At 58.7% G+C, this 57,671-nt stretch carries 49 protein-coding genes; 27 read left to right on the forward strand and 22 right to left on the reverse strand.

The genetic code is table 11. From position 1 onward, the window contains the following. Positions 1 to 180 precede the first annotated feature (180 nt). Positions 181 to 2,895 carry a magnesium-translocating P-type ATPase gene (mgtA, locus tag G6041_RS20220; RefSeq protein ID WP_011999014.1) on the reverse strand — a complete coding sequence of 905 codons (2,715 nt, stop codon included), beginning with the start codon at positions 2,893 to 2,895 and terminating at the stop codon, positions 181 to 183. Positions 2,896 to 3,462: 567 nt separating this feature from the next. Continuing rightward, a complete protein-coding gene (locus G6041_RS20225; protein ID WP_054628794.1) occupies positions 3,463 to 4,584 on the reverse strand; it encodes a ribosomal protein uL16 3-hydroxylase in 1,122 nt (373 codons plus the stop codon). A 149-nt stretch (positions 4,585 to 4,733) separates the two neighbouring features. Between G6041_RS20225 and G6041_RS20230 the strand changes: the two genes are divergently transcribed. Both G6041_RS20230 and G6041_RS20235 read left to right on the forward strand, forming a co-directional pair. Further along, entirely contained in the window at positions 4,734 to 4,901 is a 168-nt protein-coding gene (locus G6041_RS20230; protein WP_007781021.1) for a hypothetical protein, read from the forward strand. A gap of 124 nt (positions 4,902 to 5,025) precedes the next feature. Continuing rightward, complete coding sequence (locus G6041_RS20235; RefSeq protein WP_011999016.1) at positions 5,026 to 7,965, forward strand: autotransporter domain-containing protein; 2,940 nt, start codon at positions 5,026 to 5,028, stop codon at positions 7,963 to 7,965. A gap of 61 nt (positions 7,966 to 8,026) precedes the next feature. Here G6041_RS20235 and glgX read toward each other — a convergent pair whose 3' ends face one another. From glgX to G6041_RS20270, 7 genes are all read right to left on the reverse strand, one after another. After that, positions 8,027 to 10,102 (reverse strand): glycogen debranching protein GlgX, encoded by a 2,076-nt coding sequence (gene glgX / locus G6041_RS20240; RefSeq protein WP_041460782.1) that lies wholly within the window; start codon positions 10,100 to 10,102, stop codon positions 8,027 to 8,029. A 68-nt stretch (positions 10,103 to 10,170) separates the two neighbouring features. Continuing rightward, complete coding sequence (gene treY / locus G6041_RS20245) at positions 10,171 to 12,702, reverse strand: malto-oligosyltrehalose synthase (RefSeq protein WP_011999018.1); 2,532 nt, start codon at positions 12,700 to 12,702, stop codon at positions 10,171 to 10,173. Further along, complete coding sequence (treZ, locus tag G6041_RS20250; protein WP_011999019.1) at positions 12,699 to 14,483, reverse strand: malto-oligosyltrehalose trehalohydrolase; 1,785 nt, start codon at positions 14,481 to 14,483, stop codon at positions 12,699 to 12,701. The genes treY and treZ overlap by 4 nt, the downstream gene beginning before the upstream one ends. A gap of 305 nt (positions 14,484 to 14,788) precedes the next feature. Further along, complete coding sequence (locus G6041_RS20255; RefSeq protein WP_041460783.1) at positions 14,789 to 16,108, reverse strand: type II toxin-antitoxin system HipA family toxin; 1,320 nt, start codon at positions 16,106 to 16,108, stop codon at positions 14,789 to 14,791. 2 nt (positions 16,109 to 16,110) lie between these two features. Further along, complete coding sequence (locus tag G6041_RS20260) at positions 16,111 to 16,392, reverse strand: helix-turn-helix domain-containing protein (RefSeq protein ID WP_011999021.1); 282 nt, start codon at positions 16,390 to 16,392, stop codon at positions 16,111 to 16,113. A 130-nt stretch (positions 16,393 to 16,522) separates the two neighbouring features. Further along, complete coding sequence (locus G6041_RS20265) at positions 16,523 to 17,407, reverse strand: siderophore-interacting protein (protein WP_011999022.1); 885 nt, start codon at positions 17,405 to 17,407, stop codon at positions 16,523 to 16,525. Then, on the reverse strand, positions 17,404 to 18,615 hold the full coding sequence (locus G6041_RS20270; RefSeq protein WP_011999023.1) for an MFS transporter: 1,212 nt from the start codon (positions 18,613 to 18,615) through the stop codon (positions 17,404 to 17,406). Before G6041_RS20270 ends, G6041_RS20265 begins: the two co-directional genes overlap by 4 nt. A gap of 135 nt (positions 18,616 to 18,750) precedes the next feature. Between G6041_RS20270 and G6041_RS20275 the strand changes: the two genes are divergently transcribed. The 5 genes from G6041_RS20275 to G6041_RS20295 are packed head-to-tail and all read left to right on the forward strand — an operon-like array spanning position 18,751 to position 26,718. Then, positions 18,751 to 20,499 carry an IucA/IucC family protein gene (locus tag G6041_RS20275; RefSeq protein WP_011999024.1) on the forward strand — a complete coding sequence of 583 codons (1,749 nt, stop codon included), beginning with the start codon at positions 18,751 to 18,753 and terminating at the stop codon, positions 20,497 to 20,499. Then, positions 20,492 to 21,439, forward strand: a complete 948-nt coding sequence (locus G6041_RS20280) for a GNAT family N-acetyltransferase (RefSeq protein ID WP_041460792.1) — start codon at positions 20,492 to 20,494, stop codon at positions 21,437 to 21,439. The genes G6041_RS20275 and G6041_RS20280 overlap by 8 nt, the downstream gene beginning before the upstream one ends. After that, positions 21,436 to 23,181 carry an IucA/IucC family protein gene (gene iucC / locus G6041_RS20285; protein WP_011999026.1) on the forward strand — a complete coding sequence of 582 codons (1,746 nt, stop codon included), beginning with the start codon at positions 21,436 to 21,438 and terminating at the stop codon, positions 23,179 to 23,181. The genes G6041_RS20280 and iucC overlap by 4 nt, the downstream gene beginning before the upstream one ends. Then, entirely contained in the window at positions 23,178 to 24,500 is a 1,323-nt protein-coding gene (locus G6041_RS20290; protein WP_011999027.1) for a lysine N(6)-hydroxylase/L-ornithine N(5)-oxygenase family protein, read from the forward strand. The genes iucC and G6041_RS20290 overlap by 4 nt, the downstream gene beginning before the upstream one ends. A gap of 22 nt (positions 24,501 to 24,522) precedes the next feature. After that, positions 24,523 to 26,718, forward strand: a complete 2,196-nt coding sequence (locus G6041_RS20295) for a TonB-dependent siderophore receptor (protein ID WP_041460784.1) — start codon at positions 24,523 to 24,525, stop codon at positions 26,716 to 26,718. Between the two features lie 526 nt (positions 26,719 to 27,244). Here G6041_RS20295 and G6041_RS20300 read toward each other — a convergent pair. Continuing rightward, positions 27,245 to 28,213, reverse strand: coding sequence for a ParB family protein (locus G6041_RS20300; RefSeq protein WP_011999030.1), 969 nt, complete (start codon positions 28,211 to 28,213; stop codon positions 27,245 to 27,247). Positions 28,214 to 28,220: 7 nt separating this feature from the next. Continuing rightward, on the reverse strand, positions 28,221 to 29,417 hold the full coding sequence (locus G6041_RS20305; RefSeq protein WP_369833123.1) for an AAA family ATPase: 1,197 nt from the start codon (positions 29,415 to 29,417) through the stop codon (positions 28,221 to 28,223). 809 nt (positions 29,418 to 30,226) lie between these two features. Here G6041_RS20305 and G6041_RS20310 point away from each other — a divergent pair. The 4 genes from G6041_RS20310 (at position 30,227) to G6041_RS20325 (ending at position 34,316) form a co-directional block, all read left to right on the forward strand. Continuing rightward, entirely contained in the window at positions 30,227 to 31,282 is a 1,056-nt protein-coding gene (locus tag G6041_RS20310) for a RepB family plasmid replication initiator protein (protein ID WP_042391483.1), read from the forward strand. Between the two features lie 368 nt (positions 31,283 to 31,650). After that, on the forward strand, positions 31,651 to 32,268 hold the full coding sequence (locus tag G6041_RS20315; RefSeq protein ID WP_041460762.1) for a histidine phosphatase family protein: 618 nt from the start codon (positions 31,651 to 31,653) through the stop codon (positions 32,266 to 32,268). Between the two features lie 98 nt (positions 32,269 to 32,366). After that, positions 32,367 to 33,134 (forward strand): COG4705 family protein, encoded by a 768-nt coding sequence (locus tag G6041_RS20320; protein WP_011998922.1) that lies wholly within the window; start codon positions 32,367 to 32,369, stop codon positions 33,132 to 33,134. Positions 33,135 to 33,257: 123 nt separating this feature from the next. Further along, positions 33,258 to 34,316 carry a ParB/Srx family N-terminal domain-containing protein gene (locus G6041_RS20325; protein WP_041460763.1) on the forward strand — a complete coding sequence of 353 codons (1,059 nt, stop codon included), beginning with the start codon at positions 33,258 to 33,260 and terminating at the stop codon, positions 34,314 to 34,316. A gap of 4 nt (positions 34,317 to 34,320) precedes the next feature. Here G6041_RS20325 and G6041_RS20330 read toward each other — a convergent pair whose 3' ends face one another. Further along, on the reverse strand, positions 34,321 to 34,851 hold the full coding sequence (locus G6041_RS20330; RefSeq protein ID WP_011998924.1) for a GNAT family N-acetyltransferase: 531 nt from the start codon (positions 34,849 to 34,851) through the stop codon (positions 34,321 to 34,323). A gap of 296 nt (positions 34,852 to 35,147) precedes the next feature. On the opposite strand from G6041_RS20330, the gene G6041_RS20335 reads away from it, so the two are divergent. From G6041_RS20335 to G6041_RS20360, 6 genes are all read left to right on the forward strand, one after another. Next, positions 35,148 to 36,356 (forward strand): MFS transporter, encoded by a 1,209-nt coding sequence (locus tag G6041_RS20335; protein WP_011998925.1) that lies wholly within the window; start codon positions 35,148 to 35,150, stop codon positions 36,354 to 36,356. Positions 36,357 to 36,671: 315 nt separating this feature from the next. After that, complete coding sequence (gene cpa, locus G6041_RS20340; RefSeq protein ID WP_032989735.1) at positions 36,672 to 37,610, forward strand: omptin family outer membrane protease Cpa; 939 nt, start codon at positions 36,672 to 36,674, stop codon at positions 37,608 to 37,610. A 248-nt stretch (positions 37,611 to 37,858) separates the two neighbouring features. After that, positions 37,859 to 38,401, forward strand: a complete 543-nt coding sequence (locus tag G6041_RS20345; RefSeq protein WP_011998928.1) for a carbapenem self-resistance protein CarG family protein — start codon at positions 37,859 to 37,861, stop codon at positions 38,399 to 38,401. Beyond that, positions 38,398 to 38,937: a hypothetical protein gene (locus G6041_RS20350; protein ID WP_011998929.1), complete on the forward strand. Its 540-nt coding sequence runs from the start codon at positions 38,398 to 38,400 to the stop codon at positions 38,935 to 38,937. Before G6041_RS20345 ends, G6041_RS20350 begins: the two co-directional genes overlap by 4 nt. 32 nt (positions 38,938 to 38,969) lie before the next feature. After that, on the forward strand, positions 38,970 to 39,665 hold the full coding sequence (locus G6041_RS20355) for a helix-turn-helix transcriptional regulator (protein WP_011998930.1): 696 nt from the start codon (positions 38,970 to 38,972) through the stop codon (positions 39,663 to 39,665). A 56-nt stretch (positions 39,666 to 39,721) separates the two neighbouring features. Then, the gene (locus G6041_RS20360) at positions 39,722 to 40,105 is read left to right on the forward strand and encodes a VOC family protein (protein ID WP_011998931.1); all 384 of its coding nucleotides are present in this window, start codon (positions 39,722 to 39,724) and stop codon (positions 40,103 to 40,105) included. Positions 40,106 to 40,158: 53 nt separating this feature from the next. On the opposite strand, the gene G6041_RS20365 is transcribed toward G6041_RS20360, so the two are convergent. Both G6041_RS20365 and G6041_RS20370 read right to left on the reverse strand, forming a co-directional pair. After that, positions 40,159 to 41,049 (reverse strand): hypothetical protein, encoded by an 891-nt coding sequence (locus tag G6041_RS20365; RefSeq protein WP_011998932.1) that lies wholly within the window; start codon positions 41,047 to 41,049, stop codon positions 40,159 to 40,161. 161 nt (positions 41,050 to 41,210) lie between these two features. Continuing rightward, a complete protein-coding gene (locus tag G6041_RS20370) occupies positions 41,211 to 41,981 on the reverse strand; it encodes a MipA/OmpV family protein (RefSeq protein ID WP_011998933.1) in 771 nt (256 codons plus the stop codon). A gap of 124 nt (positions 41,982 to 42,105) precedes the next feature. Between G6041_RS20370 and G6041_RS20375 the strand changes: the two genes are divergently transcribed. The 4 genes from G6041_RS20375 to G6041_RS20390 all read left to right on the forward strand — a co-directional run bounded on the left by G6041_RS20375 (position 42,106) and on the right by G6041_RS20390 (position 48,266). After that, positions 42,106 to 42,798, forward strand: a complete 693-nt coding sequence (locus tag G6041_RS20375; RefSeq protein WP_007854387.1) for a response regulator — start codon at positions 42,106 to 42,108, stop codon at positions 42,796 to 42,798. Further along, a complete protein-coding gene (locus G6041_RS20380) occupies positions 42,795 to 43,973 on the forward strand; it encodes a sensor histidine kinase (protein WP_011998934.1) in 1,179 nt (392 codons plus the stop codon). The genes G6041_RS20375 and G6041_RS20380 overlap by 4 nt, the downstream gene beginning before the upstream one ends. 93 nt (positions 43,974 to 44,066) lie before the next feature. Continuing rightward, positions 44,067 to 45,215 carry an efflux RND transporter periplasmic adaptor subunit gene (locus G6041_RS20385; RefSeq protein ID WP_011998935.1) on the forward strand — a complete coding sequence of 383 codons (1,149 nt, stop codon included), beginning with the start codon at positions 44,067 to 44,069 and terminating at the stop codon, positions 45,213 to 45,215. Continuing rightward, entirely contained in the window at positions 45,216 to 48,266 is a 3,051-nt protein-coding gene (locus G6041_RS20390) for an efflux RND transporter permease subunit (protein ID WP_011998936.1), read from the forward strand. On the opposite strand, the gene G6041_RS20395 is transcribed toward G6041_RS20390, so the two are convergent. Together G6041_RS20395 and G6041_RS20400 are read right to left on the reverse strand one after the other, a co-directional pair. Continuing rightward, positions 48,258 to 48,614, reverse strand: coding sequence for a nuclear transport factor 2 family protein (locus G6041_RS20395; RefSeq protein ID WP_007854402.1), 357 nt, complete (start codon positions 48,612 to 48,614; stop codon positions 48,258 to 48,260). The genes G6041_RS20390 and G6041_RS20395 overlap by 9 nt on opposite strands. A gap of 80 nt (positions 48,615 to 48,694) precedes the next feature. Then, a complete protein-coding gene (locus G6041_RS20400) occupies positions 48,695 to 49,138 on the reverse strand; it encodes an NUDIX hydrolase (protein WP_071818052.1) in 444 nt (147 codons plus the stop codon). A 149-nt stretch (positions 49,139 to 49,287) separates the two neighbouring features. On the opposite strand from G6041_RS20400, the gene G6041_RS20405 reads away from it, so the two are divergent. Continuing rightward, on the forward strand, positions 49,288 to 49,773 hold the full coding sequence (locus G6041_RS20405) for a DinB family protein (protein ID WP_011998938.1): 486 nt from the start codon (positions 49,288 to 49,290) through the stop codon (positions 49,771 to 49,773). Positions 49,774 to 49,813: 40 nt separating this feature from the next. On the opposite strand, the gene G6041_RS20410 is transcribed toward G6041_RS20405, so the two are convergent. Further along, positions 49,814 to 50,725 carry an ABC transporter six-transmembrane domain-containing protein gene (locus G6041_RS20410; RefSeq protein ID WP_011998940.1) on the reverse strand — a complete coding sequence of 304 codons (912 nt, stop codon included), beginning with the start codon at positions 50,723 to 50,725 and terminating at the stop codon, positions 49,814 to 49,816. Between the two features lie 100 nt (positions 50,726 to 50,825). Here G6041_RS20410 and G6041_RS20415 point away from each other — a divergent pair, with 100 nt between their 5' ends. From G6041_RS20415 to G6041_RS20425, 3 genes are all read left to right on the forward strand, one after another. Then, positions 50,826 to 51,383 (forward strand): TetR/AcrR family transcriptional regulator, encoded by a 558-nt coding sequence (locus G6041_RS20415; protein ID WP_007854412.1) that lies wholly within the window; start codon positions 50,826 to 50,828, stop codon positions 51,381 to 51,383. Between the two features lie 298 nt (positions 51,384 to 51,681). Next, the gene (locus tag G6041_RS20420; protein ID WP_011998941.1) at positions 51,682 to 52,989 is read left to right on the forward strand and encodes an MFS transporter; all 1,308 of its coding nucleotides are present in this window, start codon (positions 51,682 to 51,684) and stop codon (positions 52,987 to 52,989) included. Next, the gene (locus G6041_RS20425; RefSeq protein WP_011998942.1) at positions 52,982 to 53,788 is read left to right on the forward strand and encodes a substrate-binding domain-containing protein; all 807 of its coding nucleotides are present in this window, start codon (positions 52,982 to 52,984) and stop codon (positions 53,786 to 53,788) included. Before G6041_RS20420 ends, G6041_RS20425 begins: the two co-directional genes overlap by 8 nt. Here the strand turns inward: G6041_RS20425 and G6041_RS20430 are convergent. Beyond that, a complete protein-coding gene (locus tag G6041_RS20430) occupies positions 53,763 to 54,662 on the reverse strand; it encodes a LysR family transcriptional regulator (protein WP_011998943.1) in 900 nt (299 codons plus the stop codon). The genes G6041_RS20425 and G6041_RS20430 overlap by 26 nt on opposite strands. 135 nt (positions 54,663 to 54,797) lie before the next feature. Further along, positions 54,798 to 55,118, reverse strand: coding sequence for a darcynin family protein (locus G6041_RS20435; RefSeq protein WP_011998944.1), 321 nt, complete (start codon positions 55,116 to 55,118; stop codon positions 54,798 to 54,800). A gap of 23 nt (positions 55,119 to 55,141) precedes the next feature. Between G6041_RS20435 and G6041_RS20440 the strand changes: the two genes are divergently transcribed. Continuing rightward, entirely contained in the window at positions 55,142 to 55,804 is a 663-nt protein-coding gene (locus G6041_RS20440; RefSeq protein ID WP_011998945.1) for a TetR/AcrR family transcriptional regulator, read from the forward strand. A gap of 21 nt (positions 55,805 to 55,825) precedes the next feature. After that, positions 55,826 to 56,137: a hypothetical protein gene (locus G6041_RS20445; protein ID WP_007854431.1), complete on the forward strand. Its 312-nt coding sequence runs from the start codon at positions 55,826 to 55,828 to the stop codon at positions 56,135 to 56,137. A 34-nt stretch (positions 56,138 to 56,171) separates the two neighbouring features. On the opposite strand, the gene G6041_RS20450 is transcribed toward G6041_RS20445, so the two are convergent. From G6041_RS20450 to G6041_RS20460, 3 genes are all read right to left on the reverse strand, one after another. After that, on the reverse strand, positions 56,172 to 56,912 hold the full coding sequence (locus tag G6041_RS20450) for a metallophosphoesterase (RefSeq protein ID WP_011998946.1): 741 nt from the start codon (positions 56,910 to 56,912) through the stop codon (positions 56,172 to 56,174). 133 nt (positions 56,913 to 57,045) lie between these two features. Further along, positions 57,046 to 57,324 (reverse strand): biofilm development regulator YmgB/AriR family protein, encoded by a 279-nt coding sequence (locus G6041_RS20455; RefSeq protein ID WP_007854451.1) that lies wholly within the window; start codon positions 57,322 to 57,324, stop codon positions 57,046 to 57,048. Positions 57,325 to 57,361: 37 nt separating this feature from the next. Beyond that, positions 57,362 to 57,661, reverse strand: a complete 300-nt coding sequence (locus tag G6041_RS20460) for a hypothetical protein (protein ID WP_007873152.1) — start codon at positions 57,659 to 57,661, stop codon at positions 57,362 to 57,364. Between the last annotated feature and the right edge of the window lie 10 nt (positions 57,662 to 57,671).

Below are 57,671 nucleotides of genomic sequence, written 5' to 3' on the forward strand. Positions count from 1 at the left end.
GATACGTACCTATATGTGCATTTTATAGTCTCCAACCCTATAACCACACATTCAGTAAGTATACAACATTAGCGTCGTTTTTTGAGAATGGTTACAACTTTAGTGCTTTGTGTACAACTTTATTGTCTTCGGACACGTGGTAATAACAAAGGGGCGTCGGCCCCTTTGTCACTGGTTTACTCAGAACCACTGTCCAAATTTGCGGATGTACAGCCGTTTCATGCCCTGCACGACCACACAATAGGTGAAAAGAATCCCCACCAGCCACGGGAAATAGCTCAACGGCAAGGGCACCAGTCCAATCATATGGCCGAGCGGCGAGAACGGAATGGCGATGCCGACTGCCATCACGATCCCTGTGGTTATCAGCACCGGCAGCGCGGCGCGGCTCTGAATAAACGGGATTTTCCGGGTACGCAGCATATGCACCACCAGCGTCTGCGACAGCAGCCCTTCCACAAACCACCCGGACTGAAAGAGCGACTGCGCCGCAGGCGAGTTGGCGGCAAACACAAACCACATCACCGCAAAGGTCGCCATATCGAACAGCGAGGACGTCGGCCCCATCCAGATCATAAAGCGCTTAATATTCTGCGCATCCCATTTACGCGGCTGACGCAGAAACGCCTTATCCATGCGATCCCAGGGCAGCGAGAGCTGCGAAATGTCGTACATCAGGTTCTGCACCAGCAGATGAATGGCCAGCATCGGCAGGAACGGCAGAAACGCGCTCGCCACCAGCACCGAAAAGACATTGCCGAAGTTAGAGCTGGCGGTCATGTTCAGGTATTTGATGATATTGCCGAAGGTCTCGCGCCCGGTCAGCACGCCCTGCTCCAGCACCATCAGATCTTTTTCCAGCAAAATGATATCCGATGACTCTTTGGCGATATCCGCCGCGCTGTCAACCGAAATCCCGACATCCGCATCGCGCAGCGCCGGCGCGTCGTTAATGCCGTCGCCAAGGAACCCAACCGTGTGGCCGTTATTTTGCAGCGCCCGCAGAATGCGGGATTTCTGCAATGCCGTCAGCTTCGCGAAAATCGCACAGCGTTCAACCGCCACAGCAAGCTGCGCTTCGTCCATATCGTCAATGACATCGCCCGTCAGGATCTCGCGGCGGTCGATCCCTACCTGCTCGCAGATGCAGGCCGCCACCAGCGGGTTATCCCCGGTCAGCACCTTCACGGTAACGCCGTGCTCATGGAGCGCTGAGATCGCCTGCGCCGCGCTCGCTTTTGGCGGATCGAGAAACGTCAGCATCCCTTCAATAATCAGCCCGTTTTCGTCCGCCACGCAGAGGGGATGATCAAGCCCGGTCTGTGGCAGTTCGCGTGTCGCCACCACCAGCACCCGGAAGCCCTGCGCGTTGTACTGGAGCGTTAAGCGCAGGTACGCGTCGCGGCGCGCCTCATCAAGCGCATACACCGTGTCGCCCTCGCGGATATGCGTCGAGACAGAGAGCATCTCTTCAACGGCACCCTTGCAGATAAGCGTCTGCTGATGCTCGCCATACCCTTCCACCACCACAGAAACGCGGCGGCGTACAAAATCAAACGGCAGCTCGTCAATTTTGAAATAGCCGGATTGTATCGATGGTGAAAGCGCGGCCTGCCCGGACGCCAGTACCGCCTTGTCCATCAGGTTTTGCGAGCCGCTCAGGTTGACGCTGTTCAGCCAGGCAAGTGTGAGCACATGCAGGCTGTCGCGGCCGTGGCAGTCGAGATGCTTTTCAAGAACAATCGAGTCCTGGGTGAGCGTGCCGGTTTTATCGGTACAGAGCACATCCATCGCGCCAAAATTCTGTATGGCGTTCAGGCGCTTCACAATCACCTTGCGACGGGCCATGACAATCGCCCCCTTCGCCAGATTAGAGCTGACAATCATCGGCAGCATTTCTGGCGTCAGCCCCACCGCGACGGCCAGCGCGAAAAACGTGGCGTCCAGCCAGTCGCCTTTGGTGAAGCCGTTGATGAGCAGCACCACCGGCACCATCACCAGCATAAAGCGGATCAGCAGCCAGCTGACACTGTTCACGCCTTTATCAAACGCCGTCTGGGTGCGGTTGCCGACGAGCGATTTCGCAAGCGATCCGAAATACGTTTTCGCGCCGGTCGCCACCACCACGCCGCAGGCGGTGCCGCTCGCGACATTGGTGCCCATCAGACAGATATTGCCCCGCTCCAGCAGGCTGGCGCTGTCGTCATGGATATCGTCTGCGCTTACGCCTTTCCCCTGCACATGGCCGGTGACGTCATATTTTTCCACCGGCAGCGACTCGCCGCTCAGTATCGCCTGGCTGATAAACAGATCCCGTGAGGCAATGAGCCGTAAATCCGCCGGGATCAGATCGCCCGCCGAGAGAGTCACGATATCGCCCGGCACCAGCTCCTCGACCGGGATTTCCCGTTTCTCGCCGTCACGGTTGCTGACGGTACGGCGCAGCACGGTCGCCGTCGTGCTTACCATCGATTTCAGCGCCTGCGCGGCTTTATTGGTGCGAAACTCCTGCCAGAAGCGCAATAAGCCGCTCAGCAACACCATCGTCACAATGGTAATAACGCCGGTCAGATCGGTCTCCTGCCCTGCGCGCAGCGGATACCAGTAATCGGTAAAGAAACTGATCAGCGCCAGCGCCATCAGCACATAGATAAACGGGTTGTTGAACGCCTGGAGCAGTTGCACCAGCGCGGGCGGCGCGTTGTCATGCGCCACGGCATTCGGGCCATAAGCGGCAAGGCGCGCCTGCGCCTCTTTTTCCAGCAGTCCTTTTTCGCTGCTTTCCAGCCGCGCTACTGTCTCTTGCGGGCGCTCTGCGGAGGCCATTTCGATGCAAAACGTCGCCGCCTGTTTTTTTGCGGCATTATTCATTTTTCTGGAATTGTACTTTGCCATACCGGCACCTGTTATTCAGGGTGCAGCAAAACGCGCGGGCGTCTTACCGCAGGTTTTAAAACGCGCACGCCATTTCACCTTTAAAAAAGTAAAGGCGTGCTAAAGCATATTGTTAAAAACAGAAAGGAATTAACGCAGAGGCGGAGGGAACAGGGCTGTGTGAATAAAAAACATAGGTAAGCACTCCTTAATAAAACAAGGATTAATGTCCGGGGTGCAATAAGATGAAAACGTACATTGCTGCCCGCCATGAGAGGCAAACAGCGCAGGGATTGTCGCGAGTTTGCCCGTTAATAAATTCCGGTATCGCTGTTCAGAAGGGGAATCTCCATCAATAATTTTCCCGCAGTATAATGCGCGACCCTGTAAAGTAAATGCCTAACGGCCTGAGGTTTACAGAGCGTTTAGATTTTTATTTCAACACGCGGCGTACTCAGTTTGAATTCACAGCGGCCTATTATTTCCGGGTTGCGTAAAATCCCATAACGCTTTTTTATTAACGACTGCCAGGTTATTTCATAAAAAGAAAACGGCCTTCATGAGAAATGAAGGCCGTGCGCCAGCCGTTTATTCGTCAAAGAACCAGTAGCCCTGATTTATCAGCGCGGTCAGTTCCTCCATAAATGCGGGGTGATGCAGCGCGTCGCCAAGTTCATGCTGGCTGAGAGCGGTATAACGGCACAGCGCGTCAACCGCGCGCGGGTCGGCGGTCTCATACGGCTCGCTGTTAATGAAAAAGCCGCCGTTGACGTTCAGCACCCGCAGGCCAGAGAGGCGCGTCAGCGTTTCGCCGCCCAGCAGCGCCTCGCGCACCTCTTCAGCCGTATACGGCGGTTCGGCAGGTGCAATATCCAGTTCGTGGCGCGGCGTGGTGACGAACGATCCAAACCAGCGGGTGAAATCTTCCGGCTGGTTCATCATCTCAATCATCATCTGGCGAATACGCTCAAGCTCATACGCCTCGATGCGGCCCGGATGGTCGCGGCAGGTCAGATCCGGGTCGCTGTAGTGCTCGCCGCCCAGATCGTTTTCCAGCGCGTAGTCCGCAAAGCTGCTGATTAAATCGCGCCCGTTCGGCCCACGGAAACCGACGGAGTAGTTCAGCGCCGTTTCATGGGTGAAGCCGTCATGTGGGAATCCGGGCGGAATATAGAGGATATCGCCCGGTTCAAGATCTTCATCGATAATTGGCTCGAACGGATCGACATGCAGCAGCGCCGGATGCGGGCAGAACTGACGCATCGGCAGCTTGTCGCCCACGCGCCAGCGGCGGCGGCCCATGCCCTGAATAATAAACACGTCGTACTGATCGATATGCGGGCCGACGCCGCCGCCCGGTACGGAATACGAAATCATTAAATCGTCCAGACGCCAGTCCGGCAGCACGCGAAACGGACGCACCAGCTCGGCGGAGGGCGCGTGCCAGTGGTTCACCGCCTGCGCCAGCAGCGACCAGCCGGTTTCACCCAGCCCGTCGAAATGTTCAAACGGGCCGTGACTGGCGTGCCACTTACCGTTTTTATGGCTCACCAGGCGGCTGTCGACCTCCGGCTCCATCGCAAGCCCGGCCAGTTCGTCCGGCGTGATCGGGTCAATAAAATTCGCAAACGCCTGTTTCAGTACGACAGGTTTTTTCTGCCAGTAAGTTTCTAAAAATTCCGGCGAGTTCAGATTGAGTTGGTAAGCCATAGCATCACACCAGTGAAGGATTGAGGGCGCGATTATAAGAAGGCCGGGTGGTTCAGCGCCTTGTCATGGGTCAAGCGCCGACCCCGCGCATTATCAATGCGCCCTGTTTTTCGCTATGATGCGTACTGCTGTTTACCGCCGGAGGGCTTATGCATTATCTGCTGGAACTGATTTCCGATCTTATTTTGTACTGGCCAACCCGTAATCCGCCGCCGGAAGGAAGAAATGCCATTCCTTCGCTCAAACACAAGCCGCTGTTTCGTATGCCCGAGGGCGATCCGCTGAAAAAAGACGAGCAGCCTAAAGAGCCCGAATAATCGCCTGCGCCTACGCCGCTAATTATCCCCGAAAACCCCGTTATATCGGCCCATCGCTGCCGCCTGCGCAATGTTACGCTGCGTGATAATCCAGTCATTTTAATAATTTCACGGCAGGTGATTGATGGCGCGTCACGTTTCCGGGCTGCTGAAAGCGGTCTGTTTCCTCTTTGTTTTTGCCGTGCTGTTTGCAGTGACGCTCTCCTCTGCCCGCGCGCTTTCCACCGCGTGCACGGCGCTGAACGCGGCAAGCCCGGTGAGTTCCGGCCTCAGCACGTACAACGCCAGCAGTTTCAGCGCAGATGAAACTCTCACCGTCTCGTTTACCGACAGTGGCGCGGGTACAGGCGGCCTGCCGATGAATGCGGATACCGTCATCATGCAATCCCGTGACTTCTCGCAGCATTATCTGATGCATTACAGCTCCGATGGCAATGCGGGGAGTTTCAGCACCACGCTGACCGGCGCACAGCTCACGGCGGGCGGACTCTGGTTAAAAGTCTCAACGGCCAACGGCTTTATCAGCCCGGTGACGGTTTCCTGTACTGCGGCGGCCACGCTCTCCTCCGATGCCACGCTGAGCGGGCTCTCGTTTTCCGGCGGCGCGCTCTCGCCTGGCTTCTCAGCCAGCAACACCAGCTACCACGCGACGGTCGATTACGCGGTCTCCTCGGTGACGCTGACGCCAGTTACCACCCACAACGCCTCCACTGTCACCGTGAATGGCAACGTCGTGTCTTCCGGCTCCGCATCGCCCTCTGTCAACCTGAGCGTGGGTACCAATACCCTCACGATCGTCGTAACCGCCGAAGATGGCACCACCAAAAACTACAGCGTTGTTATCCAGCGCAACGAGCAGACGCCCGTGGCGGGTAACGTCAGCGCGCAGGTGGCGTCCAACAGTCAGAATAACCCCATTGCACTCGCGCTCTCCGGCGGCACCGCAACGGCGGTGAATCTGGTTAGCCCGCCGCAGCACGGCACGCTGATGATTTCCGGTACGACGGTTACGTACACGCCGCTGGCCGGGTATAGCGGCAGCGACAGTTTTACCTACAACGCCAGTAACAGCGCGGGCACCTCGGCGAACGCCACAGCATCGCTGACCATTACCGCGCCCGCGGCCGTGACGATATCGCCCGCCAGCGGCGCGCTTACGCCTGCCACCGTGGGCAGCGCCTGGTCGCAGAACGTTTCCGTCACCGGCGGCACAGCGCCTTATATCTGGACTGCGCATGGCCTGCCGGCAGGTATCACGCAGAACAGCGCGACCGGCGCGCTCTCCGGTACGCCCACCACGTCCGGCAGTTTCAGCATTTCGCTGACCGCGCAGGATGCCGCGGGCGTTTCTTCCACCGTAACCTATACGCTGGTGGTATCAAACGGCGCGCCACCTGACGCCACGCTCGTGATGACGCCAGCGGCGGGCGCGCTCCCGTCCGGCACCGTTGGCACGGCCTTATCGCAGACGTTCGCGGTGAACGGCGGCGCTGCGCCATATCGCTGGCAGCTGAGCGGCTCGCTGCCCGCTGGGCTCACTTTCTCCGGTGGCCTCCTGAAAGGCACGCCGGGCGTGGCAGGCGACAGCGCCTTTACGCTGTCAGTCACCGATGCGAACGGCACCACGGTTCACGCTGCCTACACGCTGCGCATTAACGCCGCGGCGGCACAGGCGGTGGATCAAAGCGCGTCGCTCTCTGCCGGGCGCGTGACCCGCGTGTCGCTCACGCGTGGTGCCACCGGCGGCCCGTTCACCGGCGCGCGTCTGCTGGCCCCCCCGGATAAACGCCAGGGCACGGCCAGCATCCAGCCGCAGGGTGGCGATTACGAACTGACATTTACCGCCGCGCCGCAGGCCAGCGGTACCGTTGTGCTGCGCTATGTGTTGTTAAGTGCTTCGGGCATTACGTCACCTGCGACCATTACGTTCTCCATCGCCTCACGCCCCGATCCGTCGAAAGACGCCAGCGTGACGGGCACCGTCAGCGCGCAGTACCAGGCGGCGCAGAACTTCGCCCGCGCGCAGATCCGCAACTTCAACGATCGCCTTGAACAGCTGCACGGCAGCGAAGACGTACCGTCCAGTCTGAATGGCGTCCACTTCGCCCTGCCCTCCTCGCCGGCGGAACGCGGGCTGGATACCGATCTCTGGAACGCCGCGCTTCAGCAGCAGGCGCAGCTGGATGCGCAGAACAGTCTGCCGCCTGCGCTGCCATTTGGCATGCAGACGCCTGGCCAGCGGCTCTCTTACTGGACGGGCGGCTATGTCGATTTCGGGCGCGATAAAGACGCGACGATGCGCCTGAGCCATACGCTGGTGGGCGTCAGCACCGGCGTGGATTACCGCTTCACGCCCACCGTGACGGCAGGTGTGGGAATGGGGTTCGGGCGCGACGTCAGCGATATCGGCGACACCGGCACCCGCAGCAATGGCCGCTCACTGAGCACCGCGCTGTATGCGAGCTATCACCCGGACGCGGTTTTCGTCGACGGGCTGTTAGGTTACAGCCGCCTCGATTTCGACAGCAAACGCCACGTGAGTGAAACAGATGTGTATGCGCGCGGCAGCCGCGCCGGCAGCCAGGTCTTTGTCGCGCTGACCTCCGGCTACGAATTCCGCCTGCCGCAGAGTCTCGTCTCGCCGTATGGCCGCGTGCAGATTTCAAAGACGCATCTGGAGAGCTACAGCGAATCGGATGCGGGCATGTATAACCTGGCGTTCGCGCCGCAGCGTTTTTCACAGGTGACGGGCAGCGCGGGCCTGCGCGCCGAACACCGTGTACCGGTAAGCTGGGGCGATCTTCGTCTGCAAAGCCGCGTGGAGTATTCACGCCTGATGAATGACACCGGCAGCGCGCGCGTCGGGTATGCCGATACCGGCAACGACACCTGGCGCCTGTCGCTGTATGAGCAAAATCGCCAGACGCTGGCGCTTGGCGTCGGGCTTGATATGGCGCTACCGAATGGCGTCACGCCTGGGCTTGCGTATCAGGGTACGCTGGGGCTGGATGACAGAGGTTCACGCGCCCAGACCATCATGGCGCGCATGAACGTGGCGTTTTAATCTGCCATAAAAAAACGGCGCAGAAGATAACCCCTGCGCCGTTGGTTTTATGGCATCGCCATTACGGACGTCTGAACAGCGCGATGCTGCGCCCTTCGAGCTCGAAATCCTTCTCTTTGGTGATAACCAGGCCGTGATTCGCGGTGTCGGAGGTGGTCAGTTCCAGCACCCAGCCGCCTTCGCCAAACTGCGGAATGCGGAACGGCACGTTGCCTTCAAACGGGTTGAACAGCATCAGCACGTCGTGCCAGATGCCCTCTTCGGTCTCCAGATCGGGCCTGCCGATGTACACCCCGAGCGTCGAGCCTTCGTCCCACTGCTCCGGCTGCTGATAGCCGCCGCCCGCGTTGAACCACTCGATAACCATCCCGTCGCGCCAGTTTTCACGGCGCAGCAGCGGCTGCTCGGCGCGCAGCTTAATCACCTTACGGGTGAATTCGCGCAGCGCCTCGGCGCTTTCCGGCAGGTTCTCCCAGTGCACCCAGGAAATTTCGCTGTCCTGGCAGTAGCCGTTGTTATTCCCCATCTGGCTGCGGCCAAACTCGTCACCCGCCAGCAGCATCGGCGTACCGTGGGAGAACAACAGCGTGGCGAGGAAGTTACGTTTCTGGCGCTCACGCACCGCGTTGATGCCTTCATCGTCCGTCGGGCCTTCCGCGCCGTAGTTGTACGAGCGGTTGTCGTTATGGCCGTCGTTGTTATCCTCGCCGTTATCCTCGTTGTGCTTCTCGTTGTACGACACCAGGTCGTTGAGCGTGAAGCCGTCATGAGCGGTAATAAAGTTGACGCTCGCCCACGGACGGCGGCCGCGCTGATCGTAGAGATCGCCGGAGCCGAGCAGGCGCGCCGCGAAATCGGTCGAGACGTTATCGCCCTTCCAGTATTCACGCACCGTATCGCGGTATTTGTCGTTCCACTCCGCCCAGCCCGGCGGGAAGCCGCCCACCTGATAGCCGCCGGGGCCGATGTCCCACGGCTCGCCAATCAGTTTCACTTTCGAGAGCACCGGATCCTGCATGATGGCGTCAAAGAAGCCGCCGCGCTGGTCAAATCCTTCCGGTTCGCGGCCAAGAATGGTGCCAAGATCGAAACGGAAACCGTCGATATGCATCGATTCCGCCCAGTAACGCAGCGAATCCATCACCATCTGCAGCACGCGCGGGTGCGACGTATTCACCGTATTGCCGGTGCCGGTATCGTTGATGTAATAGCGGTGCTGATCGGGCATGGTGCGGTAATAAGAGAAGTTATCGATACCTTTAAACGACAGCGTCGGGCCAAGCTCGTTGCCTTCGGCGGTGTGGTTATAGACCACATCCAGGATCACCTCGATACCGGCGTCATGGTAGGCACGTACCATATCGCGAAAACCCTGAATGCCGCGCGGGCCGAAATAGCGCGAGGCAGGTGCGAAGAAGCCGAGCGAATTGTAGCCCCAGAAGTTTTTCAGCCCCTTGTCCAGCAGATGCTGATCGTCCGGGAACCAGTGCACCGGCAGCAGTTCAACAGAGGTAATGCCCAGGCTCTTGATGTAATCCACCGTCGCCTTATGCCCCATACCGTCGTAGGTGCCGCGCAGCTCCGGCGGCACCGCCGGGTTGAGCTGCGTGAAGCCTTTGACATGAGTTTCATACACCACCGCGTGTGGCCAGGCGATGGTTGGCCGGTTCTGATCCTGCCAGTCAAATTCGTTCGGATCGATGACGCGACACTTCGGCATATAGGGCGCGCTATCGCGCTCATCGAAGGTAAGATCTTTATCTTCGTGCAGCAGGTCGTAGGCAAAATGCGCCTCGTTCCATTCGATATTGCCGACGAGATCGCGTGCGTACGGGTCGACCAGCAGCTTGTTCGGGTTAAAGCGATGACCGTTTTCCGGATCGTACGGCCCGTGTACGCGGTAACCATACAGCGCGCCAGGTTGCAGACCCGGCACATAGCCGTGCCAGACTTCATGCGTATATTCCGGCAGCGTCAGACGAGCGATTTCATTTTTGCCGCTCGGATCGTAGAGACACAGCTCCACGCGCTCGGCGTGTGCGGAGAAAATCGCGAAGTTCACCCCCTCGCCGTCGTAATTTGCGCCGAGGGGATAACTGCATCCCGCCGTGATTTCAAAAGCCTTACCGTTTGACATATCTCCCTCTCCCTCCGGACCGTAAATGTTCAGGACTACCACGATTCATGATGTTTATTTACATGGAATCAGTCGGTTATGAGTATCACGGACGAGCAGCCGTCGGCTGTCTCCAGGTTTATCCGATCGGCGAGCGTTACCGTCTCGCCGGTCAGCACGTTGCGCCAGCGTCGCTGCGCGAGCGTCGCTGGCAGCACGATGTGGGTGTCGTGCCAGCCTGCACGGGCCGGTAGCGACGCGCTTTCATAAAGCGCGGTGAACATCAGCCGCGGCGCTATCACGATGATGGCGTCATCGCCGAGCGTGCGGGCGTAAGCAATCACGTTACTGTCGAACTCGCCTTCGGCGTGAAGCGGCAAATAGTCACCGTGGCGGAACAGTGCTGGATTCTGCTGGCGCAGGTGCAGCACGCGGGCGATCAGATGCTGCTTAAGCCGCCCGCTGATCCAGTCCTGCGAGGTGGCAGCAAAATTCGCCTGCGGCGCCAGCATACTGTCGAGCGCGATGAAATCCGGCTCGCGGCGGTTATCCGGGTCCACCAGGCTGAAGTTGAGCGCTTCGCTGCCCTGGTAGATATCCGGCACGCCAGGCGCGGTCAGCTTCAGCGCCGTCTGGGTCAGGCTGTTCACCAGCCCCGCGCGGATAAACGGCTGCAACGCCTCGTGGAAATCCTTCAGGAAATCCTGATTATCCGGCGAGAGCATATGGCGTGCGTAATCCAGCACCGCTTTTTCATAGGCGTCGTTAGTGTCCGCCCAGTCGGTGCGCAGCTTCGCTTCACGCAGCGCTTTTTCCACGAAGCCCAGGAAGCGTTCTTCCAGCGCCTTCAGGCCTGCGGCGTCATCCGGCTTCAGCGTGGCAGGCCAGACGCCCGCCAGCGCCTGATAGAGCATCCAGGTATCGGCGCCCTTCGGCGCGGTGCCGTCATTGAGGAACACCACTTTGGTCTGGTTGAGCTGACGCCAGCGCGCAACGCACTCGGCATAAAACAGCGGCGCTTCGGTGAGTGCATAGAGCCTGGCGCGGGCGTCTTCGCCACGTTTGGTGTCATGGGTTGACGTGCTGGTAAGCGCGTCCGGCTGATGTTTCAGGCGCAGCTTCATCTCTTTATGGAAGCGATCCGCCGAGTAGGTGCGCGGCAGCGGCTCAGCCCCCACTTCATTGAGCGCAAGCTGCATGTTCTGGCGGAAAAACAGCGTGTCTTCCACCGATTTGGCCATCAGCGGGCCGGTAAGCTGCTGAAAACGGGTGCGGAACGTGGCGGCGTCGGCGAGTGAGCCGCCGGAGACGTTGCCGGCCAGCACATCAGCGAGAAACCCGAGCGCCTGCGCATCCGGCGCGTGCTCGCTGGCCTGCACTTTCGCGACCACTTTCTGCAGCAGCGCGCTGTCGGCGGGCGTCAGCCCCTGCGCGGTGCCGTAGGTGCGATACACCGGGAACGCCACCAGTAATTCGCGCAGCGCGCCGCGAAGCACCGGCTCTTCCAGGATCACGCCTTCCTGCTGTGCAATGCGGGTTGCCAGCCGCAGCAGCGTGGTGAACTCCCCTTCAAAATTCCGGTCGGCCATCAGCAGCTTGGCGTCACGCAGTTCGGCAGACATATCCACTTCCTGGCCAACCACGTCGTGATACGCCTTGCTGAGATCGTCGAGCTTCGCGTCATCCACCAGCACATCCGAGAGCGCGGCGATAAATTCATAGCCCGTGGTGCCGGAAATCGGCCAGTCGTCGGGGATCTGCTCGCCCTTGCCGAGTATTTTTTCGACGGTGATGTAGCAATCCGGCCCGGCTTTTTCACGCAGCCGCTCCAGATACGCTTTCGGATCGGCAAGGCCATCGACGTGATCCACCCGCAGGCCATCCACCGCGCCGGCGTGCACCAGTTCGAGGATCAGCCGGTGGCTGTCGTCAAACACGGCGTCATCTTCAACGCGCACGCCCGCAAGCCCGGTTATCTCAAAAAAGCGGCGGTAGGAGAGCGAGCGCGGCGCGTCGCGCCAGGAAATCAACTGATACGGCTGGCGGTCATGCAGCGCCGCAATCGCCTGTTTATCGGTAATGGCCAGCACGTCCGCCTCACGCCCCTGCCAGGTCTCCGGGTTGAGCGGGTAGTAGCTGTCGTAATAGGCGAGCGCGGGTTTGCCGGTTTTCGGATCGGGCTTAACGCTGATTTCGCCGTTCTCCAGCACGTTCTCAAACGTATCGCCCAGGAACGGCAGCGTCAGGCGGCGCGTCCAGTCGATATCGAAATGGCGGGCGTAACGGCTTTTTTCGCCGTGTTCAATCACATCGCGCCACCAGGGGTTTTCCAGCGACGCCGCCATATGGTTGGGCACGATATCGAGGATCAGCCCCAGCCCGGCGGCTTTGAGCGCCTGCACCATGCGGTCAAAGCCTTCGCGCCCGCCGATGGACGGCTCGATTTTATTGGCGTCGGTCACGTCATAACCGTGTGTGGAGCCGGTGGTCGCGGTAAACACCGGCGACGCGTACAGATGGCTGATGCCAAGCCGCTTCAGATAAGGCACCAGGCCCGCCGCGCGGTCAAACGTCATACCGTTGCGAAACTGAATGCGGTACGTTGAAGAAGGAATACTCATTGCGCGTCTCCTTTCGCCAGGCGAACGTGAATGCTGTTAGCAGGCAGTTCGTCGCCAGCCTGCGGCCAGGCGAACAGCGTATCGCCCGGCATTTCCGGCAGCGGTTGCGGGCGCTCGCCGATATTCAGCGCCAGCGACAGCGTGCCTTTCGGGAAGGTCCAGCTCACCGCCACGAAGCCCGGCGCGGTGTCGATAACGCGCCCGCTGTGGCCGCCCGCCGTGGACAGCAGCGGCACGATATGCTCACGGCGAAGCGTCAGCAGCTCGCGGGTGAGCGCAAGCCACGCCCTCCCCTCTTCGCTTTCCGGCTTCTGCCAGTCGAGCTTCGACATCTCAAACGTCTGCTGCGCGTTCGGGTCCGGCACGCTGTCGCCGTCCCAGTCGCCGTGGCCTTCAAATTCACGCGCGCGGCCTTCGCGCACGGCTTTCGCCAGATCGCCGTGGAAATCGGTAAAGAACAGGAACGGGTTGGTTTCGCCGTACTCTTCGCCCATAAACAGCAGCGGAATGTGCGGCGAGAGCAGCAGGGTGGCGAGCAACACTTTGGTACGGTCGCTTCCCGCGAGCTCAATCAGGCGTTCGCCCCAGGCGCGGTTGCCGACCTGGTCGTGGTTCTGGATAAAATCGACGAAGGCGACCGGCGGCTGGCCGGTGCTGTCCACGCCGCGCGGCTCACCGCTCTGCGGCGAGACTTCGCCCTGATAGGCAAAACCTTCCGTCAGTATGCGGGCAACGAGTTTTTCCGGCTGTTCGGCGAAGTCCTGGTAATAAGCGTGCGTTTCGCCGGTGGCGAACACATGGATGGCGTTATGGAAATCATCGTTCCATTCGCCGGTAAACAGCGGCGCGCTGCCGTCCGGGTTGCGCGGGTGCAGGAAAATCACGTTGCGGCTGTCTTCGGTGGTGAGATGCGCCGGGCGGTCGGTGATTTCCGCACGGATGCGCTCGGCGATTTCAACCAGCGCGTGTTTTGCTGAGGTATCTTCAATCTGGTCGATGGCGTCAAAACGCAGGCCGTCCAGGCGGTACTCTTTCAGCCAGTAGAGCGGCGCTTCAACGATGTAACGGCGCACCGCATCGACGTCATAGGCGATGCCGTTGCCCCACGGCGTCATGCGCTCTTTGTGGAAGAAATCGGGCGCCAGCAGCGGCAGATAGTTACCTTCCGGGCCGAAGTGGTTGAGCACGATATCCAGCACCACGGAAAGCCCGTGGGCGTGGGCGGCGTCGATAAACGCTTTGAAATCGTCCGGCGTACCGTAGGCGGAATGCGGCGCGTAAAGCAGCACGCCATCGTAACCCCAGCCGCGGTTACCGCCGAACTGCGACACCGGCAGCACTTCCAGCATCGTGACGCCAAGCTGCGCCAGGTACGGCAGCTTTTCAATCGCCGCGCGGAAGGTGCCTTCCGGCGTGAATGTGCCGATATGCATCTCATAGACGACCGTCTCTTCCCACGGGCGGCCATGCCAGTCCGTGGTTTGCCACTGATACGCGGCGGGATCGACAACCAGCGACGGCCCGTTAACGTCCGCTTTCTGGGCGCGTGAAGCCGGGTCCGGCACGGTCATGCCGTCTTCCAGCACAAAACAGTATTCGGTTCCGGGTGCGACGCCCGGTACTTCCCGTTCAAACCAGCCATCGCCTGTCGGCGTCATGGGCAAATCCTGGCCCGCGAGGCGCAGCGTCACGCGCTTCTGTCCGGTCGCCCAGAGACGGAAGCGAGCGGCGCCGTCCGCCGCATATTCGCTACCCCAACTTTTCAGGAATGTTGACTCCATTCTGTTACCTCATTTAATCCAGAAGTGAGCAGTGGCGCGATCGCGCGATTTCCGCTCCTGTGGCGCGCCTCAGGAACGTGAATGTGAAAGCATGATCCGGGTGCCGCAGCGGGCCGGTAGCGCGCAGGCCGCCTGTGTGAAAGCGGTTTTCTGCCTGGGAGGTACAACGGATTACGGATTGTCCCGACCCTGGCGGCATACGTGAACAATCATAGACCATTACCGGAGAAGTGCCGGGACGCGCGGCGGGGCGCGTCAGAAGAAGAGGTATCCGCGCCGCGTGCGAAACGGCGCAGGATGAGAGATTATGCGGCCGCGAGGCGCGCGCACTGCTGGTGCATGCCGTTAAAAATAACGTCGGCCAGAGAGGCGGGGAAATCCACCGGGAGCGCGTCGGCCACGCGCGCGATCACCGCAGGCGCGCTGGCTGTCAGCGCATCAATCATGTCGTTGACCTGCGCCGCCGACAGCCCGGCAAGCTCGCCCTGGCGCAGCCAGTGACGGCGGCGGATCTGGCTCAGGTGGTAATAGTTACTGCTGCCGCGCACCGCCATCGCCAGCTTGCACTTCTGCCACGCAATCTGGTTATTACCGGGCCCGATGACCGGCCAGGCGGAGAGCACGTCGTAAAGCGGCGTCAGGTGGTAACGGTTGCCGGGCAGATGCGCAATGCTGAAATTCTTGGCGTGGCCGTCGGTCGCGGCGAGGATCCAGAAGATAATCTGCGCGCGGAAGAAATTCGCGCGATCCGCCTGCGCGTTTTCTGAACGGCTCAGAACCGTCATGATATCACCGATGCCCGGCCCGCCGTCGGCCTGATATTTACGCAGCGGCGAAACGCCCAGCGCCTGGCACATATCCTCCTGCGGCAGACGCAGCCACCACCGGCCATCACCGGACAGACGGCGGTCGAAGCGCTCAACAATCAGCACTTTTTGCTCTTCGAACTGCGCCATCTGCGTGCGCGCGACCGGAATATCCCAGGCCGCCAGTAGCTGCGCGCAGAGCCATTCGTTTTCAATGGAGGTGCGCATATCCGCCTGCATGTTGCCCACCAGCCCCAGCGGCAGTTTGAAAATATGCGTGGTGGGCGTGTTGCCCTCCGGCAGGCACCACTGGTCTTCGTGCCACAGCAGCGCGGTTTTCTCCTGCGCGCCCGCAATGGAGAGCCGCAGCTCCTCTTCGCCGCCATGCTGGCCGGGGAACGCCTCTGCGGTGTGGCGCAGCATCGCGGCAATATCCACTGTGGAGAGTGGACGGGCACGGATGGTAAAGAGCCCTTCCGGCGCTTCACCGGCGGGCAGCAGCTGAATAGCGCCGACGCAGTCGCGCCCCAGCTCCGCCAGCAGATCGAACGGCTCCAGGCTCTGCGCCCGGTAGCGCATCGCCAGCCGCCGCCGGATGTTTTCGCTGTCCGGCAGCAGGTTGTCGAAGTAATCGCGCACCTGCGCGCCGCGGTAGGACTGATTACCGGGCGTGAACGGCAGCGACAGCGACAGCGGCCTGCCCTGCGGATCGGCAATCCACTCCGGCAGATAGGTCAGCCGGTCTTCGCCGTTGTGTTTATCCCAGTAACCGACCGGCAGGCCGTTCATCCAGAGCGCTAAACGCGACGTGCGGCGCATGATTACCACGCCTCGCGACGGGCAGGCGAATCGTCACGCGCGGGCGCGTCAGACTCCGCCGCCTGCGTTTCGCACAGCGTCATCTCAATGCCCAGCACGTTAAAGACGCGGAACAGGCGCTCAATGCTGGCCGTTTCGGGGTTCGCCTCCAGCCGCGCATAGGTTTGCTGCGTGACGCCAAGCCGCGCCGAAACTTCTTTCTGGGTCAGCCCCTGTTTTTTACGAAAGCCCACCAGCAGCGGGCGCAGCTGGCTGAGCGTTTTCAGTGGATACCGGGTGTTCATCTTGCTGGTCGCACCTTCAGATACATACGATAAGCTGTATTCTCTATTTTACACCCTTCAGGCTGTAGCATGCAATTACAGCATAAAGGGTGTTAAACGCAGAATACAGCCTGAACGCTGTAAAACGGCATTATACGTGGCTTTTACCGCGCGACCAGTACGCCATAAAACAGGCACGGGCGGGATCGAGCTGGCGCTCACGCGTCAGGTAGTGACGCAGCCGTTTCACCGCGCCGGACTCCGCGGCCACCCAGGCGCGAAACGCCCCTGCCCCGCCAGCACGCTGCCAGATGAGCGTTTCTTCGTCGTCATCTTCGGTCACCTGCGCCGACACCTGCCCGCTTACGGGTAACGTCGCGGCGTCTTTCACCGCTTCCAGCAGGCGCTCGCCATGCGCCGCGTTTTCATCACGCGCCAGCCAGTGAATATCGGCAAAGGGGTAACGCAGCGGCTGGATATCCTGCGCCAGCGGCACTTCCAGAAACGCCTGGACGCGCGGCGGCGCAGGCTGGCGCGCGAGCTGTTCAAGGATGCCGAGCGCGGCGGGCAGCGCGGTTTCATCGGCCACCAGCAGCGCCTGACGAAGGGCGTCGTCAGTGCTCCATTCATAGCCGCCGCTGTCGCCAGGGAAATCACGATCCGGCGCGACGACTTGCAGCGTATCGCCTGGTGCTGCGTTCATCGCCCAGCGCGACGCCGGGCCGTTGTCGCCATGAAGGACGAACTCGACATCCAGCTCGCACGCCTCTCTGCGCAGCGCGCGCAGCGTGTAGGTGCGCATAAAAGGCCGCCGCTCGCGCGGCAGCGCCAGATAATCCTGATACCAGCTGTCGCTCACCGGCAGCCGGGCGGTGTTGCCGTCGGGTCTGGCGAACATCAGCTTGATGCGCTGATCGGGCGCTTCATGTTTCATGTGCGCCACGTCCGGACCGGTAAACACGCAGCGCAGCAGCGAAGGGGTGACAGCAATGCGACGGCGCAGCGTCACGTTAAAAATGCGGTAACTGGCGGTCATACGGCAGGCTCCTGCGGCGCGGCGTGACGCCAGACGCCGATGCTTAACAGTAAAAACAGCGCGGCGGCGATAAAGGCGGCAGCAATCAGCATGTGCTCGCCAAACCAGAGAGAAATCACCGGCACCAGCAGGGCGCTGGCACCGTAACCGAGCGTGTGGCTGGTGGCGATAACCCCCGCGCCTTTACCGGTGGTGAGACGGTCATTCAGCAACACCTGATAGCCAGGCGTCGCCATCGCCGCGCCGAAAGAGGTCACGGCGATACCGGCGTAAAAGGCAATAAGCCCCGGCAGGATCATCAGCAGCAGACCGGCGGCCATCAGTACCGCCGCCGCCAGCAGCAGCGCGCGCGGCTGAAGGCGCTGCGGGCGCACCACCAGGAACTGCGCCAGCAGCGTGCTCGCCGCCGCCAGGCTTAACAGCAGCGCCACGTGATGGCTAACGGCACGGAGATCGCCATGAAACAGCGGCCTCAGATGCGGCGACAGGCCGAGCTGCATCAGGCTGATCGCGGCGGCCAGCAGTAACGCGAGCAAAAGGAAAGGCAGCATATCCGCACGCAGGCGCGCCGACTGGTGCGCCACGGGCGCAAGCGGCGGATCGTTATGCTGGCGCGCCACCAGCAGCAGCGCGATAAAGGGCGCGAGCGCCATCAGCCAGAGCGGCATCTGCGGGTGGACGCTCAGCGCGGCGGCGGCCAGCGGCGGGCCGATAAGACGCCCGCAGCTCAGCCCGGAACTGATGGAAGCAAGCGCCGCGAGCCGGTGCTCCATGCCCGCCCGCTGCATGGCCCACGTCTGCGCGGCGGGCACCATGCCGGAAACCGTCAGGCCGTAAAGCGCGCGCGAGACAATCAGCCCGGCAAGCCCTGAGGCAGCGCCGACCACGCCGCGCGCCATCCCCCAGACCACCAGCGCCATCACGGCGAAACTCAGCAGATAGCCGCCGAGCGCCGCCACGACCACAAATTTACAGCCACGTATTTCCGTCTGGCGTCCCCACCAGGGCGATCCGGGCAGAAACAGCATCGAGCCGAACATTAGCAGGCCGGCCCAGACGGAGAGCGACAGTCCCGTCATCTGCACCAGTTGGGGTAACACCACCAGCAAACCATTCTGCCCGATCCCGAGCAGACCCGCGCACAGCGCCAGCGGCCAGAGCGATTGTCCTGTGCGGCGGGCGTGTACAGCGTGAGAAGAAGCATCCATAAGCAGGTAAATATATTGTCAATAAAGATGAGGGAATTATGAAATTAATGAAAACAAATATTGCAAAAATAGTTGCCACTGTAAATAGAATCCCTATCATAACGATAATCATTATCAACAAAGGATGTGTTTGTTATGGTTTCCCTGCCCCGCCCTGCCGCGACAGATGTTGCGGCTCAGTGTTTTCTTAACGCGCTGCTGCGTGAAACCCGGGACTGGCAACTGATCCCCGGCGCATTACCGCAGGAGCCGGCGCAGATCCATTTACCGCTCTCTGAGACGCAGGCAATCCGCATTGCGCTGCGCTACTTCTCCCCGACGCAACATCATCAGTATCTGTTTCCGGCAATGCTGGTGGCAAGCGATAACGATAGCTGCGAAGCCGTTGATTTCACGCAGCTTGTCGACCTCATTCTGGCGAAGCCCGCCGTAAAAGGCGAACTGACCGATGACGTGCTGGCCCGTTTTGCGCGCCGCGTTCAGGAGAGCCACCGCCATACCTGGCAGGCGATTGAACTGCGTCACGACTGGGCCACGCTTCGCGCGCAGCCGCTCAACTTTGCAGAGGCTGAACAGGCGCTGCTGGTCGGGCATGCGTTTCACCCGGCACCGAAATCGCACGAGCCGTTTAATGAGACCGAAGCCCGCCGCTATCTGCCGGATTTCGCGCCACGCTTTCCGCTGCGCTGGTTTGCGGTGAATAAGGCGTATGTGGCAGGCGAGAGCCTGGCGTTAAATCTGCGTACGCGTCTGCTGCGTTTCGCGGCCCAGAGCGCGCCTGCGCTGCTTGAGCTCTTTACCGATACACGCTGGCTGGTGCCGATGCACCCGTGGCAGGCCGAGTATCTGCTCGCGCAACCGTGGTGCCAGGCGCTGGTGGAGAAGGGCGAGCTTACCGATCTGGGCGAAGCGGGCGCGCCGTGGCTGCCGACCAGTTCATCGCGTTCGCTTTACAGCGAAACCAATAACGACATGATCAAATTCTCGCTCAGCGTGCGCCTCACCAACTCGGTGCGCACGCTGTCGGTGAAAGAAGTGAAACGCGGCATGCGTCTGGCGCGGATGGCGCAGACTCCCCGCTGGCAGGCGTTGCAGGCGCGCTACCCGACGATGCGCGTCATGCAGGAAGATGGCTGGGTGGGCCTTTGCGACACGCAGGGGACTATTCAGGAAGAGAGCCTGATGGCGCTGCGCGTCAATCTGCTGTTCGACACGCCAGAAACACAGACCAACGTGCTGGTGAGCCTGACTCAGGCCGCGCCGGACGGCGGCGACAGCCTGCTGGCCTGCGCCGTGCGCCGCCTCAGTGAACGCCTCAGCCTGCCGCTCGCACAGGCGGCGCGCTGCTGGGTGCAGGCGTACTGCGAACGCATTCTGCTGCCGCTTTTCAGCGCCGAAGCCGATTACGGCCTGGTGCTGCTGGCGCATCAGCAAAACATTCTGGTGGAGATGCAGCAGGATCTGCCGGTCGGCCTGATTTATCGCGACTGTCAGGGCAGCGGGTTCACCGATGGCGCGCTGCTGTGGCTTGCGGAGGCCGGCGAGCCGGAAGCGGAAAACCGCTTCAGCGAAGCCCAGCTGCTGCGCTACTTCCCGTATTACCTGCTGGTGAATTCCACGCTGGCGGTGACCGCCGCGCTGGGTGCCGCCGGGTTTGAGAGCGAAGAAAACCTGATGGCGCTGGTGCGTGACGCGCTCGCGCAACTGCGAGCCACCGCGCGCGACACCCGCTGTCTCGATTATGTGCTGGAGAGCCGCCACTGGAACTGCAAGGGCAACTTCTTCTGCTATCTGCACGATCACAATGAAAACACCATCGCCGACCCGGCGGTCATCTACTTTAACTTCGACAATCCGTTTGCAGGGAGCACGCATGATGCCTGAAGCGCACATTGTTCATGACGGTTACGGTTTTCGCTGCGCGACGCTCAATCTGGCGCTGCCGCTGACCCTCGGGCTTGACGGCAGCGCCGTACTGCATCATCCGGGCGACGTGCCAGACGGGTGGCTGGCGGCCGCTCTCGATCAGTTGTTTGTCGCGGCGCCTGCCCTCACGGGCATTACGCTGCCGTGGGCGCAGTGGCGCGATGAGCCGCAGGCGCAGGCGCTGTTTGACGCCGTGCAGTGCGATTATCTGGCGCGCGACACGTTCTGGCAGCTGCCGCTGTGGCTGCGCGGCGAACGCATCGCCGCACGTGCGGGAATACAGTTTGACGAGACGCGCCAGCTCGCGTTCCCGGCGCGTCCGCCGCGGCCAGAAGGCGACGTCTATCGCCGCTACGATCCGCAAATCAAACGCATGCTCAGTTTCCGCGTGGCGGATGTGTCGCAAGATGCGGAGCGTTTTACCCGCTGGATGAACGCGCCGCGCGTGAACGCCTTCTGGGAGATGGCCGGGCCGCAGGCGGAGCAGGAAAAATATCTGCGTAAGCAGCTCGACGCGACGTACTGCTACCCGCTGATCGGCTGCTTCGACGACGAACCTTTCGGCTATTTTGAAATTTACTGGGCTGCGGAAGACCGTATCGGCCGCCACTACCGCTGGCAGCCGTTCGATCGCGGGCTGCACATGCTGGTCGGCGAAGAGCAGTGGCGCGGCGCGCAGTACATCCGCAGCTGGCTGCGCGGGCTCAGCCACTATCTGTGGCTGGACGAGCCGCGCACGCAGCGTCTGGTGGCGGAACCGCGCTTCGATAACCAGCGTCTGTTCCGCCATCTGCCGGTCGCCGGTTTTGAAACCGTGAAAGAGTTCGATTTCCCGCACAAGCGCTCGCGGCTGGTGATGAGCCAGCGCAGCCGTTTCTTCAGCGAGGTGGGACTATGACGGCCTTGCTTTGGGAGCGCGTAAACCGCGAGATGGTGGCGAAAATGCTCGCCGAGCTGGAATATGAACGCACGCTGACGGCGCAGGAGACAGACGCAGAACGCTGGACGATTGCGCTTGGCGATGAGACCTGGACATTTGACGCGAAGCGCGGCATCTGGGGCTGGCTGCATATCAACCCGGCGACGCTCGCAAACGAAAGCGGCAGCGCCATTGAGGCTGAAAGCGCCCTGCGCCAGCTGGCCGTGGTGCTGAAAATGAGCGATGCGCAGACGGCGGAGCATCTCGAAGATCTCTATGCCACGCTCAGGGGCGATATGCAGTTGCTCCAGGCTCGTGAAGGGCTAAACGCCGACGCGCTTGTCGATATGGATCCGGATGAACTGCAGTGCCTGATGTCAGGCCATCCGAAATTTATCTTCAACAAAGGGCGTCGCGGCTGGGGGCTGGATGCGCTGAAGGCTTACGCGCCGGAATACCGTGGCCGTTTTCGCCTGCACTGGGTGGCGGTACGCCGTGACCTGATGATCTGGAGCAGCGACGCCGACTGCGACATCAATAACCTGCTGGCAAGCGCGATGGACGACAGCGAACGCCAGCGTTTTACCCGTTACTGGCAGGCGCTCACTCTGGATGACCACTGGCTGCCGGTGCCGCTGCATCCGTGGCAGTGGCAGCAGAAAATCGCCCTGCATTTCCTGCCGCAGCTGGCGCGTGGTGAAATTATCGATCTCGGCGTGTTTGGCGATGAATACATCGCCCAGCAGTCGCTGCGCACGCTGACCAACGTCAGTCGCCGCTCGGCGTTCGATATCAAACTGCCGCTCACCATTTACAACACCTCCTGCTATCGCGGCATTCCCGGCAAATACATCGCCGCCGGGCCGCTCGCCTCGCGCTGGCTGCAACAGCAGTTCGCCGCTGATAAAACGCTGCTGGCACTGGGCGCGCAGATCCTCGGCGAGCCTGCGGCCGGTTACGTGACCCACACGGGCTACGCTGCCCTGCAAACCGCGCCCTATCGCTATCAGGAGATGTTTGGCGTGATCTGGCGGGAAAACCCCTCCTGCTGGCTGCGCCCTGGCGAACAGGCCGTGCTAATGGCCGCGCTGATGGAAACCGACAACGCGGGCCGTCCGCTGATTGACGCGTGGATCGCCCGCTCGGGCCTGAGCGCCGAAGCGTGGCTTTCACAGCTCTTCCGCGTGGTTGTTATTCCCTTTTATCACTTGTTGTGCCGCTACGGCGTGGCGATGATCGCCCACGGCCAGAACGTGACGCTGGTGATGAAAGACCATGTGCCGCAGCGCATTCTGCTGAAGGATTTCCAGGGCGATATGCGTCTTGTGGATGAAACGTTCCCGGAAATGGAGAGCCTGCCCGAGCCGGTCAAAGCCGTCACGGCGCGCCTTTCTGCTGATTACATTATTCACGATTTACAGACCGGGCATTTTGTTACGGTGCTGCGTTTTGTTTCGCGCCTGACTGAACAATGCGGCGTCAGCGAAACCCGGTTCTATCGCCTGCTCGCGGACGTGCTGCAGGACTATATGGCCGCGCACCCGGAGATGGCGGCGCGCTTCGCGCTGTTTGATCTCTTTAAACCGCAGATCATTCGCGTGGTGCTGAACCCGGTAAAGCTCACTTTCTCAGAGCATGACGGCGGCAGCCGCATGTTGCCCAATTACCTCACCGATCTTGATAACCCGCTGTATCTGGTCACCAGGGAGACCGCATCATGAAAACGTACGATTTCATCGGCATTGGCATCGGCCCGTTCAATCTCAGCATCGCCGCGCTCGCCGAAGGGCTTGACGGCTTCAGCTCGCTGTTTCTTGAACGCAAACCGCACTTCTCCTGGCATCCGGGCATGATGGTGCCGGACTGCCATATGCAGACCAGTTTCCTGAAAGATCTGGTCAGCGCGGTGGAGCCAACCAACCGTTACAGTTTTCTGAATTACCTGGTGCAGCGTAAAAAGTTTTACCGTTTCCTGACCACCGAACAGCGCACGGTGTCCCGCGAAGAGTTCGCCGATTACCTCTGCTGGGCGGCGGATAACCTGAGCAATCTGTCGTTCAGCCAGCAGGTGCAGCAGGTGAGTTTTAACGAGGCCAGCGGGCTGTTTGAAGTGGTGACCCAGCGCGATCGTTTCTTCGCACGCCACGTCTGCATGGGCATCGGCAAACAGATTAACCTGCCCGACTGTGTGCCGGCGCAGAACGACAGTTGCTTCCACGCCAGCGAAATGATGCTGCGTACGCCATCGCTTGCCGGTAAGCGCGTCACGGTCGTTGGCGGCGGCCAGAGCGGCGCCGATCTGTTCCTGAATATTTTCCGCGGCGAGTGGGGCCAGCCCGCGGCACTGAACTGGGTGTCGCGCCGCAACAATTACAACGCGCTCGATGAAGCCGCGTTCGCGAATGAATATTTCACGCCGGAATACCTTGAAAGCTTTGCCACGCTCGATGAGAAAACGCGCTGCGATCTGCTCGCCGAACAGAAGATGACGTCTGACGGCGTGACCTGCGAATCGCTGCTCGCTATCTATCGCGCCATGTACCACCGCTTTGAAGTGCTGCGTGAAAAACCCTGGGCGCAGCTGCTGCCGTCGCGCTCGGTCACCCGCGTGACGTCACAGGCGCAGGGCCAGCGTCTGTCGCTGCGCCATCATCTGGACGGCGGCCAGGAAACGCTGGATACCGATGTGGTGATTTTCGCGACCGGCTATCGCCCTGCCCGTCCGGCGTTCCTCGCCCCGCTGGCGCATCGGCTGGAGCTGGACGAACGCGAAGGCTTCCGGGTTAATACCGATTTCACGCTGGCGTGGAACGGCCCCGGCGCAAACCATCTTTTTGCCGTCAATGCCGGGATGCACAGCCTCGGCATTGCGGAACCCCAGCTCAGCCTGATGGCCTGGCGGGCCGCGCGCATTCTCAATGTCGCGCACCCTGATGCGCCGTTTGAACTGAGCACCACCCCTGGCGTGATCCAGTGGCTTTCCCGGCCGGAAACGGTCACCCGCCAGGTTTCTCAACCTGTAAACAGCACTGACTACTAACAGACTCAGGAACATCATAACAATGAAGCGTCATCATCTTTGGGTATTGAATCCTTGTTTACTTGCCATGATTTCTGCCTCCGCCTGGGGGGCACCGCAGAAAGAAGAGACGCTGGTGGTTGCCGCCAGCCGTACCGGACACAGCGCGGCGGATATGGCACAGACCACGTGGGTTATCGAACAGGCTGACATTGAACAGCAGGTTCAGGGCGGTAAAGAGTTAAAAGAAGTGCTGGCACAGCTGATCCCCGGCATGGATGTCAGCAGTCAGGGGCGCACCAATTACGGCATGAACATGCGTGGCCGCTCCATGATGGTGATGGTTGACGGCGTGCGTCTGAACTCCTCACGCAGCGACAGCCGCCAGCTGGATTCCATCGATCCGTTTAACATTGAGCGCATCGAAGTTATCTCCGGTGCGACCTCGCTGTACGGCGGTGGCAGCACCGGCGGTCTTATCAATATCGTGACCAAAAAAGGCCAGCCGGAGACGCAGGTTGAGTTCCAGACCGGGATGAAAACCGGCTTTAACAGCCATAACGATCATGACGAAAATATGGCGGCAGCGGTGAGCGGCGGCAATGACAATGCCTCCGGGCGTCTGTCCGTCGCCTATCAGCGCTATGGCGGCTGGTACGACGGTAACGGCGATGAATCCATTATCGATAACACCCAGACCGGCCTGCAGTATTCTGACCGACTGGACGTGATGGGCACCGGCACGCTCAATATTGATGATCACCAGCAGCTGCAGCTCACCACGCAATACTACAAAAGCCAGTCCGACGGTAAACACGGCCTGTTCCTCGGCGAGAATTTCTCAGCGGTCACCGGCAACGGCACCGCCTACAACAAAGGCAATCTGGATTCAGACCGTCTGCCCGGCACTGAACGCCACCTGATTAATCTGCAGTATTCAAATTCTGATGCCTGGGGCCAGGATCTGGTCGCACAGATTTACTACCGCGATGAGAGCCTGACCTATTACCCGTTCCCGACGCTGAACGGCGATAAAACGCGGGTAACCAGCATTGGTGCCTCACAGCAGAAAACGGATTTCTGGGGCGGCAAACTCACAGTCAACAGCAAGCCGCTGGATTCCCTTTCTCTGACCTATGGTGTGGATGCCGAGCATGAAACCTTTAATGCCAACCAGCAGTTTTTCGATCTGAATAAAGCGGCCGCCAGCGGCGGCATGAAGCTTGATAACGCATATAACGTCGGGCGCTACCCGGATTACAGCATTACGAACCTGGCTCCGTTCCTGCAGGCAAGTTATGACATCGATGCGATCACGTTAAGCGGCGGTGTGCGCTATCAGTACACCGAGAATAAGGTCGATGATTTTGTCGGTTATACCCAGCAGCAGGGCATCGCCACCGGTAAAGCGACGTCTGCGGATGCCGTGCCGGGCGGCAAAACGGATTACAACAATCTGCTGTTTAACGCCGGTATTCTCGGCCACCTGAGTGAACGTCAGCAGCTGTGGTTTAACTTCTCACAGGGGTTCGAACTGCCCGATCTCGCCAAATATTATGGCTCCGGCACCTATCGTCTTGAGAATGGCCACTACCGTTTGCTCAAAAGCGTTAACGTGAATGACTCGCGTCTGGACGGTATTAAAGTCGACAGCTATGAGCTCGGCTGGCGTTACACCGGCGATAACCTGCGTACCCAGCTCGCGGCGTACTACTCGGTTTCTGACAAGACCATTAACATTAACAAGACCGATATGACCATCACCCTGGATGACGACAAGCGTCGTATCTATGGGCTTGAAGGCCAGGTCGATTACTTCTTCAGTGACAGCGCGTGGAGCACCGGCGCGAACTTTAACGCCATCAAATCGGAAACCCGCGTGGACGGCGACTGGAAAAAGCTGACGGTCGACAGCGCCAGCCCGTCTAAAGTCAGCGCCTGGGTTAACTGGGCACCGGATAACTGGACCCTGCGCCTGCAGAGCACCCAGACATTCGATGTGTCTGATGATGCCGGTAAGAAAATCGACGGCTATAACACGATGGACTTTATCGGCAGCTATGCGCTCCCGGTCGGTAAAATCGCGTTCAGTGTCGAAAACCTGCTGGATAAGGATTACACCACCGTCTGGGGTCAGCGCGCGCCAGGATTGTACAGTCCGACTTATGGCTCACCGGATCTCTATACCTACAAAGGCCGCGGTCGTACGTTTGGCCTGAATTATTCCGTTCTGTTCTGATTACCGCCACACCACACAGGCCGCCTGAGCGCGGCCTTTTTTATTGCCGCTTTCTGAAGATGTCTCGCAAAAACGCGCTCGCCGGCAGGGCTCACCGTAGTGGTTATTGATTTCCGTTCTTTCCGTGTTGTGTGCCTTAGCTTTTGGCTGATAACTCTTCCCGAACTACCTGAAACGATCTTCTTTTCCCGTCATTTGGGCTTTTCTGCCTTCGCCGTCCGCTGAAATTTCTGGCAGGAAAGGCGTCATAAGCATGGCGATTTCACCGTGAAATAATTCATAAATACCATTTAAAATCAAATACTTAACCTCATAATCAGCGTGGCGAAATGCGTGAAATTTCAGTACGTGCGGCAGCAGACGTTAACACATCCACTGTAGAGAGCAGGCGAACAAGTCAGAGGCGATGCTGTGGAATAAAGAAAGGCGAGGCGAATAGTGGCGATTTCACCGTGAAATCCGTTCAGGAAAAAACGTTATTTCAGGGCGTTAACGGTGAAATCACCATGGCGAGCAGGCAGCCCGCTCAGGAGAGATGCTTCTTCAGAACGCTTTCAATGGCCTGGTCGAGTTCATCCTGTACGTCACGCGACAGGCGGTTGAACTCATAGCTGAAGAGTCGTCCTTTAGTGCGCTTACGGGCGAAACGGTCTTTATCAGAGAAACGCCAGAGCGGGGAAATAACCGCTTTGTCTTTCGGGCCCGGCGACGTGAGCAGCTCCCCTTCACGCGCGATAATGCGCATGATGCGGTTCTTCACTTCATCTTCCGCCAGATCGGTGTCTGATAGTACGATATCCACTTCACTGGCGATGGAATCGGTCAGTGTTTTCAGTGCGATGTCATTTTTCAGCAGCGTTTCTTCGACAGCGCTCAGCGTTTTATAGTCGCTGAATGTCAGCTCGGACTGAACCGGGAAGAACGCCAGCAATTCAGCACAGACCGACGCCGCCTGTAAAGCGCGGGTGACTTTAGCCTGCGACAGCCCTTCCTGCTCGGCTATCTCTTTCTGACTCAGGCCTGCGTTTTTCAGCGCCATCAGCCGCAATCCGATTTCACGGATGTTGTGCTCTTTTGCCGTCTGGATATCTTTGGCGAGCTTGCGCGCCTCTTCTGATGTCAGCGCCGCTTCCGTCACCAGTACAGTCAGACCAGTATGACAGATGAGTGCCGCTGCACGACGGCGGGAGCCGTCCAGAATTTCAATACGGTCACCCGCTTTCACGCCAATCGCCGGAAAGAACTGCTGGAATTTCAGCGTGCGGGTGATATCGCGCAGCGATTCCGGCGTCAGCGCTGACTGCTCGCGCCCGTTGGTTTCCTGACGAACGAAGGTTTTTTCCGCCACATCCGCAGGCGCGACGCTTTCCAGCCGGAAGGTGGCTTTACGCCCGGAACTGAGTACAAACACTGACGTGAAAGTTTCAGCGTCCGTGCTCTCTTTAAACGGGGAATGGGTGAGTGTACGGCCAATCGTGACTCTTTTTGTGCTCATAGTATTCTCAGCTCATACGAATAAATTCAATGCGATCAAAAACCGCTTTGGCGAAATCTTCAGCCGCGGCACGCGCATTTTTCAGCGCCTCGCTGCTGCCGATGTAAGTGGCGGGGTTTGCGGAAATCACCGTATCAAATGACTCTCCGCAGCGCTCAAAGCCGTCCAGGCGGGGCAGGGCGACATCCAGCATATCGCCGCCGAAAATCTCCTTGGCGAGGCTGTGGCAGAGCTTGTGGTCGGCCTTGTTGAGCAGCTTCGACATAAAGCCGATGTTTTTCTGCAGTCTCACCCGACAGCCGGACTCTTCGATCAGCGCGATGAGCTCCGGCAGACGCGTCAGGTATTTGAGCGTCGAGTGGAAATCTACCTGCGCAGGTGGCACCGGTGTAAACAGAACGTCCGAGGCGGCAATCGCGTTCATCAGGAACGCGTCCAGATGCGGGCCGCTGTCGACAAAGATAAAGTCGTAGTCTCTGGCAATCTTATCGATGATGTTCTGGCGCAGGACACCATAAATACTGGTGCCCGGCAGATGCTCCGCACAGAGCTCTTCCCAGCGAGAGGCGATAAAGGCGTCTTCAATAGAAGCTGGCATCACATCCACGCCCGGCACAATCGACGGCACAATAAATTCTTCCAGCAGTTCTTCACGCGACACATTCTGCAGCATGGCCTGCGCGCTGGTGGTATCGACAGTGCCGACCGCGCGGGTGTGATTAAGGAACATGGTTGCGGAAGACTGCGGATCGAGATCGACCACCAGAATGCGCAGATCTTCAAACAGCAGGTGAGGATGCACACGGAGCGCATGGGCAAGGGAAACCGTGGAAACCGTTTTGGAGACGCCGCCTTTCAGATTACCAACAAAAATGGTGAACGCTTCATCATGACGGTCGCGGTATTTAGGCACGCCACGGTGATGGTAGAGATCGATAATATTCTGAACGGACATCGCATACTTGGTGGAAGAGCCCGCCGCGCGTTTATCAAAGACGTATCCGTTTGCTTCCATCTCACTGACGGCGTAATCAACGCTGGCGCGGGTCAGTCGCGGAAGTTTGGCCAGTGCCGCTTTGGCGTAGACCTGATAGAAGGTGTTTTCCTGAAGCTCATCTTTCTGATGCTGGATCTGCTCGGTCAGCCCGAGAAGCATTCTTTCTGAACGTTCGGCAACTTTCGTTAACTGCTGCTCATTATCCATCATAACACTCACTGTATGCAGGATTTATTAATTTAAACGAAAATACAGCATAAAAGTCAGGTGGTAAACATAAATGTTGTACTTGTGTGCGCGTGTTCAAATCGCTGACGTCATAAGAGGTTAGTGCCAGAATCAGCAGCGCTCACCGCAAAAACGAACGTGCGTCAGCCGTTCGTTTGAGGAAGCGCAAAAGAGCGGAGGTTAAATGGGGCGTGGGATGCATATGACATGATTTTATCCACAGGCCAGATCTAAGTTTTCGATCCAGATAAGATCCCTTATATGATCCTTAAAGATCCCTTTTCTGAATTTCTTAATACGATCAGAAGGTTGCGGCAGTTTCTAACCACTATAGCGAGCAGAACATCCACTGAAGCGAGCCGGATAACCACTGTAGCGAGGAGAGTAACGGCTGAAGAGAGTGCCTGGCATCCACTGTAGCGAGTAAAACGCAGGACTTTTCCATGACGGCCCTCTCTTTATAACTGACTGTATTAAAAAGGGTTTCACCTTCTTCTTGTCAAGTTACTCCTGCGCATCAACATGTTTATTCACAGAGTCAGTACGTCTTTTATGTCTGGCTGCGGGTGACTGTAACAGACTGACATGCTCCTGTATGCGTTCGGGCTATCCACTATAGCGAGTAAATGACTGGATCCTGTCACGCTATCAACTAAAACAACCACTACGGAGAGTAAATAACCACTGTAGTGAGCAAACATCCACTGTGGAGAGTAAACAGCGCGGATAAGCATGTGACATATCCACTATGGTGAGTGATACTCTCACTGGCGAAGATAATAACCACTATGGTGAGTAAGCACCGGTATTCAGGACAGGAGACCCCGCACGTGGCTGATGAAGAGAACATCAATATCAACGATGCCTTCAGTGAACTGGATCGTAAAACCGGCGAAGTGGTCACGCTGATGCCGAACCGTAACAACACGGTACAGCCGGTCGCGCTGATGCGCCTTGGCCTGTTTGTCCCGACGCTGAAATCCACCGCCCGTGGCCGTAAAGGGCAGATGTCCTCGATGGATGTGACAGAAGAGCTGAAACAGCTCTCGCTCGTTAAATCTGAAGGCTACGAGAATATCAAAATCACCGGTGCCCGCCTGGACATGGATAACGACTTCAAAACCTGGGTCGGGATCATCCATGCTTTCGCCAAATACAACGTGCTTGGCGACAGCGTGACGCTGCCGTTTGTGGAGTTCGTGAAGCTGTGCGGTATTCCTTCGGCGCGTTCGTCGGCAAAGCTGCGTAAACGTCTTGATGCCTCGCTGACCCGTATCGCCACTAATACCATCTCCTTCAGCAATAAAGAAGGGGAGTATTACGTCACGCACCTGGTGCAGTCCGCCAAGTACAGTGCCAAAAAGGATGAAGTGACGCTGCAGGCCGATCCGAAAATCTTTGAGCTATACCAGTTCGATAAAAAAGTTCTGCTGCAGCTGCGGGCCATTAATGAGCTGTCGCGTAAGGAATCGGCTCAGGCGCTGTATACGTTTATTGAGAGCTTGCCGCCTAACCCTGCGCCTGTCTCCCTTGCACGCCTGCGCGCGCGCCTGAATCTCACCTCCCGCACCATCACGCAGAACTCCACCGTGCGTAAGGCGATGGAGCAGCTCAAGGAGATTGGCTATCTCGATTACACCGAGATCAAGCGCGGGCGGGTAGTCTACTTTCATATCCACTACAGAAGGCCAAAACTTCGCCCACAAAGCCTGCCAGGCGCGCTGCCTGCCGGTGACGAGTTGCCGGTAGAAAACAGCGCTGTACCGGAAGAGCAGGGCGAAATGGTGATGCTGACCAAAGAAGAGCTGGCGCTGCTGGAAAAAATCCGTAAAGGCCAGATCTGAATATCCACTGTAGTGAGTACGGCATGTGGAGATTTTACTCTTATGCTCGCTACAGTGGATTTTGCTATCTATAGTGGATGTTACTCTCCTTAGTGGATGTTTCACGCCTGTATACTCTCTACAGTGGATACAAAGCTCATGTGCCACATTGGATCCTGAAACACCGTGAATAATCTGGCGATTTCAGCGTGAAACTCTGATTCTTAATTCTGTAAAAACAGCGAGTTAGAGGTAAAAGAGCGTGGCGAGTGATTACCTTCATAATTTTCCGCGAGTCTTCTGTCTTTTCCATAACGGAAACAGGGGGCCTTTACCGTTTTAGCATGGCGGTCTGTGACCGGAACCGCTTTTTTGCAGGGAATGACGTTATGAATCTTCTCCTTATCCGTCATGCCGAAACAGAATGGAACCGTGGCGGGCTCATTCAGGGGCATCATGACAGCGCGCTGACGGCGCGTGGCTTGCAGGAAACCACAGCGCTCCTGACTGCTCTGGCGCACGAATTCCCCTCTGTTGACGCGGTGTACACATCTCCCGCGGGCCGCGCGCGCCATATGGGTGACGCCATCGCGAGCCATTTTCGCTGCCCACTCTCTGTTGAGCCTCTATTACGTGAGCAGGCGTTTGGTGATTACGAAGGCCTGTCGCGGGTGCAGTTGCAGCGAGATGAGCCTCTCAGCGCAGAAGCGCTGTTTTCAACTGATGCGTTATTTACGCCGCCCGGCGGTGAATCGCTCGCGTATGCCGCGCAGCGTCTTCTGTCTTTCATCCAGAATGATCTCGCCGCAACCTCACACGCAACCTGCTGCGTCGTGACGCACGGGCATATCCTTCAGGGCGCGCTGGCGCTCCTCAAAGACGGCAATATCGATAACTTCCCGCGCTATGCGCAGCCTAACGCCAGCTATGCGCGGTTAACGTTTACGGCGGACCGCTGCGACGTCATTCAGTGGGGCATCGCGACCCATTTGCGACACCTGTCATAAACGCCGAAAACTTTCGCCGCTCTTAAGTCTTCCTTAAGATTAATCCTATAACTTCACTCTGGATCCTGCCCCTGTCGGGCCGTACCGGAGCACACTCTATGCAAAACACTACCTCTGCGCTCAGCAAAGTTCCTGCCGTCACCGCCGCGTTCTGGCTGACGAAAATCGCCGCGACCACGCTGGGTGAAACCGGCGGCGATGCGGTCACGATGTCCATGGATCTCGGTTATCTCACCGGCACGCTCATCTTCGCGGCGATCTTCCTCGCAGCGGTGGTCGTGCAGATCCGCCATCACAGCTTTAATAAGTGGATCTACTGGTTCACGGTGGTCGCCACCACGACGGTCGGCACCACGCTTGCAGATTTCGCCGACCGCTCATTAGGTATCGGTTATCTCGGCGGTACGGTGTTGTTGAGTAGTCTGCTGGTGCTTTCGCTGCTGGTCTGGCGCGTGACATGCGGCACTATTGCCGTGGATTCGGTTAACAGCGTGCGTACCGAAAGCTTCTACTGGGTGACGATTATGTTCTCCCAGACGCTTGGCACGGCGCTCGGCGACTGGACAGCAGACAGTGAAGGCTTCGGTTATGACGGCGGCATCCTGCTGTTCGTGGGCGCACTGGCGGTTATCTGGCTCGCGAGCCGCTTTACCTCGATTTCGCGCACCGTGCTGTTCTGGGCTGCATTTATCCTCACCCGTCCACTCGGCGCGGTGGTGGGCGATTTCCTCGATAAACCCATCGCCAAAGGCGGTCTTGAGCTCAGCCGTTACGGCGCATCTGCCACACTGGTAGGAATGATTCTGGTCTGCCTGTGGGTCTTCCCGCATCGCGCAGCGCTGAAAAAACGCGCACCGGTATTCTGAGTTCTTCCTTCTTACCCGCGGCACGCGCCGCGGGTTCTCCTCTCTGTTTTTCCTTTCACAACGGTTTTGCCCTCGCTGCCCTGTGCCGTACACTGTCTCTTAGTACACATGCAGGAAGCTCAAATGACACATTACTGGTGGAAAGATTTACACGATCGTAATGACGCCTGGCTGGGGCTTGCGCTGACGGTAAAGGGCGAAACGCCCCCAGGCCTGGCGCTGGAGATGCTGAGCGGACATCACGGACGCATGGCGTTGCAGCTGCGCGGCGAAACGCTTTTCTGGGCTTCGATGCTGAAAGATTATTCCGGCGTCTGGCTCGTCACCAACCGTGAGCATCCCGATCAGCAAAATTTGCTGCCGCCGGTGCGCTCTGAGGACATTGAAGCCATCAAACGCAAGGGTGACGGCGCGTGGACGGGCGAGTGGTGCCGCTATTTCGCGCGTCAGCTGATGGATTCTCCCGCGCCGCTGCTGGCGCCGCGCGACTGGCTGTTGCGCCCGATGCTGCCCGCGAAACGCCAGTCGTCATACCTGCGCAACACCACGCCCGACATCGACCAGTGGTATTTCAAAACGCCCCCCAGCGCAGGCGACTGGAGTGTGGACTGGGCGCTTTATGGCGAAGATTTTCGCTCGCTCACTGACCCGGAGCACGTCCGGCTGGTGGACTGGTGGTGGGGCGGCCATCTGCTGATGGGCCGTTATCCGGTTGATCCGCACGCCGGGCGTCTTAAGTGGTGGCGTAAAAAATGCCGCGAGGGCGCGCTGCCGCCGGTGCTGGTCTGGTATGTCGCCGGGCTGGCGTCTTATATCGTGCTGGACGGCCATTATCGCCTGCACGCCGCGATGGAAGAGGGCATCCCGCCGTCATTCCTGGTGCTGAGCGAATACGCCGAGCGGGAGTTCCCGGCGGACGAGGCGCAGCGCGAGCGGGTGCAGCGGGCGCTGGCGTTACAGCAGGCGAACAATCCGGGCTGCAATATTGATGGCATTAATCAGACGTTAATTAATCTGTGGGACCGGCGTTATCTTTACGCCGAAACGCACAGCCGCGCCACGCTCGGCAACGGCGAAGGCTGGGCGCGTGAGGTTACGGCTTATCTGCGTCGCCACGGGCAGACGACGTATCTGGAGAATGTCCTTAACGGCACGGAAAACCCGGTCGACGACGCCGGGTGAAGGCTTACAACGCGCGCCACTCGTCGTGAGCCAGAGTGTACAGCAGGCTCGGCGGCACGTTATCAACATCATGGATCTCACGCACGTAGCGCAATCCTGCGTGCGTCAGCACTTTGCGAGACGCCAGATGATTGCTGCGCACTACCGCAGAGACTGCCTCAAGCGCCCGATCTTCAAACCCATAGCGAACGGCGAAGCGGGCGAACTCTGTCGCCAGCCCCTGTCCCCACGCCTGCGTCGCAAAACGGTAGCCGAGATTATTAATCTCCGTGTCCGCATAGCGGCGGATGCTCAGCCCGCCAAAACCGATAGTCTCATCGGGTGCGGTGGTTAACGCGATGCGCCAGTTCCCAAAACCATAAGCCTGCCAGTGCGTCAGCCAGCGATCCATCACACCTTCCGCGTGCGCGCGGTTGGGGTACGGCCCCGCCGGGTTAAATGTATTGGTCGCCGGATCGCCGTAAATCCGGAATAAATCGTCCACATCTCTCTCTGTGACCGGCCGCAGCCGCAGACGCGCCGTCTCTGCAAACATAAGTATTTCCTCATAATTGCGTTGCCTCTGTTATAGCGCAGATGCGGGTACAGAACGACTTCCCCTCCGCCAGGAGCACAAAGCATGACGCCGGAAGGCGATTTGACAGCTGAATAATCCGCGAGTTTGGTTTTACGCAGACGAATTGGCGACGAGGATTAAGTCTCTGAACGTTCGTTAAAAAATGGTTTATGGTTAAAGCGTTAAGAGAATATATCGGGCTTACACAGTGACGCGCCGCCACCGGCCTCCTGTATTTACGCGTGTCGCAGGGCGATCACGAAAAAGGAAGAGTAATGAGTGCGGAAGTCACCCTGCCCGTCGGGCAGCAGAACAGGAATATTTTTCGGCTGGCGACGGCCCAGGCGCTCGCGGGCGCGAACTCGGTGGTGTTTTACGCGACCGGCGCGATTGTCGGCGACGCGATGGCGCCGGATCAGGCGCTGGCGACGCTGCCGCTGACGATTTTCGTTGTCGGGATGGCCGCGCTGATCCTGCCTTTTGGCGTGCTTGCCCGCCGTTATGGCCGCCGCGCGGCGTTTATGGCGGGCACCAGTACGGGCGTGCTGACCGGACTGACGGCGGCTCTGGCCGTGGTGCTCGGCTCCTTCTGGCTCTTTTGCATCGCCGGGTTTATGAGCGGCGCGTATGCCGCCGTCGCGGTTTCATTTCGCTTTGCGGCCACCGATGGCGTGGCGCGCGAACGGCGAGCAAGGGCGCTGTCGCTGGTGATGGGCGGCGGCGTGGCGGCAGGCATTGTCGGGCCGATGCTGGTCAACGGCACGATGGATCTCTGGCCGCCCTATACCTTTGCCGCCACATACCTTGCCCAGGCGCTGGTGGCGGCGGTGTCCGCGGTGGTGCTCTGGGGCGTAAAAGCGCCCGATCCGGTCGCGCCTGAACATCAGGTACGCGGACGACCGCTTCGTGACATCGTGCGCCAGCCGGGCTTCAGCCGCACCGTATTCAGCGGCGCGGTGGCGTATATGGTGATGAATTTTCTGATGACCGCCACGCCGCTGTCGATGCATATGCATGGCCTTTCACTCCAGGATGCGAACCTGGGCATTCAGTGGCATGTCATTGCCATGTACGCGCCGGGTTTCTTTACCGGCAAGCTGATTACCCGTTTTGGTGCCACGCGCATCGCCGCACTGGGGCTTGCGATCTCGGCGCTTTCTGTCGCGGCGGGCCTTGCCGGAACGGCGGTCGGGCACTACTGGCTGTTGCTCATTTTGCTCGGTGTTGGCTGGAATTTCGGTTTTACCGGCGCGTCGGCGCAAATCCTCGACTATCACCGCCCGGAGGAGAAAACCCGTGTGCAATCGCTGAATGATTTTGTGGTATTTGGCGTGATGATCGTGGGCTCGTTTTCTTCTGGTGCCCTGCTGACGCTGGTTGGCTGGAACGCCGTGCTGTGGTGCTCGCTGGTGCCGCTGGTCGTCGCCATGATAGCGCTGCTGGCTGAAAAGCGGCGAGCGGCGGCGTCATTAAACCGTTATTAGCCTATATTGCGCCAGGCGATCGGCGCTGGCGCAATATAACATCACGCGATTTTATTAGCCCGCGAATAATAAAGCCACAAAATAAAGTGAAACGCCCGAAGCGTAGCGGTAGCGGGTAAGTGCCATAAGCAAATTCTTTACGGGCAGAAATATTGCAAACTTACTACTATCGTCAGCTATTTTAAAAGCTTGAGAGATTTTTTGCTGAACCTGCCATATTTCAGAGTCATCTGCAGCGTCGGTTGAATACCTATATCTACAGGGATATTCTTTACGCGCATTTTTAATGTGCGTAAAAATTTAATGGAATAATATATGAATAAGAAACTTATTGTCGTGGCGATGATAGCTGCCTCCGGCTCGGCGAATGCCGCTTCTTCTGTAACACTGATGCCGGATTTTTCTGCGCAAAGCGTGGCTGTCTCCACATCACTGGGGATGCTGGCAGGGGAGTCGAAAGAATTTGTATATGACTCCAGTACAGGTCGTAAAATCAGTCAGCTGAACTGGAAAATTAAAAATAATCTCATCCTTAAAGGCGATGTTTCCTGGGATGCATGGCCTTTCCTGACCCTGAATGCGCGCGGCTGGACAACCCTGAGTTCTGGTAACGGGCATATGGAAGATTATGACTGGCAAAAAGAAGATCAGTCTCACTGGACCGACCGTTCGCGCCATCCTGATACCGATCTGAATTATGCCAATGAATATGATTTAAACCTGAAAGGCTGGGTACTGAAAGGGGATGATTATAAAGTCGGCGTTATGGCCGGTTATCAACAAACCCGTTTCAGCTGGACCGCCTATGGCGGCTCCTTTAACTATGCGAATGGCAATGATGTTGGCAGCTTCCCGAACGGTGCCCGCGGTATCGGTTACCAGCAGAAATACAGCATGCCGTATATTGGCCTGACCGGTCAGTATCGTTATCAGGACTTTGAAGTGAACGCGCAGTTTAAATTCAGCGACTGGGTGACCGCGAAGGATAACGACGAGCATTATATGCGCGATCTGACGTTCCGTGAAAAAGCTAACGACTCCCGTTACTATGGCCTCGCCGTTGATGCCGGTTATTATGTGCTCCCGAATACGAAACTTTTCGCTGAGTTCAGCTATAACCGCTATGAGGAAGGGAAAAGCGGTACGCAGATGATTAATAACGCGACCGGAACGTCTTTTTCGGATAATGGCGATGCCGCCGGCCTGCAAAACAAAAACTATACAATTACCGCAGGTCTTCAGTACCGTTTCTGATGCCGTTAAAAAACCCGCTGCCGGCGGGTTTTTTTCACACATAACCTGTACCGATAACCTCGTCAACATTTCTTAATCCCTTTCCTCGTGGCTGTTCCCCGCTAAAACTGCACGCTTCTGAAGAATATCCTCAATCGATATGTGGATCAGAAAGCGAACTTCCATCATGCTATATTTCGTCAGGCGACTGGCGCTGGCGAAAGGCGATTTTTCTGCCGACAATACTTATTTCAAAAGGATCCATTGAGATGAAACTGAGCGCGCTGTTTATCGCCTCTCTGCTCATGGCGGGCTATGTCTGTGCCGGCCAGGCTGTTCCCGTGGCGCTGAAAGATGGCCCGAACACGCTGGATATCAATCAGGATGGCGCGAACGATCTGATTTTCAGCGCCACCTATGACAATAATACCTCCCACCCCAGCAGCACGCTGACGGTTTATATTCAGAAAGACCACGCCTGGCTGATTGTTCCGGTGCCGGATGACGATGGCTTTACGTGGAGCGATTTTCGGCTGTCCGCCTCAACCACGAAAATCAGCGGCTATGAACCGTATCAGGTTAATCATATTTTTTATCTGGTCCGGGCGGTGAAAATGGCAGAGTCTTCAGAAAGTACTGATTTAACCGATGCCACGAAAGTGAAGTTCACGCGCTACCGGATAGCCAGTAATACCGCCGATCCGGGCGTCGCGGCCTTTTTCTGGCAGCCGTCCGGCAGTTACGTGACGGACGCCGCTTACAGCGATGTGGACGAGGCTTTTCGCACACTGAATATGGATAAATTTCTTTGAAGCGGCGGGCGGCGCTGGCCATGCTCCTCATCAGTACGAACAGTATGGCGCAGCAGGCCGCGCCTTATCGTGCGCTGCTACAGCAGGCGCTCAACGCCCGGTCGCTGTGTCTTGGCGAAACGGCCTGGCCGGTAACAAGCCGCGCGGGCGCTGATGCCTGGCTGCACGCCCGGATGGCAGCGCTGGTGGATGCCGGGCTTGTCTTGAGCAGGCGCGAAGGCTCTCAAAAAACCTGGGCGCTGACGCCCAAAGGGCGCGCGGAATTTCACCGGCATCACGATTTCTGCTACGGAAAAATGCGCGTCAAAACGCTGGAGGTTAAGCCGCAGCGCGATGGCATCCATGCGACCTTCACGTATGATATTCCAGCGCTGCCGCAATGGGCTAAGACGCCCGCTCTGCGTATGGCGGATTCAGAGCTGGATAATCTCATCAGCGGTATCGATAAGGTGCATTATCAGGCCATTTTTATTCGCGGGGATAATGGCAAACTCCGGCTCGTCCGCGGGCCAGAACCGCTGGATTTACTTTACTGATCGCATAACACGTACTGCACCCGAGACCCGACATGACCCGGACACAACGGCTTTTAGAACTGCTCCAGCTTTTGCGATCCTACCGTTACCCGGTGACGGCGATGACGCTCGCGGAACGGCTTGATGTCAGCGTGCGCAGTATTTATCGCGATATCGAGACGCTGAAAATGCAGGGTGTGGATATCGAAGGCAGCGCGGGGATTGGTTATGTCCTGCAATCCGATTACCACCTGCCGCCGCTGATGTTTGATGCGCATGAAGTTGACGCGCTGATACTCGGCCTGCACTGGGTGATGCGCCATACCGACCCGCAACTGGAAGCCGCGGCCCGTAACGCGGTGGCGAAAATTCACGCCATTCTTCCGGAGAATCTCGCGCAGCAGATAAATTCCCCGTCGCTGATGGTGGCACCGACCGGCAATGAAGGTAGCCTTCGGTTTCTGACGGATATTCGCAGCGCAATCCATCAGCGCAGAAAGCTTGAGCTGGTCTATACCGATAAAGACGGCACGGCGTCATCGCGTCTCGTGTGGCCGATTGCGCTGGGTTTTTTTGACGCGGTCAGGGTACTGGCGTGCTGGTGCGAGCTGCGCCAGGCGTTCCGCCATTTTCGTATCGACCGGATGCAACAGGTGGCCATTAGCGAGCAGTTGTGTCCGCAATCGCGCTATAAATTGCTGAAAGAGTGGAAGAGCGCGGAAGGGATTGCGCAGGCAAAAACCTACTGACAAAAACTGTCACACCCCGCTGTTACTGTCATGGCTCACTACACAAGGAGAGCCAAATGATCACTGCCGATATGTCTATTCTCTATGTTGAGAACGTCCTTAAGAGCGCTGACTTTTATTCCACGCTGCTCGGCCGCGAGCCGGTTGAGAAACAACCTACGTTCGCGTTATTCGTGCTGGAGAACGGTTTTAAGCTGGGGCTGTGGTCATGCTATACGGTTGAGCCGGTCGTGAATCAGCGTGCGCCGGTGCCATCGGGTGAAATCGTCTTTAAGGTGCAGGCGCGGGACGAGGTCGAACATTTTTATACGCTGTGGTGCATGGAGCGTCACGCGACGGTGATCCAGAGCCCGGTCGAGCTTGATTTCGGTTACACCTTCGCGGCGATGGACCCGGACGGCCACCGTTTGCGCGTCTGTTATCTCAATCCGGAAATGTGACCAGCAGTGAGGAAAACTGGTCAGCGCCAGTTTTCCTGCATTCACGCCCCTAGTCAGAAAAAAGTTCTGCCGAGCGGGATAATATCGCACCACTGTTTTTTATAGCTCCAGAACGCTTTATAGATCCCGAGCGAAAAACGCATCGTCTTATTTTCTCTGGCGCATAGTGCACGGGCGTTGCTTGTATTCAGCCATAACAAAATGCTGCCCAGATTGAGGGTGGTGTACTGCGGATCGTAGCCGCCATTGATATCATCGAAATAGATCCACTCAGGGTTGTTGCACATAAAAATAATATCGAACGCGCAGGGCCTGTCATGCAGAAACAGTATGCTGCCAAAAATCAGGTGCCGCAGCGCATCAAAGGTGCGCACCAGATCTTCATATTTAAAGCAGTAAATTTTTCCCTGCCAGCGCAGGGTGAAAAGCTCGATATATATCGCGGCTAACTCTTCTGAGGAAAAATGGCTCGCGTCACGCACCACACCACCCATGGCGCAGAATTTCTCAAACTCCTTGCGGCGCTTTTTCTCCGACGTTTTCGAGATGCTCTCTTTGATATACGCAACCTTATGCTTAAGTCGCCCGGAGAAAAGCGCATTCACAAACGCGCCTTTATGGTGGGGTGAAAGGCGTTTATTGGTGACCGGCAGATAGCCGCGTTTATTGGCGCGCAGGGGGAATAACACATCATCAAAGACAACAGGATAATGCCGGTTCTGCAGGCTGCACTTTCCATTGACGGAAAAGCAGGCACCTGTATCTTCATTACCATCTCTGAGCGCGAAATAACGGAGCGTCAGATTTTGCTCACGACTTAAGAAATGCAGCACATCAGGATGACAGCAAATCGAACCGCCGAACTGATGGTATATCCGCGCGTAATGGGCCGCGTCACAGGGTTGCCAGCCTGTCAGGTTTCCGATGACGTTTTTGAACTGCATAGTGCTGCACCTGTATAAAATTGCTGTGAAAATGCGTTAAACGTGACTTTAAATAGACAGTCAGGCAGAAAATATCCGCCATTGTCCTCTCGCCAGGTTAAGAGAACATTAAGCACACGCGCAGCGTCACCTTTGTCTGGTGTGTGGTTGTGCACGCGCCCTCAGAAGGTGTATGTCACTGCCAGCGCGGTGGTCGTCTGGTTACGTGTATGCACAATCGGGCTGTTGTCGGCTTTATCAGCAAGCCATGTGTAACCGGCGCTGAGGGTCGCGCCCCAGTGCGCATCAAACTGGTGGCTCCAGCTCAGGTTATTGCTGACGCCATAAAACCCGCCGCTGGTGCGGTAAGGCGTATAACCAGAGCGTGCGCTTTGCTGCGCATCGACCCCGTAAAAAGTATTGAGGTAGCGGCTGTCGCCGAAGAGGGCTGCCGACTCCAGTGCCAGCGTGTCAGCCTTGCTCTGGAAGGGCACCAGTGTGAACGATGTCTGATACTGCATGCCCTGGCTGTCGGTGAGCGGCAGTGTTGCCTGGCCTTCCAGCGTCAGCCACGGCGTGACCGACCAGCCGAGCGCGAGGCGGGTATTCAGCGCGGTTTTGATGTTGCCCATGCCTTTAAGCGAATCCGCTCCCTCGCGCCAGGCGCTGTTTTTCTCCCCGCGCCCCAGGCTCACGCCCAGTGAATGTTCAAACCACAGCCCGTTGTCGGTTTGCAGATCGTATCCGAGCCCCTTTTCCGTATCGAAAAAGAACGCGCCGTGCCTCGCCTGCACGACGGGAACTCCAGACCACGTATTATGATTGTCACCGCTGTAGCGGGGCGCATACTCCGCGGCTGCGCCCACCGTCAGGCTGTCCGGCGGAGGCTCCTGTGCGATGGCAATACCTGGCAACAGGATGAGCATGGACAGCGCCCGGTTTCGTATTATCATCGTGTCTCCTTTTGGACGAGAGAATGTATGGCTGAACGGCTGGCTACCGTGTTCGACGCGCATTCTGGGCCACTCATATCAATGAACGGTCAGGAAACTGTTAAGAAACTGTCAAGGTGAACAGATGACAACCAAAAGGGTACTTGTGATTGAGGATGACGCCGATGCCGCCAGCGTACTGGAGGCCTATCTGCGGCGTGAAAATTACGACGTGGCGATCGCGGGAGATGGTCGCAGCGGGCTTGAAAAAGCGCAACGCTGGAAACCGGATCTGGTGCTGCTGGATGTGATGCTGCCTGTCATGAACGGCACCGAAGTGCTGGCGACCCTGCGGCGCAGCAGCGATGTTCCGGTGATCATGGTGACGGCCATGGGCGATACGCCCGATCGCATCGGCGCGCTGCGCTACGGGGCCGATGATTATGTGGTGAAGCCTTATCATCCTGGCGAAGTGGTCGCGCGCGTGCAGGCGGTGCTGCGTCGGAGTTGCAAAGCACCGGTGCAGGACGAAATACTGCGCTGGGAAACGCTCACCGTGGATACGGTCGCTATCACCGCGACGACAGACCGGGACGGCGTAACCACATACCTTGAGCTCACTCCCACTGAATTTTCTTTGCTTACCGAGCTGATGCGCCATCCCACGCGTCCTTTTTCCCGTCAGTACCTGCTTGAGCGCTGCCTGCCGGAGAGCGAGGCGCTGGAACGCGTTGTCGACACGCACATCTATAACCTGCGCAGAAAGCTTGAGAATAGCGGCCTGCGCGGGGTGCTGGTCAATGTGCGCGGCATCGGTTACCGGTTTCGCCAGCCATGAATAACCATCATCAGTCTCTCTGGCGCTGGATCTGCGGGCGCATAATTTCGCTCGCCGTCGGGACAGTTATCGTTATCGCCGTCTGCATGTGGCTGCGCTTCGCGGTGCAGAATTACTGGAATCTGCACAGGATGCCGCCCGCGCTGCGTGACGAATTTCTCCGGCTGGTGGATAACCCGCAGGCCGATCCGGCGCGTTTTCATTACATCGTGGATACCTGGTGGGGGCTGAATTACTCCACGCCCTCCATTGCTTCCGGCGACTGGCTCCTGCTTAGCGTGCTGGTGCTGGTCATGATCCCATTTATCGTTTTTATGGGTCTGAAATATGCCCGCCCGCTGTCGGCTCAGTTCAGTCAGTTGCGGGAGGCGGCAGAAGAGGTGACGCAGGGCGAATTCGGTCGTCAGGCGGAGCTGGTCAGGGAAGCGCCTGCGGAAATGGTGCGTTTTGCGAGTGATTTCAATGCCATGACCCGCCAGCTCGCGCGGTATGAAAAAGAGCTGCGCGCCTCCCACGTGGCGATGGCCCATGAGTTGCGCTCGCCGCTTACCGCCGCGATGGGCCGCCTGCAGGGGATGCTGGACGGCGTTTTTCCGTCCGATCCGCAGCAGCTGGCGATGGTGATGAAGCAGCTTCAGTTGCTGAACCGTCTGACGGATGAGCTGCATCTCTTGTCGCTCGCCGACGCAGGGCAGTTGATCCTCGATCGTGAAGCGATAAGCCTTGATGAACTGTTGCGCGAGCGCGCCGCCTGGCTGAAGCCGCAGGCTGACGCGGCAGGCATCAGCGTGATTATCCATGCCGCACCGGCGTCGCCGCTGTACGCCGATCCTCTGCGTCTCGGGCAGGTCTTTACGGTATTGATGGAAAACACGCTGCGCTATGGCAAACCTGGCGGGCGGCTCGATATTCGGCTGCACGCTACGGCAGAAGGCTACCGGATCGATTTTCAGGATGACGGGCCCGGCGTTGCGGAAAGTTTTCTGCCGGTAATGTTTGAGCGTTTTACCCGCGCGGAGACCTCTCGCGCCCGCCATTCTGGCGGCAGCGGGCTGGGGCTTTCTATCGCACGTGCAATCTGCCAGGCCCACGGCGGCGATATCCAGGCGGCACTGCCGGAAGGGGGCGGCTTATGGATCGGCGTGACGCTGCCCACTGTCGATGCCAGCCAATAAAAATTGCTGGCTTGATGGTTTCTTGACGCAAAAACGAACGAATCTCGACGCAACCACGCTGAAATGACGCTGATTTCCTGAAGGAGCGGCGTCATGTCCGAAGCATTCACCGATTATTTTCGTCATTGCGTGCAGCATCTTTTCCATGCGGCGCGTGCTTTTTCTTTCTTTGCCCTGCTACCCATTGTGGTACTGGCTGCGATCCTGCCACTCTTAACAGGCTGTGGCGACAATCATCAGACCGACCGGCCCGCGCCGCCACGTCCGGTGCGGTATCTGGTTATCACAGCTTCCTCGCCTGCGCACGCTGACCTGCGCACAGGCGAGATCCGCGCCCATGACGAAACCACCCTGAGCTTTCGTACCGATGGCAGACTCGCCAGCCGTGAAGTGGACATGGGTGCCACGGTTCACGCGGGGCAGTTGCTTGCCACGCTTGAGCGCGCCACCGGCGAAAACCAGCAGGCCAGCGCTGAGGCGGAGCGCCAGGGCGCGCAGGCGGCGGAGCGGGTGGCAGCGCTGAATCTTAAGCGTATGCAGAAGCTAATGCCGTCCGGCGCTATCGCCCAAAGCCAGCTCGACAGCGCGCGGGCGGACTGGCAGAGCGCCGTTGCGCGGCTGAAAAGCAGCGAGGCCGCGTTGCGTAACGCGCGTGAGAGCCTTGACTGGACGCAACTGGCGGCGCCTGCCGACGGCGTGATTACCAGCGTCAGCGCGTCGGCAGGGCAGGTGGTAAGCGCCGGGCAGAGCATCTTCACACTCGCTACCAGCCATGCGCGTGACGTCGTGCTGGATGTCAGCGATCCGCAGCGGTTTTCGCGCGCGATGCAGGCCCGGTGGCAAGTCGCCTCACTCACGGAGCCCGCCATCACCGCGACCGCCGTGCTGCGGGACATCAGTCCGCAGGCCGACCCGCAGACGCGCACCTGGCGAGTGCGGCTGATTTTAACGGATCCCCCTGACGCCATGGCGCTCGGCGCGAGCGTCACGGTAGCGCTCCCGCAAACGCAGACGCCGGGTTTTACCGTGCCCGCTTGCGCGCTCACCCGCCTGAATGGTCATCCGACGCTCTTTATCATCGATGCGCAACAGCGGGCGCAGCCGCGGCCAGTGACTATCGCGCAGTACACCTCAGACAGCGTCATCATCGCAGGCGGCGTGCGTCCTGGCGATAAAGTGATTGTGGCGGGCGTCAGTAAATTGCGCGCCGGTGAAAAGGTCATCCCTGGCGAGGCGATGTAAATGAAACCGACCTTTAATCTCTCGGCGTGGGCGCTGGCGCACCAGCAACTGGTGAGTTTTTTTATGCTGCTGATTATCGCGACAGGCGTGCTCTGTTACGAACAACTGCCGCGTAATGAAGATCCGGCTTTTACCATTAAAACCGCGGTTGTCTCGGCACGCTGGCCTGGCGCGTCGGTGACTGACACGACAAATCTGGTCACGGATGTGCTGGAGAAAAAGCTTCAGGAGATCCCCTGGCTTGATAACCTCGAAAGTGAAACCCGCGCCGGTACCGCTGTTATCAACGTCAACCTGCGCGACGACACGCCGCCGCAGGCAGTGCCGGGCATATGGAACACGCTTCGCAACCGCATGCAGGATATCGCTTCGTCGCTGCCGCAAGGCGTGCAGGGGCCCGTGGTGAATGATGAGTTTGACGACACCTTCGGCACGATTTATGGCTTTACCGCCGAAGGCTATTCCATGCAGGCGTTGCGCGAGCGGGTGGAGGCTATCCGGCGTGGGCTGATGTTGTTAAATGACGTGGGCAAAATTACGCTGCTCGGCGAGCCGCAGGAGCAGATAGTTATCGCCTTTTCTCCCCGCAAGCTCGCCGGGATGGGGCTTGATATAACAGAGGTGAGTGACGCCCTGAAGGCGCAGAATGCCGTCGAGCCCGCCGGAACGCTGCGCGCCGCAGGAGATAACATCGCGATCCGCGTCAGCGGCGCGCTCACCTCGGAGGAGAGCCTGCGCGCCGTGACGCTGCATATCAGTGGCCGCTACATTCCGCTGACCGATATCGCCACCGTGAGCCGCCAGCCTGCCGAGCCGCCTGTGCCGCAGTTTCGCGTGAACGGACAGCCTGCCATCGGGCTTGCGATTTCGATGGCACCCACTGGCAATATGCTGGATTTTGGCCAGGCGCTGAACGCGCGCATGGCGCAGAGCGCGGCGCAATTGCCGCACGGCATCGAGATGGTGAAAGTGGCCGATCAGTCCACTGTCGTGAGCGAGGCGGTAAGCGGCTTTGTCCATGTGCTGGTGGAGGCAGTGCTGATTGTTCTCGCGGTGTCATTTGTGTCGCTCGGCATGCGCGCCGGTCTGGTGGTGGCCGCCGCCATTCCGCTGGTGCTGGCGATGACGTTCGCAGGCATGATGCTGGCGGGCATCGGGCTACAGCGCATTTCACTCGGCGCGCTGATTATCGCCCTTGGTCTGCTGGTGGACGACGCCATGATCGCTGTCGAAACCATGGTGGCGCGACTGGAGGCGGGCGATTCTCGTCAACGCGCGGCGACCTGGGCTTTCAAAACCACGGCGTTTCCGATGCTCACCGGCACGCTGGTGATGATTGCCGGATTTATTCCGGTTGGCTTTGCCGCCTCCAGCGCCGGGGAATATTGTTACTCGCTGTTCGTCGTGGTGGCAATCTCGCTGCTCTGTTCATGGGTGGTGGCGATCCTGTTTTCGCCACTGACCGGCACCTGGCTGCTGCCCGCACAGATCAAACGTCATCACAACGAACCGGGCTGGCTGGCGCGCGGTTATCACAGAATTCTGCAACAGGCGTTGCGCCACCGGCTTGTGACGATAGGCGGCGCGCTGTTCGCGCTGGGGGTGTCGGTCTGGGGCACCACATTTATGCAGGGGGAGTTTTTCCCGGCCTCCGATCGCCCGGAACTCCTGGTGACCCTTTCGCTGCCCGCCAGCGCGTCACAGACGCAGACGCAAAACCAGGTGGAACGCCTGGAGCGTGCGCTACGCGGCAACACGAATATCGATCGCTATTCGGCGTATGTGGGCACCGGCGCGGTGCGCTTTTATCTGCCGATGGAGATCCTTCAGGACAATGAAAACACGGCGCAGCTGGTCGTTGTGGCAAAAGATCTTCAGGCGCGCGATCGCCTGCGTCGCCAGCTCGACACCCTGATGGCGACGCAGTTCAGCGATATCACCACCCGCGTATCGCCGCTGGAGCTAGGGCCACCGGTCGGCTGGCCGCTGAAATATCGCGTCAGTGGGCCGGACTATGCGCAGGTACAACGCCTCGCGCGGGCGCTTGCCGGTACGCTTGGCACATCGCCGCTGACGCGTGACGTGAACCTGACGGCGGGCGAGCCGGAGAGGGTCATTACGCTTGAGGTCAACCAGACGGCGGCGCGCGCCGTGGGCGTCTCCTCGCAGAGCCTGGCACAGTTACTGAACACGGTCTGGTCCGGCGCGACGGTCACCACAGTGCGCGATAACGACCGGCTGGTGGATGTTGTGCTGCGCGGCAACAATGCGGAACGGCGCGACATTGCCACGCTTTCTGCGCTGAGGGTGCCGACCGCGAGCGGCAGTAAAGTGCCGCTCAGCGAGGTGGCAACCCCCGTGTGGGGGCTGGACGATCCGGTTATCTGGCGTCATCAGCGGCTGCCGTTTATCACCGTGCAGACCGATCTCGCACCGGGGCTTCGCGCTGAAGCTACGGCTTTGGGACTGCGGCCTGCCATTGACGCATTCCGCGCGCGGGTGCCTGCGGGTTATCGCATCGAAGAGGCGGGCGCGGTGGCGGAATCAGATAAGGGCAACCGCTCGGTGTATCGCATGTTGCCGGTAACGCTCATCGTCATGCTGGTGCTACTGATGATTCAGCTACGCCGCTTTTCACGCATGTTGCTGGCGCTGCTGATGGCTCCGTTCGGGCTACCGGGCGTGGTACTGGCGATGCTGCCCACCGGCACGCCGCTGGGGTTTGTCGCGCTGCTTGGGATTATCGCGCTGGCCGGAATGATCATCCGCAATGCGGTTATTCTGATAACGGAGGTCGACGGCAATCTGCAACAGGGTATGGACGTCAACGCGGCGATTACCACCGCCGCACAGCACCGCGCCCGGCCCATTATGCTGACGGCCTGTGCGGCGATCCTCGGCATGATCCCGATTTCGCATCAGGTATTCTGGGGGCCGATGGCATTCGCCATTATCGGCGGGCTTATCGTCGCGACGGTGGTGACGCTGACCGTCCTGCCTGCGGCGTTCAGCCTGCTGCTTCAGCCGCGCCGGGGGCGCGCGTCAGAGTAGCGTGGTTTTTAAACCGAGAACCTGCCAGTCACCGTGGCGTTTAACCCAGGTGCGAAAGTGGTGAAACCGACCATTCAGCGGCTCACCGGCGTAAGTGCCGGTGATGACCACGCAGGTATCGATAATAATACAGTGCTCATCTTGCCGGGATTCAAAGGATTCACGCTCGATAGCCTGGATAGTAATGGCACCGCTGCTATGCAGGCCGATATCCTGCGCTTTGGTGACGCGCTGTCCGGCGTGATTGATAAAGAGCAGATCGTCGGCGATTAACGCCGTAAGGGCCGCCACGTCAGAGTTTTTCATGGCGGTAAAGAGCGTATCTTCGAGTTGCAGCGGCAGGTTCATGGCATTTTTCCTCAGGTCAGAAGTTACACTAACAGCCTGAGCCTGGCTGTAAACCCGTGGAAATTTGTAGGTATCTGCCTTCAGTGCGCCGCCATTACCTGCAGCAGCAGTTCCCGCGGGTAGATGGTGTCGGTCGTGTTAGTGAGGGCTTCTGCCGACCACCAGCGGTTATCGTGAATGATGCGCTTTTCGCTGGCGGTCCAGCCTGAAAAGTCGGTCTCTTCATGGTCAACGTGAATGATAAAAAAGCGCTCGTCGGCCAGTACCGTTTCGCCATTCGGTAACAGCATCGTAAAGGTGCGCCGCGCCACTTCCGGGCCGGAGGATGTGCGCACAATACCGGTTTCTTCCCGTAATTCACGTATCGCCGCCTCCTGGAAGGACTCTCCGTCTTCGACGCCGCCGCCCGGCGTCGCCCAGTAGGTGCGCCCGGCAAGCGCGTCGTCGCGGTGGGTAAAGCGAAACAGCAATAACCGGTGATCGGGGCTCATAATCAGCAGTCGTGAGGCGGGACGTGTGCGCATGACAGGGCCTTTTTATCAAGTGTTAACGCCGCAGCGAGTATACCGGAATGCACACACAGATTTTCCTGAACCCTTAATATTGGCAGCCACGGTCAGCGCAGCGCTGTGTTAATTTAGTGGCATAAGTAAATACTCAACAGGAAAACCGAATGAACAGGGATACGCTGGTTACGTTGCTGAAATATAAGCGTTGGGCCGATGCCGGAACGCTGGCGTCCGTCAAAGCCGTTGACGCCACGGCGCACCCGGAGAAGCGTCGCCTGATGCAGCGGCTGATGAACCATATTTATGTGGTCGACCGCATTTTTCAGGCCAACCTGACGGGACAGGCGCACGGCTATACGGCGCTCAATACCCCGGAAACGCCGGATGTTGAAACACTGGAAACGACAATGCGCGACTGTGTGGACGGGTATATCGCCCACGTGAGCGCGATGAGCGAGGCGGATTTCGATGAGACCATTCGCTTTCGGTTTACCGACGGTAGCCACGGCGAGATGAAAGCGCTTGATATGCTGAACCATATGCTTTTCCACGGCACCTATCACCGGGGCGCGGTCGGCTGGCTGGTTGCCGAATGCGGCGGCGTCGCGTTTAAGGATGTGCTGACGGTTTTCCTGCGCGATCATGCGTGATCCCAGGCCGCCCAACGGGGCGGCCACAGACTTACCGATGTTATTCAGCGGCCGCGGTTTCCGCCTCTGTCGTCACGCGTTTACCGATATCTTTCAGCTGTGAATACTTTTCCAGCAGTTGCGGCGCATCATCCAGACTCGTGACAAACATCCACATATACGTCATGACCGAATAGATATGCCCGGCGTTGATCGCGGCTGAGTGCGTCATCATCATCACCGTAAAGCTGAACAGCAGCGCGGCCAGCACGCCAATGGTGAAATATCCCATCGCTTCACGATCCGAAAGCGTGATGCGAAGCCTCGCCAGCAGCTGGTAATGCCGCTGCAGGGCGCGCGGCGCGGCGTGCGACACCATATCGATCTCTTTTTCAAGCCGGTTATTGAGCCTGCCGTAAAGCGCCTCATTGCGCCGGGTAAACCGCGTCAGAAAGCAGGCCAGCACGGCCAGGATGCCGAGACACGCCATCCCCGTCCAGAACTCAATCAGCAGCAGCATCACGGCGGCACCGGCCATGGACGCCACAGAGGTTATCAGCGTCGGCAGATGCAGCTCGAAGAAATCGACAAACTCTCTGGAGAGCGCGACCCGCGCCGCAATCGTCGAATGGTTAAGGCTTTTCTGCCGCTGCGCCAGCACCACCGAGACGGCGAGGCCCGCATAAATACGGGCGAACGTGCGCGTATCGACACTACGCCGCGTCGCGCCCAGCAGCCAGATAAACAGCACCATCAGGCCGTAGAGCATCGCGTTCCAGACGTTGCCTGCCAGAATCGCGTTAATGCAGATCCCCGCCAGCACCGGGTAGAGCAGGTATGTGACGTTCTCGGCGATCACCAGAAAGAAGGTAAAAAAGAGCTTTTTGCGGTGGCGTCGCGCCAGCGTTTTCAGCGTGCCGGCGGCGCTGGCAGTGGCAGGTGAGGTCGGGATATTTACGCTGTGCGTCTTCATGATTTCTGTTAATCTTCAGTTAGAGCATTTGCTCAAGTGGGGTGGGATGCTATTTGAGCAACTGCTCAAAGTCAATCAGAGAAAAGCAGAGCGGGCCTTTGTGAAAGAGAAAATCATTAATGCGGCGATCGCCTTGTTCATTGAACAGGGCATTGAAAACGTCAAAACGCGCGATCTGACGGAGCATCTGGGCATTTCGCGCAGCCATATCTATCACTATTTCAAAAACTGGCAGGCGCTGTGCGTGGAGTCGATTTCCACGTTTCTTGAGAATGAACTGAATGAATTTGTCTTGCGGACGGCATCGTTGCCCGCCCGCGAAAGGCTGAAAGCGTTTATCGAAGGGGTGATTTCCACCACGCCGGACCCGACCGCGAAGCTGTACGGCTCGCTGTGGCAGCTCGCGGCCCATAATGCTGAGTATGCGCAGTTAATGGAATCGATACTCGCGCGCTGGCATGACGCGCTGGTGGATATTCTCGCGGCGGGCGCGCAGGAAGGCGTGTTTCGCCCTGTCAATACCGCGCGTTTCGCAAGGCAGCTCGACGCCATGCTGTTCGGCTACAGCGATCATCTCTACACGCTGCCTTCTGATGACGCGCTCCGCCAGGCACAGGACGATATCGACGATTTTATCGGACAGAATTTGCTGGTGTAGCGGTGCCGGTCGCTTTCCATAAGCGGGCCTGAGGGTTGTGAAAATTCGGTAAACATGCACGTTCACACTCAGGCCTTTGTCACAAAACGGAAAACTGGCATTTTTTCATCCGGGCCTGTTCCCGTTCTGGGTGTGATTGTTAAATCTTTGTATATAAAAGCGCTATGGCTAACCGCTAAGCGATTGATGCATAAAACGCATCGGACGATGCGTTTATTACGCTTATTACCTCGATATTTCTGTTCCAGTCTTCAGTAAGAGACGCAACCACAAGCGTTAATGACAACTGGAGACATCAATGCATTCCGCTACCTCACCTGTAAACACCCGTTCCCGGATCGGCGCTATTTTGCGCGTCACGTCCGGCAACTTTCTGGAGCAGTTTGATTTTTTCCTGTTCGGCTTTTATGCCACCTACATCGCGCACACGTTCTTCCCGGCGAGCAGTGAGTTCGCCTCGCTGATGATGACGTTTGCGGTGTTTGGCGCAGGCTTTCTGATGCGCCCCATCGGCGCGATAGTGCTGGGCGCGTACATCGATAAAGTGGGCCGCCGCAAAGGGCTGATTATGACGCTCTCTATCATGGCGGCGGGCACCTTTCTGATTGTGCTGATCCCGTCTTATGAGGCCATCGGGCTGTGGGCGCCGCTGTTCGTGCTGATTGGCCGCCTGTTACAGGGCTTTTCTGCCGGTGCGGAGCTCGGCGGCGTGTCGGTGTATCTCGCCGAAATCGCGACGCCGGGGCGCAAAGGCTTTTACACCAGCTGGCAGTCAGGCAGCCAGCAGGTCGCCATTATGGTGGCGGCGGCAATGGGCTTTGCCCTCAACGCGGCGCTGGATCAGTCGGCCATCAGCAGCTGGGGCTGGCGGCTCCCGTTCCTCTTTGGTTGCCTGATTGTGCCGTTTATTTTCGTGCTGCGGCGCAAGCTTGAAGAGACGCAGGAGTTCAGCGCGCGCCGTCACCATCTCGACATGAAACAGGTGTTCCGCATGCTGCTGACCCACTGGCCGGTGGTTGTCGCGGGCATGATGATGGTGGCAATGACCACCACGGCGTTTTATCTCATCACCGTGTATGCGCCCACCTTCGGCAAAAAAGTGCTGATGCTGAGCGCCTCGGACAGCCTGCTGGTGACGCTGCTGGTGGCGATTTCCAACTTCTTCTGGCTGCCGGTGGGTGGCGCGCTTTCTGACCGTTTCGGGCGTAAACCAGTGCTGATTGCCATGACGCTGCTGGCGCTGGCCACCGCGTATCCGGCGCTGATGATGCTGGCCGCGTCACCTGGCTTTTCCATGATGCTGGGCGTGTTGCTGTGGCTCTCTTTTCTGTATGGCCTGTACAACGGCGCGATGATCCCGGCGCTCACTGAAATCATGCCCGCCGAGGTGCGTGTCGCTGGTTTTTCGCTCGCCTACAGCCTCGCGACGGCGATTTTCGGCGGCTTTACGCCGGTGATTTCCACGGCGCTGATTGAGTACACCGGCGACAAAGCCTCACCCGGCTACTGGATGAGCTTTGCCGCGCTCTGCGCGCTGCTGGCGACGCTCTACCTTTACCGCCGCAGTACCATGACATTACAGACCGCAGGACGCCGCCATGCATAAGAGAATGACGACATGGATAGCCGCGCTGACGCTCTTACCGTTAAGCAGTGTGGCGCTGGCACAGGAAATTACGGTGATGATTTCAGGCGGCTTTAAGGCGGCGCTGGAACAGCTCCGCCCAGGATATGAAACGCAGAGCGGCAACCAGATTGTGATCGTTCCCGGCCCGTCGATGGGCAAAACGCCGCAGGCGATCCCGAACCGGCTGGCGCGCGGCGAAAAGGCGGATGTGGTGATCATGGTGGGCGACGCCCTGACCAGCCTTGAAAAAGCGGGGCGTACCGCGCCGGGGTCGCGCACGGAGCTTGCGGATTCTCCCATCGGCATGGTGGTAAAGCAGGGCGCGCCGGTGCCCGTGATAAACACCCCGGACGCGCTGCGCCAGACGCTGCTGCAGGCCCGTTCGATTGCCTATTCCGACAGCGCCAGCGGTCGCTATGTCAGTACGACGTTGTTTAAAAAACTGGGGATAGAGGCGCAGGTGGAGACCCGCGCGCGGATGGTGGAGCGCATTCCGGTGGCGTCAGAAGTGGCGAAAGGGAAGTATGCCGTGGGGTTTCAGCAGGTCAGCGAACTGCTGCCGGAGCCCGGCGTGACGTTTGTCGGCGAGTTGCCTGACAGCGTGCAGTACATCACCCGTTTTGCGGGCGCGGTAACGAACAACGCGGCGCATGCCGCCGAAGGCCGCGCGCTGCTGGCGTTTCTGGCGTCACCCGACGCGCAAAAGGTGGTACGCGCCACCGGCATGCGGTCGGTCGCGCAAAAAGCGCCGGTCAGGCTGGCGGATACTGTTCAGTGATGAGCTTTTCGAGTTCCGCTGCCACGTAAGACTGAATACGCCCGCTGCGGCGTATCAGCCCCACGCTGCGTGTGACGACCGGATCGACAAGCCGCAGCGGCACCAGAACGGAGTGCCCCGCCACAGGCATTGACATTGCTGGTACCGCGGCGATGCCAATGCCGGCTTCCACCATGCCAAGCACCGTTGTGACATGGCGGGTTTCACAAATACTTGGACGCGCGGGCGTAATGTGCCCCAGCGCCTGATCGAGCAGGGTACGGTTCCCGGAGACTTTATCCAGACTGATATAATCCTGCTCAAAATACGCCTTCCAGGTGAGCTGCGTTTTTTTCGCGAGCGGATGATCGCGCCGACAGGCTGCCACGTAGACATCCTCCACCAGCGGCACAAACTCAATGTGCGGCGGCAGGTTTCTGCCAAAACAGATGCCGAAATCGGCCTGACCGCTGCTGACGGCGTCGATAACATTGCCGACGCTGCTGTCGATGAGTTTGATGCGCACGCGCGGGTAGCGTGCCTGAAACTGACGGATAATGTCCGGCATAAAGTAATACGCGCCCGACGGCACCGTCGCGACGGTGACAAGCCCCGTGCGTTCCTGGCTCGCCTGCTGAATATCCGCCAGCACCGCTTCGACATTCGCCAGCAGCTGTTCTGAGCGCTCGGCAAAACTCTGCCCGTAGAGCGTCAACGCCACGCGCCGGGTGGTGCGGTCAAAGAGCCGCGCGCCGAGCGCTGTCTCCAGCTTTTCAATGCGGCGGCTGAGCGCCGATTGCGACAGGCAGATGGACTCCGCCGCGAGCCGGAAACTGCCGTACTCCATTAATGCGCGAAACGCATAGATATCGTTCAGGTCAAAGTTTACAGGCATGGCAGCGGCATCCTTTCAGCGTCTCACAGCGACATTATAAAGCGGCGTTTATCATTCACGCTTTTTATCATAGATGACGTGCGGGCGTTTCTGAAAGCCGATACCGTGAGGTGAGCCGCCTCCGCAGGCCATCGCTTACAGATGCTGTGCCTCGACGCCCTGGAGAATTTCTTTGATCTCAAAGAAATCATTCCAGAACGGCGTATCGCGCAGCGCTTCGGTAAAGCCCTGCCAGACGGCATGGTTTGCGGCCTCCCAGATCCAGATATCGGAAATCCGCGCAGAGTAAAATTCGGTATCGAAATAGCGCAGCCTGAGCGCGCCCTCATATTGCGTGAGTAAAGGCGCAAGGTGCGTGGCGATATTACGCTGGCGTTCGTCGGCGCTGGCATCAAGCCAGCTACGGTTGGCTTTCACCAGCATAAACAGCGTGACGGTCTCTGGTGCGGTATTCATAACGCTCTCCCTGAAAACTATTAATGCTTGTAGATGTTGTGTTAAGACGACGCCGTTATGATATCGGGACACGTTATATTCAGGGACTCGCGTTTATGTATGCCATTCAGCCGCCGCTGACACCGCGTAAAGCGCCGCGCCAGGCGCGTTCACGCGCGCTGGTGGAGGCGATTATCGAGGCGACGGCTCGCATTTTCGAGCGCGAGGGCGCGGCGGCCTGCACGACGAATGCCGTCGCGGAAATCGCAGGCGTCAGCATCGGCTCGCTGTATCAGTATTTCCCGAACCGTCACGCCTTAACGGCGGCGCTGGTGGCGCGCGAACATGAATCGCTGCTTTCGGCCATGCAGCACGCAGCGGCGCGTCCCGATCCGGCGGATCGTCTTTCAGGCATGGTTGACGCAGCTGTGGATTATGAGTTTGCACGGCCCGCGCTTGCACGCACGCTGGATTTGCAGGAGGCAGCGCCGGAATTTCAGGCGCATCAGCAGGCGATGCTGGCCACGCTTCATCGCTGTGTTGCAACGGCGCTTGAAGAGAGTGAGACCACGGCATGGGATGTCATCGCGCTGGTGCAGGGCATGATCGCGATGGCCATCGCGCGAGGCGAGAGCTCGCCGGCTGCGCTGAAGCGCCGCATTCACCGCGCCGCCTTTGGTTATCTCGGCTGGGCTGCGCCTGATTAAGCATTTAATAAAGGAGAAAACATGATAGTCAGAACCTGGCATGGCTGCGTGCCGCTGGAACACGCCGACGGCTTTGCCGCGCATTTACAGAAAACCGGCGTGGAGCATTCGCAGCGCACTGCCGGTAACCGTGGCGCGTTTGTCCGTCAGGAAATACAGGGCGATCGGGCGCATTTTTTCCTGGCAACCTACTGGGAAGATCTGAACGCCGTGAAGGCGTTTGCAGGTGAGGATTATCAGGTGGCGGTGACCTACCCTGACGATGAACAGTTTGAGCTGCTCTCCGATCCGTGGGTGTTTCAGCATGAAGTTGAGACCATTGCGGCGCTGTAATCCATTCTTTTCGCCGCGTTGTACTGATAAGCGGTCAGCGGCCATTCACCGGTGAGACCGCCATAAAATGGCTGGCGAGTGTGCCCTTCTCAAGCCGGTGCACCATCAGCGCGGGCGGATCGAAGACCGCAGGCACGTGCGAGCCACCCAGCCATAACGGGTTCGCCGGGCAGACCGAACCGCAGATGTACGCCGGAATACCGGCCAGCATTCCCGCCGCCGGGCGGTGAACGTGCCCTGTGGCAATCGCGAGCGGTTTTGCCGGGTGATGGCGCAACAGCGCGCCGAGCGCCTGCGCGTCGCGGCACGCCGCCGCATCCATCGAGGGAATGCCGCTCATAAATACATGATGATGCAGAAAAAGCAGCGTCTGTCGTCCGCCTGCCTGATCCAGTTGATGCGCCAGCCAGTCGAGATGCGCGGCCACGCTGCCCGCCGCACTTCCATCCACGGTAGAATCCAGTCCAATCACGCGAAGCGCAGGCGTATCCACAACCGCATGCAGCGGCCCTTCCTGCGCCAGCGAAGGCCAGACCGCGCGCATGGCGGCGCAGTCATCAGAATTTCCCGGCAGGATAAGCGTCCGGCAGGGCAATGTTTCCAGCCGCGCCGCAATGGCGCTATAACCGTCGCGCCAGTGGTCGTCGGTGAGATCACCGCTTATCACCAGCACATCGGGTTCGAGCGGCGTAAGCCACGCCAGGGCGTTGTCAAAACGCGCCAGATTATCGTTATCCGGTGCGGCGTGAATATCTGAAAGCTGCGCGATTATCAAGAATTGCTCTTCTGTCTTATCGGTTTGGCCGTGAAATGATGATAGAAGAAGGAGGGGAAAGGTGTCACAAAGAAAAAAGCCAGCCGAAGTGAGAGACGGGCTGGCTTTTAAAAGAAGGAATACAACGTCAGGATCAGATGTCGTCTACGGTATGGTCGACAACGATTTCCAGCGTTTTGCGCACGACGTCAGCCATCACCACGTCATCCGTGGTTTCCAGCACGCCAATGAGCTGCAGAATAATCGCTTTATGCGTCAGGTGACCGTCGGTCGCAAGAATGTTGCTCACAACCGCGCCCAGCAGTGCGGCTTCCTGCGCCAGCATATCGCCGGCGTTACGAAAGTATTCAGACAGTGCCGTGTCGGGCAGATCCGCCTGTAAATCAATGGGGTTAAGCATCACCTGGCTCATGTACTGGCACCGTTTTAATTGAAAGTTGCTGATGTAGTCAGTGTTTTTTACTGCTGTCCGGCGACGCACTCTCGCCAAACAGCGAATGGACGTTATCGCCGCTCCATTCTTTACGCTCACGCGTGCCGTTACGCCGTCCGGAAACCGCCGTCGCGCTGATTTCGGTGATGACACGGGCAATGGCCTCACGTCGACCGGGATCAGACTCGCTGGTTTCCATCGAGCGCAAACGCGCAATCAGTACCCGCATATTGATCGGGCCTTTTTCTCTCAGCAGAGACAGTACTGCCTCTCCGATGATTTCATCTGTCAGTTGATCTTTTTCACTTCTGTTCATAAATGCGTCT

This window comes from Cronobacter sp. HA18003, assembly GCF_011605905.1.
Classification (GTDB): Bacteria; Pseudomonadota; Gammaproteobacteria; order Enterobacterales; family Enterobacteriaceae; genus Cronobacter; species Cronobacter sakazakii.

What these genes read in the sequence shown, in the direction of transcription:
- mgtA (WP_011999014.1), bottom strand. Translation starts at nt 2,895, where the DNA reads ATGGCAAAGTACAATTCCAGAAAAATGAATAATGCCGCAAAAAAACAG.
- G6041_RS20225 (WP_054628794.1), bottom strand. Translation starts at nt 4,584, where the DNA reads ATGGCTTACCAACTCAATCTGAACTCGCCGGAATTTTTAGAAACTTAC.
- G6041_RS20230 (WP_007781021.1), top strand. Translation starts at nt 4,734, where the DNA reads ATGCATTATCTGCTGGAACTGATTTCCGATCTTATTTTGTACTGGCCA.
- G6041_RS20235 (WP_011999016.1), top strand. Translation starts at nt 5,026, where the DNA reads ATGGCGCGTCACGTTTCCGGGCTGCTGAAAGCGGTCTGTTTCCTCTTT.
- glgX (WP_041460782.1), bottom strand. Translation starts at nt 10,102, where the DNA reads ATGTCAAACGGTAAGGCTTTTGAAATCACGGCGGGATGCAGTTATCCC.
- treY (WP_011999018.1), bottom strand. Translation starts at nt 12,702, where the DNA reads ATGAGTATTCCTTCTTCAACGTACCGCATTCAGTTTCGCAACGGTATG.
- treZ (WP_011999019.1), bottom strand. Translation starts at nt 14,483, where the DNA reads ATGGAGTCAACATTCCTGAAAAGTTGGGGTAGCGAATATGCGGCGGAC.
- G6041_RS20255 (WP_041460783.1), bottom strand. Translation starts at nt 16,108, where the DNA reads ATGCGCCGCACGTCGCGTTTAGCGCTCTGGATGAACGGCCTGCCGGTC.
- G6041_RS20260 (WP_011999021.1), bottom strand. Translation starts at nt 16,392, where the DNA reads ATGAACACCCGGTATCCACTGAAAACGCTCAGCCAGCTGCGCCCGCTG.
- G6041_RS20265 (WP_011999022.1), bottom strand. Translation starts at nt 17,407, where the DNA reads ATGACCGCCAGTTACCGCATTTTTAACGTGACGCTGCGCCGTCGCATT.
- G6041_RS20270 (WP_011999023.1), bottom strand. Translation starts at nt 18,615, where the DNA reads ATGGATGCTTCTTCTCACGCTGTACACGCCCGCCGCACAGGACAATCG.
- G6041_RS20275 (WP_011999024.1), top strand. Translation starts at nt 18,751, where the DNA reads ATGGTTTCCCTGCCCCGCCCTGCCGCGACAGATGTTGCGGCTCAGTGT.
- G6041_RS20280 (WP_041460792.1), top strand. Translation starts at nt 20,492, where the DNA reads ATGCCTGAAGCGCACATTGTTCATGACGGTTACGGTTTTCGCTGCGCG.
- iucC (WP_011999026.1), top strand. Translation starts at nt 21,436, where the DNA reads ATGACGGCCTTGCTTTGGGAGCGCGTAAACCGCGAGATGGTGGCGAAA.
- G6041_RS20290 (WP_011999027.1), top strand. Translation starts at nt 23,178, where the DNA reads ATGAAAACGTACGATTTCATCGGCATTGGCATCGGCCCGTTCAATCTC.
- G6041_RS20295 (WP_041460784.1), top strand. Translation starts at nt 24,523, where the DNA reads ATGAAGCGTCATCATCTTTGGGTATTGAATCCTTGTTTACTTGCCATG.
- G6041_RS20300 (WP_011999030.1), bottom strand. Translation starts at nt 28,213, where the DNA reads ATGAGCACAAAAAGAGTCACGATTGGCCGTACACTCACCCATTCCCCG.
- G6041_RS20305 (WP_369833123.1), bottom strand. Translation starts at nt 29,417, where the DNA reads ATGGATAATGAGCAGCAGTTAACGAAAGTTGCCGAACGTTCAGAAAGA.
- G6041_RS20310 (WP_042391483.1), top strand. Translation starts at nt 30,227, where the DNA reads ATGGTGAGTAAGCACCGGTATTCAGGACAGGAGACCCCGCACGTGGCT.
- G6041_RS20315 (WP_041460762.1), top strand. Translation starts at nt 31,651, where the DNA reads ATGAATCTTCTCCTTATCCGTCATGCCGAAACAGAATGGAACCGTGGC.
- G6041_RS20320 (WP_011998922.1), top strand. Translation starts at nt 32,367, where the DNA reads ATGCAAAACACTACCTCTGCGCTCAGCAAAGTTCCTGCCGTCACCGCC.
- G6041_RS20325 (WP_041460763.1), top strand. Translation starts at nt 33,258, where the DNA reads ATGACACATTACTGGTGGAAAGATTTACACGATCGTAATGACGCCTGG.
- G6041_RS20330 (WP_011998924.1), bottom strand. Translation starts at nt 34,851, where the DNA reads ATGTTTGCAGAGACGGCGCGTCTGCGGCTGCGGCCGGTCACAGAGAGA.
- G6041_RS20335 (WP_011998925.1), top strand. Translation starts at nt 35,148, where the DNA reads ATGAGTGCGGAAGTCACCCTGCCCGTCGGGCAGCAGAACAGGAATATT.
- cpa (WP_032989735.1), top strand. Translation starts at nt 36,672, where the DNA reads ATGAATAAGAAACTTATTGTCGTGGCGATGATAGCTGCCTCCGGCTCG.
- G6041_RS20345 (WP_011998928.1), top strand. Translation starts at nt 37,859, where the DNA reads ATGAAACTGAGCGCGCTGTTTATCGCCTCTCTGCTCATGGCGGGCTAT.
- G6041_RS20355 (WP_011998930.1), top strand. Translation starts at nt 38,970, where the DNA reads ATGACCCGGACACAACGGCTTTTAGAACTGCTCCAGCTTTTGCGATCC.
- G6041_RS20360 (WP_011998931.1), top strand. Translation starts at nt 39,722, where the DNA reads ATGATCACTGCCGATATGTCTATTCTCTATGTTGAGAACGTCCTTAAG.
- G6041_RS20365 (WP_011998932.1), bottom strand. Translation starts at nt 41,049, where the DNA reads ATGCAGTTCAAAAACGTCATCGGAAACCTGACAGGCTGGCAACCCTGT.
- G6041_RS20370 (WP_011998933.1), bottom strand. Translation starts at nt 41,981, where the DNA reads ATGATAATACGAAACCGGGCGCTGTCCATGCTCATCCTGTTGCCAGGT.
- G6041_RS20375 (WP_007854387.1), top strand. Translation starts at nt 42,106, where the DNA reads ATGACAACCAAAAGGGTACTTGTGATTGAGGATGACGCCGATGCCGCC.
- G6041_RS20380 (WP_011998934.1), top strand. Translation starts at nt 42,795, where the DNA reads ATGAATAACCATCATCAGTCTCTCTGGCGCTGGATCTGCGGGCGCATA.
- G6041_RS20385 (WP_011998935.1), top strand. Translation starts at nt 44,067, where the DNA reads ATGTCCGAAGCATTCACCGATTATTTTCGTCATTGCGTGCAGCATCTT.
- G6041_RS20390 (WP_011998936.1), top strand. Translation starts at nt 45,216, where the DNA reads ATGAAACCGACCTTTAATCTCTCGGCGTGGGCGCTGGCGCACCAGCAA.
- G6041_RS20395 (WP_007854402.1), bottom strand. Translation starts at nt 48,614, where the DNA reads ATGAACCTGCCGCTGCAACTCGAAGATACGCTCTTTACCGCCATGAAA.
- G6041_RS20400 (WP_071818052.1), bottom strand. Translation starts at nt 49,138, where the DNA reads ATGCGCACACGTCCCGCCTCACGACTGCTGATTATGAGCCCCGATCAC.
- G6041_RS20405 (WP_011998938.1), top strand. Translation starts at nt 49,288, where the DNA reads ATGAACAGGGATACGCTGGTTACGTTGCTGAAATATAAGCGTTGGGCC.
- G6041_RS20410 (WP_011998940.1), bottom strand. Translation starts at nt 50,725, where the DNA reads ATGAAGACGCACAGCGTAAATATCCCGACCTCACCTGCCACTGCCAGC.
- G6041_RS20420 (WP_011998941.1), top strand. Translation starts at nt 51,682, where the DNA reads ATGCATTCCGCTACCTCACCTGTAAACACCCGTTCCCGGATCGGCGCT.
- G6041_RS20425 (WP_011998942.1), top strand. Translation starts at nt 52,982, where the DNA reads ATGCATAAGAGAATGACGACATGGATAGCCGCGCTGACGCTCTTACCG.
- G6041_RS20430 (WP_011998943.1), bottom strand. Translation starts at nt 54,662, where the DNA reads ATGCCTGTAAACTTTGACCTGAACGATATCTATGCGTTTCGCGCATTA.
- G6041_RS20435 (WP_011998944.1), bottom strand. Translation starts at nt 55,118, where the DNA reads ATGAATACCGCACCAGAGACCGTCACGCTGTTTATGCTGGTGAAAGCC.
- G6041_RS20440 (WP_011998945.1), top strand. Translation starts at nt 55,142, where the DNA reads ATGCTTGTAGATGTTGTGTTAAGACGACGCCGTTATGATATCGGGACA.
- G6041_RS20445 (WP_007854431.1), top strand. Translation starts at nt 55,826, where the DNA reads ATGATAGTCAGAACCTGGCATGGCTGCGTGCCGCTGGAACACGCCGAC.
- G6041_RS20455 (WP_007854451.1), bottom strand. Translation starts at nt 57,324, where the DNA reads ATGAGCCAGGTGATGCTTAACCCCATTGATTTACAGGCGGATCTGCCC.
- G6041_RS20460 (WP_007873152.1), bottom strand. Translation starts at nt 57,661, where the DNA reads ATGAACAGAAGTGAAAAAGATCAACTGACAGATGAAATCATCGGAGAG.